This is a genomic window from Polaromonas sp., assembly GCF_049790275.1.
GTDB lineage: Bacteria > Pseudomonadota > Gammaproteobacteria > Burkholderiales > Burkholderiaceae_C > Polaromonas.
The window spans coordinates 1-41,450 of record NZ_JBAQYR010000016.1 but is presented as its reverse complement, the minus strand read 5'-3'; the positions used below and the strand labels follow the sequence as shown (position 1 = coordinate 41,450).

Genomic DNA, 41,450 nt, shown 5'->3' with positions numbered 1-41,450 from the left:
GCTGGGCGGCGCGGCCAAAGCCGGCGGCTCCGGCGGCTGCAGCACCCAGGGCGGCCAGCGCCGCGCGGCGGTTGATGGAGAAGGTCATGATCTGCCCCGCTTTATTTCAGGTCGAAGGTTTGCTGTTGTGCGCCGTCTTCAACGCGAAAAGCAGCGTCTGCAAACGGTGGTGGACCCGTCAGGCCGCGCGCATTGCGGCTGAAACCGTAAGGCTCGGTCGGCAAACCGAAGAGGTTGTTGTCCAGCTTCGTATTGCTGTTTTCGTCGAGGAAGGCGGTGGCCGCGTAGTCGCCTGGGGGCAGGCCGGTGAATTGCAGGGTGGCCTTGCCCTGAACCGGCTGAGCCATGGCCGTGCGCAGGGCTGTGCCGCGGGGAAAGCCGTCGGCCTTATCGAACACGGCGACCAGCACAGCTCCCTGGCGACCGTCGGGCACGTTGACATCAATCTTCAGATCACCCGCATGTGCGGCGCCGGCGGTCAGGATGGCCGCCAGTGCGGGCAGGATGTTGAACAGGGTCGGGATGTGCATGGAAAACCTCGATGAAGATGGGTTGTTGAAGTTGTTGAAGATGTCGGTGAAAGCGGTTCACCACGGATCGCGTTGCAGGGCCAGGCGTTCGCGTTCCTGCTGCACCAGGCGCTGGTGCAGGCCGGCACCGCCGGTCACGATGAACACCACGAAGCCGTGGACCGCCAGGCCGATGCCCCAGCCGAAGGCCGGGAACATGGCCCAGTGGCGATCGCTCATGGCGGACAGGCCCGCCAGCAGGAGGTTGACGATGATGAAAACGCTGGCATGGATGTACCAGCCCATTTTTGCGCTGGCGCGCTTGCGGGCGAGTTGCTCGAGGTTCTTGTCTTGCAGGGGAGTGGCGTTCATGGTGAGCTCCTTTTTTTCAGGTGTTGACGACGGGAAGGGTAGGGGCGGGGCGCAGGGCCAGGAGAACCAGGCGGATGGCGCGGCCGGCAAAGATGCCGCTGAAGACGCCGTAAAGCGTGCCGATGGCCAGGCTGAAATTGGCGTGTACCTTCAGTTCCGGGTGCATCACGAGGCTCACACCCACAACGTACTTGGTCAGGAAAATGGCCATGATCAAGACCATGGGAATCCAGCTGCCCGGAAGCTGGAATTGGCGGGTGGCACTGTCGTAGCGGGCGCCAGCCGGCAAGGGGAGTTGCGTGACAACCAGCACCAGCACGATGGCAGTGGCGAACCAGCTGCCCAACACGGCAGGCGAGGCGCCGAAAGCCGAGATGGTGCCATACAGCGAGAAGGCGCCCAGGCCCAGGGGCAGGATGACGATGCGGGCCAAGCCCACGGTGCGGCTGCGCACCTGGCTGAAGCCGAGGACCAGCAATCCGGCCAGCAGGCCCCAGACCCAGAGAGGTGTGTTGATGAGGATTTGAGCAATCATGGGTGTTCCTTGAGGAGGTTGGTAGGTTGGAGAAATCAGTCCGAGCCACTGGCCGAACACCAGGTTGCCGAGGTAGCGGCCAGGCAGCAGGGTGAAGGCGCCCGCCACCCCGCAGGCGCCGATGTACAGGCGCTGCATGGTCTTGCGGTGGCCCTCGATGCTGCCCTTGGCGAGGAACCAGAAGGCGAGGAACAGCATGCCGTAGACCACCGGGATGAGCAGGTGGATGGGCGTGTAGCCGTCGATGTTGGGCAGCCGGTAGTCGCGGATGAAGATCGCCGAGGTGGCGGCCACCAGCATCAGCGTGACCCAGGCATAACCGGCAGCGCGGTGCAGCCGGGGACGGTGCGCACCAGCTTTGCGGGCCCACAGCGCGACCGGGCCGATGGCGACAGCACCAAGGATGGTGGTCAGGTGAACGGCAATAACGGGCGACATGTTCATGGGGCTTCTCCTGTAGTGGATGAAGCGGACTGTGCCGAAGCGCCGCCGCCGCCGCGAGGGCTGTGCGACGAAATGCAAAAAGCGGGGTGCGAGTTGCGCCATGGTGGCGCGAAACGCAAGGTCCTCAAAGCCTTTTTCAGAGGGGCCGGAAGGGTACAAGGCTATGGCACCCGGAGAACCAAGTCCTGACGCCCGGGGGGGGGGTGATGGAGGCATGAGGCTTGGGAGCGGGTCTGTAACGAGCTGTATTTGCAACGCCGAGATGAACCGATATTTCGGCTGCGAGCTTGCCCAGGACCGCCAGCAACCTGCGGCGATAATCCTCCCTTACTTTCTGGAGCATGAGTGGATATTGCATTGCTGATCAAGGCTGCCGTCATGGGCGTCGTCGAGGGTTTGACCGAGTTCCTGCCCATTTCTTCCACCGGCCACCTGATCCTTGCCGGCGCATTGCTGGGCTTTGACGACGACAAGGCCAAGGTCTTTGACATCGCCATCCAGACCGGCGCCATTTTTGCCGTGATCCTGGTCTACTGGCAAAAGCTCCGGAACACGCTGGTGGCACTGCCCACGGAAAAACAGGCGCAGCAATTTGCGCTCAATGTCCTGGTGGCTTTTGTGCCGGCCGTGTTGCTGGGCCTGCTGTTCGGCAAGGCGATCAAGGCCAACCTGTTCACACCGGTGGTGGTGGCCAGCACCTTCATCATCGGGGGTTTCATCATCCTGTGGGCCGAGCGGCGCCAGCAGGCCAACCCCGCCACGGCGCGCATCCATGAAGTCGATGCCATGACGGTGATGGACGCGCTCAAGGTCGGCCTGGTGCAGTGCCTGGCCATGATCCCCGGCACCAGCCGCAGCGGCGCCACCATCATCGGCGGCATGCTGATGGGCCTGTCGCGCAAGGCCGCGACCGACTTTTCCTTTTACCTCGCGATCCCGACGCTGATCGGTGCCGGCGCCTACAGCCTGTACAAGGACCGCGCGCTGCTGTCGGTGGCTGACCTGCCGATGTTCGGCGTCGGCCTGCTGTTTTCATTCATTAGCGCCTGGCTGTGCATACGCTGGCTGCTGCGTTATATCGCCACCCACAGCTTTGTGCCTTTTGCCTGGTACCGCATCGTCTTTGGCCTGGTGGTGCTGGTCACGGCGCAGATGGGCTGGGTCACCTGGGCGCCTTGACCCTGCCGGCTGAACGGGCCTACAGGCTGGCCTGATCCGGCTCCATCAGGTTGCGCAAGGCGGCTTCAATGGCCGCGGCGGTAGCCACCGGTTTTTCCATCGGGAACAGGTGGCTGCCGTCGAGCATCATGATGCGGCCTTTGGTGACTTTTTCGGTCATGGCCATGCCCACCTGTTTCATCTCCGCCGACTGGCGCCCGCCGATGAAGGCCACCGGGCACTTGAGCGGATGGCGCTTGAGCAGGCCTTCGAGGTTGTCGGGGAGCGTGTTGTAGATGGCGGTTTCCACGTCGCGGTCAAAACTCAGCAGGCGCTGCTTGCTGTCGTCGCCGTGGGCGTCGTGCGTGCCGTGTTCGATGTAGTCGCGCAGCACCTGCTCATCCCAGCGCGCAAAGGCTTTCTTGCTGCGGAAATGCGCCAGCACTTCGGCCTGGTCCAGCCACTGGTGCCGGCGCTTGCGGCTGATGGCGCCGGGTGAAATGGAGCCGACCAGCTGCGCACGTTTGGCCACGCTCAGCGCGGCGGCGCGCCAGCCGCCGAGGATGGGCGAGTCGATCAGCAACACGCCTTGCACCGGCTGGCCGCCGAGCACGGGATTGCGGGCGGCGCACATCAGGCTCAGGAAGCCGCCCAGCGAATGACCGACAAGAAAGGCCGCCTGCCCGGTTTTTTCAACCTGCTCGCTGGTGAAATCGGCCAGTTGCTGCACCAGGTGCGGCCAGTTGCTGGTGACCGGGTAGCGCGGGTCGTGGCCGAATTTCTCGATCGCCTTGACCTGGAAACCGCGCGTTTTCAGGCTCTGGAACAGCACGCCATAGGTGCTTGCGGGAAAGCTGTTGCCGTGGGAGAAAACGATGAGGGGCTTGGTTGGGGCGGGCACGGGACCTTCAAATCACATCGATCAGATCAGATCAGCTTTTCCTCGGGCGAGGTGATTTTTTTCAGGGGCTGGTTGCGCGTAAGCGGCGTCAGAAGCGGCACCTGCGTTTCGCCGCCGCTCCACATCGGGTCTTCAATGCTGTCGAAGACCTCGCGCAGTTTTTTGCCCCAGTTGTTGTGCAGCATGCGGAAGTAGGGGTTTTCGTGGTCGATGCAGACCACTTTGTCGGTCTGCAGCGAATTGACTTCATAAACCACCATGTCCAGCGGCAGGCCGACGGAGATGTTGGATTTGAGGGTGGAGTCCATCGAGACCAGCGCGCATTTGGCGGCTTCGTCGAGCGGTGTTTCAGGCGTGATCACGCGGTCGAGCACCGGTTTGCCGTATTTGGACTCACCGACCTGGAAGTACGGTGTTTCCGGGGTCGCCTCAATGAAGTTGCCTGCCGAATACACCTGAAACAGGCGCATGCCTTCGCCGTGAATCTGGCCGCCGAAAATCAGCGAAACATTGAACTCGACGCCTGCGTGTTTCAGGTCTTCTGCATCCCGATCATGGACGCGGCGAATGGCCGAACCGAGAACGCGTGCGGCATCGAACATGCTTTTTGCATTCCATATGGTGATGGGCGGGCCGCCATCCGGGTCCTTGAGCTGCTCGACTTGCAGAATTTCCCGCACCGACTGGGATATGGAGAGGTTGCCGGCCGACAGCAGCACCATGAAGCGGTCGCCCGGCTTTTCATAAATGATCATCTTGCGGAAGGTGCTGATCTGGTCCAGCCCGGCGTTGGTGCGCGAGTCGGAGAGGAACACCAGGCCGGCGTTGAGTTTGATGGCGACGCAATAAGTCATGGAAGCGATGGTAGGTCAATCCGCTTTGGAAAGCTTTTTGAGTTGATAAAGGGCGTCGAGGGCTTCGCGGGGGCTCAGGGCGTCAGGATCAATGCCGTGAAGCGCCTTTTCCACGGCGCTGGGTTCGGCGGCGGGGCGTTCGGGCGGGGCGGCAAACAGGTCCACCTGCGCGCGGCTGGCGGTTTGCTGGGTTTCCAGCGCGTCCAGCGCATGCCGCGCATGGTTGACGACAGCGGCGGGCACACCGGCGAGTTTGGCCACGGCGATACCGTAGCTCTTGCTCGCCGGGCCGGGCTCGATGTGGTGAAGGAACACGATGTTGGCGCCGGACTCGACCGCGCTCACATGCACATTGACCGCTGCGTGGTGGCGCGCCGGAAACTCGGTGAGTTCGAAATAGTGCGTGGCAAACAGCGTGAAGGCCTGGGTCTTGTTGTGCAGGTGGGCGGCAATACCGCCAGCCAGCGCCAGGCCGTCGAAGGTGGAGGTGCCGCGGCCGATTTCGTCCATCAGCACCAGCGAGTGCGGTGTGGCCGCATGCAGGATTTGCGCGGCTTCCGTCATCTCGAGCATGAAGGTCGACTGCGCGTTGGCCACGTCGTCGGCCGCGCCTATGCGGGTGTGGATGGCGTCGATGGGCCCCAGGCGGCAAGCGCCGGCGGGCACATACGAACCGACGCTGGCCAGCAGCACGATGATGGCCACCTGGCGCATGTAGGTGGATTTACCGCCCATGTTCGGGCCGGTGATGATCTGCATGCGGCTCTTGCCGCCCAGGCCGCAGTCGTTGGCAATGAAGGAGCCCCCCGTGGTTTCGGCCAGCCGCGCCTCGACCACCGGATGCCGGCCCTGGCCGATCTCTATGCAGGGTTCCTTCACGAACAGCGGGGCGGTCCAGTTCAGCGTGAGTGAGCGCTCGGCCAGCGCGCACAGGGCGTCCAGCGAGGCCAGCGCACGCGCCAGGCGGGTGAGGGCGGGAACAAACTGCTGCAGCTCGTCGAGCAACTGCTCGTACAGCCATTTCTCCCGGGCCAGTGCACGCTCCTGCGCCGACAGGGCCTTGTCCTCGAAGGCCTTGAGTTCGGGCGTGATGTAGCGCTCGGCGTTTTTCAGGGTCTGGCGGCGACGGTAGTCGTCGGGCACCTTGTCGAGCTGGCCTTGCGTGACCTCGATGTAGAAGCCGTGCACCTTGTTGAACTGCACGCGCAGGTTGGCAATGCCGGTGCGGGCTTTTTCGCGGCTTTCGAGGTCGAGCAGGAAGTCGTCGCAGTTGGTCTGGATGGCACGCAGCTCGTCGAGGTCGGCGTCGCAGCCGTGGTTGATCACGCCGCCGTCGCGGATCAGCGCGGCGGGTTCGTCCAGCACATAGCGGCCCAGCAATGCCTCGCAGGCTGGCGGTGCCTTCAGATCTTCGAAAATATTGGTCAAAAGTGCCGGAAGCCCTTTGTGGCCGGGCGCAAGCAGCTCTGTTTTTTGTAGCGTGCAGCGCAACGCCACCAGCTCGCGCGGGCGCACCTGGCGCAGGGCGATGCGGGCGGTGATGCGTTCCACGTCGCTGCAGCCCTTGAGTCCCGTGCGCATTTTTTGCTGCAGGTTGCCGTCGCGCAGGGCGGTGATGGCATCAAGGCGTGCCTGTGCCTGGCTGCGTTCACGCCGCGGGCTGAGCAGCCAGCTTTTGAGGGCGCGGCTGCCCATGCCGGTGCTGCAGGTATCCAGCAGCGAAAACAGGGTGGGCGAGTCTTCCCCGCGCAGGGTCTGCGTCAGTTCGAGGTTGCGCCGCGTGGTCTGCGGCAGCTCGATCAGCTCGCCCGAGCGCACGACCTGCAGGCTGTGCACGTGGGACAGGGCGCGGCCCTGCGTGTGTTCGGCATAACCGAGCAGCGCAGATGCCGCGGCGTGGGCCTCCGGGAGCGCTTCCGCGTTCCATGAAGCCAGCGACGCGACCTGCAGCTGGGCCAGCAGCCGGCGCGCACCCAGCGCTGAATCGAACTGCCAGGCCGGCCGGGCGCTGACGGCGCAGCGCTGGGTTTTCAGGCGCTGCTCGAAAGCGGGCGTGACGTCGACGTTGTAGAGCAGTTCGCTGGGTGCAATCCGCGCTATCCAGGCTTCGAGTTCGTCGGGAGCGCAGTGCGCCAGGTGGATTTCGCCCTGGGTGACGCTGAGCCAGGCCAGGCCGCAGGTGTTGCGCAGCCCTTGGTGTACGGCCAGCAGGATGGATTCGGTCTTGTCGCTGAGCAGCTCGGTGTCGGTCAGCGTTCCGGGGGTGACCACCCGCACGACCTTGCGTTCGACCGGGCCCTTGGCCGTGGCGACATCGCCGACCTGCTCGCAGATGGCGACCGATTCCCCCAGCTTGATCAGTTTGGCGAGATAGCCTTCCAGCGAGTGGAAAGGCACACCGGCCATGACCACCGGCTCGCCGGCCGACTGGCCGCGCCGCGTCAGCGTGATGTCGAGCAGGCGCGCGGCTTTTTCGGCATCCGCATAAAACACTTCGTAAAAATCGCCCATGCGGTAGAGCAGCAGGGTGTCGGGATAGTCCGCCTTCAGGCCCAGATACTGCTGCATCATAGGCGTGTGTTTTCCGTTGCCGGCAAATGCCGGATCGGTGATGTCGGGAGGTAGCGCTGGATGGTTCACTGGGTCTCAGGCGATGACGGTAGATGACTGAATACACGGGTGAACTCAGCGCGGTGACAGGGAGCCAGCAGGGGCCGGGAAAATAATAGCACTTGCCGATGGGTCGTCGCCGGGCCATGCGGAAAATCGGCGGAACCGGGCTTCCTGGAAGCACCGCCCGGCTGCCCGCGCCATTTCGAATCCGTGAAACCAGACATTTCACTACAAAAAGAGATGGGTTCACGACGTAAACTTGCCGGGTTGAGCCTGAAAATGCCCGATAACAGTGCGGCAGGCCTCCAACGGTCTGCGGCGAGCTCGAAAAACTCCATCAAGGAAACCCATGCCCGAGCTGAACTCACCGGCTGCGTCATCGTCCTCTGCAGCCTTGGGCGGGTGTGATGTCCTGGTTATTGGCGGCGGCCCTGCGGGTTCAACCATAGGCGCACTGCTTGCGCAGCGTGGCCACAAGGTGGTCCTTCTCGAAAAAGACCACCATCCCCGTTTTCACATCGGCGAATCCCTGCTGCCTGCCAACCTTCCCCTGTTTGAAAAACTCGGGGTCGCCGACGCCGTCCGGGCGATCGGCATTGAAAAGTGGGGCGCCGAATTCGTTTCTCCCTGGCACGAAAGCAGGAGCCAGACCTTCAAGTTCGGCGATGCCTGGGACAAATCCATGCCTTTTTCCTACCAGGTGCGGCGTTCCGAGTTCGACGAAATCCTGATTCGCAACGCCGCGAAGGCGGGCGCCGAAGTGATTGAAGGCTGTCGCGTGCGCGAAGTCGCTTTTGCCCCCGACCACAGTGGTGCCACGGTGCATGCCGAACGCGAAGACGGCAGCGCCTGCCAGTGGCACGCCCGCTTCGTGGTCGATGCCTCGGGCCGCGACACCTTGCTGGGCAGGCAGTTCGACATCAAGCGGCGCAACCCCAAACACAACAGTTCGGCGCTGTATGCGCATTTCACCGGGGCCACCCGGCACCCGGGGCAGGACGAAGGCAACATCACGATTTTCTGGTTCGACCACGGCTGGTTCTGGTTCATTCCGCTGGCCGACGGCGCTACCAGCATAGGCGCGGTCGTCTGGCCGCATTACCTCAAGAGCCGCAGCAAATCCGTGAAAGACTTTTTCCTCGATACGATTGCCCTGTGTCCGGCGCTCGGCGAGCGGCTGGCCCATGCGACGCTGTCGTCCGATGTTGAGGCCACCGGCAATTTTTCCTATGCCTGCGAACATACCCACGGTCCCAGCCACCTGATGATTGGCGATGCGTTCACCTTCATCGATCCGGTGTTTTCATCGGGCGTCATGCTGGCCATGCAGGGCGGTTTTGTCGGCGCCGAAACAGTGGACACTTGCCTGCGTGAACCGGCAAAAGCCGCGGCGGCGCTGGCGCATTTTGACCGGGAGGTGCGCAAGGGGCCGAAAGAGTTTTCGTGGTTCATCTACCGCGTGACCAACCCGACCATGCGCGATCTGTTCATGGCCCCCAGCAATGTGTGGCGTGTCAAGGAAGCCCTGCTGTCCATGCTGGCGGGCGACATCTACGGCAAAACACCGATCTGGCGTTCGCTGGCGGTGCTCAAGGGTATTTTTTACGTGGCATCCATCCTGAACTTCAGGCGTTCGTGGCAGGCACTGCGCCTGCGCAAGGCCAACATCCGGGTAGTCGACGACGCAACACCGGCTGCGCGCTGACAAGGCGGTTGTATGGAAAACAAGTCGAATGCCCTTTTGAACGAGCCACTGGCACTGCCCGTGCGCCGCAGAGCCCTGCATGAAACCGCCCGGCTGCACCTGGGCTACCTGCTGCTGGGCCTGATGTCCCTGGTGGTGACCTTGCTGGCGTTTCCGATACGCGCGGTGCTCCCGCGCGTGATGAGCAAGCGGATAGGCCGCCGGCTGGTAACCCTCATGACGCGGCGTTACCTGAGGTTCCTGGTGTTGATGGGCGCCTGCCGCTTCGACCTCTCGGAGCTGGATGCGCTGCGGGACGAACCGGCCATGATTATTGCCCCCAATCATCCCTGCTTGCTCGACGCCGTGATGATCCTGTCGCGCCTGCCCGGCGCGGCGTGCATCATGAAGGCGGAACTCGTCAACAGCGTGTTTTATGGCGCGGGCGCGCGGCTGGCCGGCTACATACGGAATACGCCTTTGCGCACCATGATCCAGCTGGCGGTGGATGACCTGCAGCAGGGCAGCCATTTGTTGCTGTTTCCGGAGGGCACGCGGACCACGCGTTTCCCCGTGGGGCCTCTGCAGGGTACCACCGGCCTGATTGCAAAAAATGCCGGTGTGCCGGTCCAGACCGTTTTCATCGAAACCAGTTCGGGCTTTCTGGGCAAGGGCTGGCCCTTGCTGCAAGCCCCTAAAATGCCCATTACCTACCGGGTTCGCCTCGGCAGGCGTTTTGACCCGCCGCAGCACACCGCACGTTTTGTCAGCGAGCTCGAACAATATTTTCAGACCGAGCTGGCGCACGCGCAGTTGCCCGGTTTTCCAGTTTCACCGCCACCCTGATCTCCAGGGCCTGGCTTTATTTTTTTGCCAGGTTCCAGCGATGACTGCTTCCGTTCCGAGCGTGCACCAGACCCATCTGGTCCTGATACCCAGCTACAACCCCGGCCCCAAGGTCTACGACACCGTTCGCTCGGCACGCGCGCAATGGACACCGGTCTGGGTGGTGGTGGATGGCAGCACGGATGACAGCGCCGCCGGCTTGCAGGCCATGGCAGCCGGGGACGACGGCCTTCGCGTGATCGTGCTGCCGCACAACGTCGGCAAGGGCGCCGCGGTGCTGCACGGCATCGATCTGGCAGTGACGCAGGGCTTCACGCATGTGTTGACCATGGATTCGGATGGCCAGCACCCGGCGCACCTGATTCCGCAATTCATGGCTGCTTCAAGCGCGCAGCCCGGCGCCATGGTGCTGGGCATGCCGGTGTTTGCCGCCGACGCACCGCGCATTCGCGTGAACGGACGCAAGGTGTCCAACATCTGGGCCAACCTGGAAACCCTGTGGGCCGGCATTGGGGATTCCTTGTTCGGTTTTCGTGTTTATCCGATCGCACCGCTGCAGCGTGTCATGCATGGCAACCGCTGGATGCGGCGTTTCGACTTTGACCCCGAAGCGGTGGTGCGCATGTGCTGGCTTGGTGTCAAGCCAATCAACCTTCCGGCGACGGTCAAATATTTCCGGCCCGAAGAAGGCGGTGTATCGCACTTCAACTACCTGCGCGACAACGTGCTGCTGACGTGGATGCACTCGCGCCTGTTCTTCGGCTTTGTGCTGCGTCTGCCGGTGCTGCTGGCGCGGCGACTCGGCGGGAAGTAGGGTATTTCGCCCGCAGTATTGCTGTTGGCGGATCAAATGAGACCGTGTTTCCTGGCCCGGTAGGCCAGCTTGGCCCGCGTTGTCTGGAGCTGCCGTGCGGCGGCGGACAGGTTGCCTTGTGAGGCGGAAATCGCCCGTTGCAGCATGTCGCGTTCGGTTTGATCCAGCGACTGCGGCACCGGTGCTGCGTTTGACGGCGCTGCCGGGCCGGCCACCGGCGCGGAAAAATTCAGGGTGCCCGAGCTTCCCTGCAGCCGCAGGGTCATGATGTCCGCAGTCAGGGTTTCACCACTGGTAAACAGGTGATGGATGTCAATCAGGCCGTCGGTATCGGCAGTGATCACGGCACGCTCGATCAGGTTTTGCAGTTCACGGATGTTGCCCGGAAAGTCATAGTTCAGCAGCGCCCGCACCGCCGCCTGCGTGAAGCCGCTGGCCTGGCAGCCATGTTTGCGCCGGTAGTGGTTCAGGAAATGGGTCATCAGCAAGGGGATGTCGTCGCGCCGCTCGCGCAGCGGCGGCAGGTGGATGGGAAACACATTGAGCCGGAAGAACAAATCCTCCCGGAATTTGCCGTCCCGCACGGCCTGGCGCAAGGCTTCGTTGGTGGCTGCCACCACGCGCACATCCACCGCAATGCCGCGTGTTCCACCCACGCGCTCGATCTCGCCCTCCTGCAGGGCACGCAGCAACTTGCCCTGGGCGACAAAGCTCAGTGTGCCGATCTCGTCCAGAAAAAGGGTGCCGCCGCTGGCCCGCTCGAAACGGCCCGGCCGCGAATGGCTGGCGCCCGTGTACGCGCCCCGTTCCACGCCGAAGAGTTCGGATTCGATCAGGGTCTCCGGAATGGCGGCGCAGTTCACGGCGATAAAAGGCTGGTCCTTGCGCGGGCTGATCTTGTGCAGCATGCTGGCAAATTTTTCCTTGCCGACGCCGGACTCGCCTGTGAACAACACGGTCGCGGAGGTGCGTGCCACGCGGCTGAGCTGATGGCAGGCGGCGTTGAATGCGGATGAAGCGCCGACCATGGCATCGCCGGCCGGCGTGTCGAGTACCGGAAGCTCGGCGGCACGCGGGGCCGGGCGCGCATAGGCCGCGGTATCGACAAACTCCCTGGCGTTCAGGTAACGCATGTCCTGCTCGATGTCGTCCCACTTGTCGGCCGACTTGCCCACCACACGGCAGTGCGCATCACCCATGGAACGGCACATGGTTTCGCGAAAGACGATGAGGCGGCCAAACAGGGTGCTGACGTAGCCGGTGGCATAACCGACCTGCATCCAGCAGGCCGGTGAGCCGCCGATGCCGTAGGCGGCGATGTGTTCGTCGTCTTCGCTGGAGTTGTGCCACAGGAATTCACCCTCGTAGCCGCTGGTATCGGGGTCGTAGGACACCTGCACCAATTCCACCTTGACGACCCCCTCGAGTGCATGCAGGCGTGTGCCGGCGAGTGCCGCTGCCAGCGGATCGGCTTCAGGCCACTGCTTGCGCACCAGCTGGGCATCGCGTGCGCCGCTGACATAGCCGGCGCGGGTGAACAGTCCGCGTGCCTGCTCCAGCCCGAGGCTGTCGATCATCTCGCGCCGCAGGGAACCCAGTGCTTCGGTGTGCAGCAGGACCATGCGCTGGTCCTGCAGCCAGATGCGTCCGTCGCCCGGGGAGAAAAAGAGGCATTCGCTGATGTCCGACACCGTGGGGTGCGCGTTTCCTCCGGCATGCGTGCTGGCAAAACCACCCAGGGCCTTGGCAACCGAAGCGCTGTCGAAACTACCCAGGGTCGTCCCGCTCGCGCGGGCAACGTCGGCCAGGGAGATGCGTTCGGACTTGTGCATGGACTTGCTCGTTTGGTTAATCAACAGTGCAAATGTAGTTCATGTTATTGATCAATTGATCAATAAATAGCGACGATTTTGTCGTGCTGCGTTGCAGCAATGCGGTCTAGGGTATGTCCCTAATTTCCCTGTGAAAAGTGCCCTGGTGCGGTGCATCAATACATCGGTTGGAGCACCGCTGGTCCGTGCATTGCAATAAAGCCGGCATGCCGTACGCATGCGGCGATTTGAATCAACAACCGGAAGGACCAGCAAATGGGTGCATCAGATTCACTGACATTTTTCAATTTTCCCGCCCTTGCTCCCGCAGCCCTGGGCGGCGGGATACGCGAGGTGACCGAACCCGCCACCGGACAGGTCCTGTGCACCGTGGGTCTGGCCAATGCAGCGGATGTGGCTGTGGCCACGCAAGCAGCCGCTGCCGCGCAAAAAGCCTGGGTGGCGGTGCCACCGCGCGAAAAAGCCGAAGTATTCCGCCGCGCAGGGGCACTGTTTCAGCAACATTTTGACGAGCTCGCGTTGTATGCCACGCGGGAGACGGGCGGCATCCTGCCCAAAGGCCAGCATGAAATTCGAGAGGCCATCACGATTTGCCATCTGGCCGCTGCCATGCCTTTGCAGTCGCAAGGCCATGTGCTGCCCAGTGTGCCGGGCCGCACCAGCATGGCACGCCGTGTGCCGCATGGCGTGGTGGGGGTCATCTCGCCGTTCAACTTTCCGCTGATCCTGACGATCCGTGCCGTGGCCCCGGCACTGGCGGCGGGCAATGCGGTGGTGGTCAAACCCGATACCCGCACGCCCGTCACCGGAGGCCTGATGATTGCCCGCATTTTTGCGGAAGCGGGCCTGCCCAAGGATCTGCTGCAGGTTCTGCCTGGCGACGCCGATGTGGGCGAGGCCCTGGTGACTGATCCGCTGGTGCCCATGATCGCGTTCACCGGATCGCCCGCAGTGGGTCGGCGCATTGGCGAGCTGGCGGGCCGGCATTTGAAGAAGGTGTCGCTGGAGCTCGGTGGTGCCAACTCGCTGATCATCCTGGACGATGCCGACCTGGACGTGGCTGCCAGCAATGCGGCCTGGGGGGCCTACCTGCACCAGGGGCAGATCTGCATGGCTTCTAACCGCATTCTTGTGCATGAAAGCATTGCCGCCGCGCTGACGCAGCGCCTGGTGGCCAAGGCCACACATTTGCCGGTGGGTGACGGTGCCAGCGGCCAGGTCGCGCTGGGCCCACTGATCGATGCGAAGCAGCGCGACCGGGTGCATGCGATCGTGCAGGACAGCGTCAAGGCCGGCGCCAGGCTGGAGGCGGGCGGTACGTTTGATGGCCTGTTTTACAAGCCCACCGTGCTTTCTGGTGTAAAGCCAGGCATGCGCGTGTTTGACGAAGAGACCTTCGGCCCGGTGGCGAACATCGTCACCTACAAAACCGACGAAGAAGCCATTGCGCTGGCCAACAACAACACCGGCAGCCTGGCCTCTGCTGTCATCTCCAGATCGGTCGGGCGCGCGATGGCGATCGGGCAGCAACTCAGGTCCGGCATGGTCCACATCAACGACCAGACGGTGAATGACGATTGCGTCAACCCTTTCGGCGGACCCGGCATCGCGGGCAATGGCAGCAGCGTGGGCGGACCTGCTGACTGGGAGGAATACACCCAGTGGCAATGGATCACTGTCAAGGACGCGGCGACCATGTTTCCGTTTTGAGCCGCGCATTTTTCAATTTCATTTCTGCAAGGAGACAAACAATGAGTCTGCATGGCAAAACCATCGTGATCACAGGCACCTCGTCGGGCATTGGCGCCGAGGTGGCCCGGCTTGCCCGCTTTCAGGGAGCCTGGGTCATTGGTGTGGACCGCAACGACCCTGGCCTGACGCTGGACGGCTTCGTCAAGGCTGATCTGGGGACTGTCGCTGCCATTGACGCTGCGGTGACCCAGTTGCCTGAGCGCATTGACGCCTTGTGCAACATTGCCGGCGTGCCCGGTACAGCCGATGGCGACCTGGTGGCACGTGTGAACTACCTGGGTTTGAGGCATTTGACGGAGAAGGTACTGGCGCGCATTCCACACGGCGGCAGCATTGTCAACGTGGCTTCCATACTGGGGGCCGAATGGCCGCTGCGCCTGAACCTGCACAAGGAACTGGCGGCGGCGAAGAGTTTTGAGGCAGGTGCTGCCTGGTTGCGCGATCACCCCGTGCCGCACGCAACCTGCTACCAGTATTTCAAGGAAGCCCTGATTGTCTGGAATGCCACCCAGTCGCAGGAGTGGTTCATGGGCAAGGGCGTGCGCATGAACTGCGTGGCTCCCGGGCCGGTATTCACGCCGATTCTGGGGGACTTCGTCACCATGCTCGGACAGGAGCGGGTCCAGGCCGATGCCCATCGCATGCTGCGTCCCGGTTTTGCCGATGAGATCGCGCCCGTGATTGCCTGGCTCTGCAGCGACGCAGCGCGCTGGGTCAGCGGCGCCAACATTCCCGTCGATGGCGGCCTGGCTTCGACCTACCTCTGAAGCGCCTCAAAAAATAACCACGAATCAACGGAGACATCATGAAACACATTTCTGGAAAAACAGTCATGGCGGCGCTGCTCGCACTGGCGGGCACAGCACACGCCGACATCAACATCGGCGTGAGCCTGTCGCTGACCGGGCCGCTGGCTTCACTGGGGTTGCCGATCAAGGCCTCGTTGGACCTCTGGCCCGACCGCATTGCGGGCGAGAAGATCAAGCTGCTTGTACTCGACGACGCATCCGACACCACGGCTGCCGTGAAGAACACGCGCCGCTTCGTCATCGAGAGCAAGGCCGATGTGTTGCTGGGTTCCTCGGGCGTGCCGGCGGTGCTGGCCATGGCCCCGGTGGCCTCCGAGGCAAAAACCGTGCAACTGGCTTTTGCACCGGCGCCTCGGCCTGGTGGCCAGGACGACTGGACCTTCCCCTTGCCGCAGCCGGTGCCGCTGATGTCCGATGCGGTGGCCAGGCGCATGGTGGCCGACAAAGTCAAGAGGGTGGCCTTCCTGGGATGGAACGAAGGTTATGGCGAGATGTGGCTGCAGGCCTTCACCGCCTCTGCCAGGAAAGCGGGACTGGAGATCGTCGCCACCGAGCGCTTCGCGCCGCCGGACACCGCCATCACCGCGCAGGCGCTGAAGGCGATTGCGGCCAAGCCTGATGCCGTGCTGATTGTGGGCGCCGGTTCGGCCGCCGCGATGCCGCAGATCAACCTGCGCGAGCGAGGCTGGAGCGGCCCCATTTACCAGACCCACGGTGCCGCCTCACCCGACCTGGTGCGCGTGGGCGGCAAGGCCATGAATGGCGCCATTCTGCCTGCGGGGCCGGTGTTGGTGGCTGAGCAACTGGCCGCCAACAACCCGATCAAGCCGGTGGCGCTGGATTATGTGAATGCCTTCGAAAAGACGCATGGCGCCAACTCGCGCACGCAGTTCGGGGCCCATGCCCACGACGCGCTGAAAGTGCTGCAACGCATCGTGCCGCTGGCCCTGAAGAAGGCCAAGCCGGGCACGCCGGAATTCCGCCAGGCGCTGCGCGATGCGCTGGAGAGCGAGAAGGAAATCGTCATTTCGCATGGCGTTCTCAACTTCACGCCGGCGGACCACATCGGCTTTGACGAACGCGCTGCCGTGATGCTGAAGATCGAAGGCGGGCAGTTCGTGCTGCAGCGCTGAAGAAAAAAACACTGGACAGCGCATGGAAAAAGACGCCCACCGCATGAAGCGCCCCGCCTTCAGCGATGAGGTGGCGCCGGTGATCGCCTTCCTGTGCAGCGACGCGTCGCGCTGGGTCGGCGGCATCGACCTGCCGGTGGACGGCGGGCTGGCCTCGACCTACATCTGACCGGAGACCGGCGCGTCATCATGGCAGCTCAAGTCTTTGACATCACGGTCGGTGGCCGGTGCGGTCCCGGCCGCTGCATGTGCCGCGGCCCCTGTCCGGATACAGGCGCCACCGCGGCCACGAACGAGCCCTGAACCGTCCCTGAACAATCACCGTTTTTTAGCACCAAGAGGAAATTTTATGAAACACACCAAGCTTTACCTGGGCGCCGCCTTGCCCATCGCCGCAGGTGGCGGTTCGACCTATCCCGTCGAGGCCGAAAACCAGTTGGCAGTGTCACCATGAGCGATACCTTTGTTTCGATCAATGGCGCCAGGATCCGCTACCGGGACAGCGGTGGCGCGGGGCCAGCGGTGCTGATGACGCATGGTATTGGCGAGTCGCTGGAGTTCTGGCACCGGCAGTTCGATGACCTGGGCCCGTCCCGGCGTCTGATCGCCTGGGACATGCCGGGGCATGGTCTGTCGGATGAATCCGCAGACGCGATGAGCCTTGAGGGGCAGGCCGACGTGGCCTGGAAGCTGCTGGACCAATTGGGGGTCGAGCGGGTGCATCTGGTGGGCAACTCGCTCGGGGCGGCCATGTCTCTGCGCATGGCCGACCAGATGCCTGCTCGCGTCGGTTCTCTGGTGCTGGCCAACTCGGCAGCTTTGGGAGCCGACGTGTTCGGAGCGTTCAAGCTGATGGCGCTGCCCTGGCTGGGAGAGTTGATGAACAAGCCGGGGCCCATGGCGGTGGCGCAACAGATCAAGGCCATCGTCCTTCGACCCGAAGCGATCACGCCATTGGTGCGTGCCGCCATCGAGCGCAATGTGCGCAGGCCAGGCGCGGCAGCCCACTTTCTGAGCCAGCTTCGCGCGATGACCACGCTGCGTGGCCAGCGCCGGGAGGTGTGGACGCGCTCACATCAGATTCTGACAAGCCTGCGTATGCCGACGCGGATCGTTCATGGTGAACAGGATGTGGTGTTGCCGGTCGCCCACTCCGTCACGGCGCATGGCCTGTGCAGTGGTTCGGAGCTGGTACGGCTCCAGGACTGCGGGCATACACCACAGCTTGAACAACCCGAGGTGTTCAATGCGCTGCTGCGAAAGTGGCTTCTGTAAATCAGGAGATGCCTTTTCCATCGGCAGTCCGCGAGGGGCCTTCAACCGGGCTTGATCGCCTGATATTCGGAAAACACCCCCACTTCCAAGTGCTGCCTGACCTGTGCCAGTCCGGCCGCGCTCAGGGTGGCTATGACTTGCTCTGGTGGCACACAGGCCTCAATGCTGTCCCAGTAATAGCGCCAGATGGTCGCCGTATCTTTTCGCTTTGAAATAAACCGCGTGAGCAGCGGTATCACGCCGCGCATGTAGGTTTTGAGCAGCCATCGGCCCCAGCTGCTCTTGGCCTGCGTGATTTCAAGGATGCACAGGCGGCCACCGGGCTTGAGTACCCGCTGGAATTCTGCAAATGCCACGCCCAGGTCGCTGATGTGGCGAAGCGCGTAGCCCATGCTCAGGAAGTCAAAGTGGTTGTCCGGGAAGGGCAGTGATTCGGCCCGGCCTTCCGTCAGCACCATGGTTTTGGGCAATTTGCTGGCCGCCATCATGCCGGGGCTGGGATCGACCCCGGTCACCAGGGCAGGATCGCCGGCCAGGAGGCAGGCCTGCGCCGCGACAAGTCCGGTTCCCACGCCTACGTCGAGCACCCGCATGCCCGCTTTCAAGCCGCCCCGGATCAGCGCCTGGCGCCGATAACGGGAACCGGTGCCCCATGCCAGCATGGCCTCGATGCGGTCGTAGTCCGCCGCAGTGTTGTCAAAAATCTTGCGCAAATAGGCTTGCCTGTCCTGCTCGGTCTGGTAGTAGTCGGTGAGCGGGTGATGGGGTGCGTGTGCCGCAGGGATGGGCAGGGAAGTCTTCATGGGGTGTTACCTTTGGACCTGAAGCGGCAGTTGGACGTGCCCTGGAATGGCCGTCATGGTCGTGCGTTGGCAAGGTGCGACAAAAAAGCAGGTGGACGCCTGCCGGCAGGAGTACGCGGCCAGGCGTACTCAGAGGGGGGTAGCTTGATCGGCGCCGCGCTCTTCGCTCTTACCTGGAGGTCATTGCCCTGAACGCCGAATTCACAAGTTTCAGGCGTCTTTTTTCGGGTGTCAATCGGACAAGGGCCCGAACGCGGGTCAGATCATGCCGCCGTTGATGGAAATAACCTGGCCACTGATATAGGCCGCCTGTTCCGAGGCGAGAAAGCCGACCAAGTCGGCCACTTCTTCGGCCTTGCCGGCCCGCTTCATGGGAACCATGCGGTCGATGACGTCCTTGCTGAAAGCACCCTGGGTCATGGCGGTGTCGATGATGCCGGGCGCCACGGCGTTGACCGTGATGCCGCGGCTGGCCACTTCAAGCGCCAGGGATTTCGTGGCGGCGTGCAAGGCGCCCTTGGCCGCCGAGTAGTTGACCTGGCCCCGGTTGCCGGCTACCGCCGCCACCGAGGTGATGGTGATGATGCGGCCCCATCGGGTGCGGATCATCGGCATGGTCAGCGGCTGGGTGACGTGGAAAAAACCATTGAGCGATACGTCGAGCACACGCTGCCACTGGGCCAGCTGCATGCCGGGAAACACGGCATCGTCGTGGATGCCTGCGTTGTTGACCAGCACCTGGATGGGTCCCTCTTCGAGCAGTATCTCCAGCGCTGCTGCCGTGGCTGCTGCATCGGTGACGTCGAAGGCCACAGCCTGCGCCCGGCCACCCTGTGCCGCGATATCGGCGGCGACCGCCTGGGCTTTCGCCAGATGGCTGTTGGCGTGAACGATGACGTGAAAGCCGTCGGCCGCGAGCCGCCGGCTGATGGCGGAGCCGAGTCCGCCGCTTCCGCCGGTGACCAGTGCGCGTTTGGGGCTTGATGTCATGGGGATGTGCCTGCGGTTGCAGTTTGCTGTGTTGACGGCGGGAGCGCAAGCGCCGAGGCGTCGAGCACCACCACGGCGCGTCCGGCGAGCAGGTTCTGGTCGCCGGCCTGAACGGTGAAGCTGTAGAGGATGGTGTTGTCATCCCCCGTGAGCCGGTCGGCGCGGATGGTCAGGGGGCCGGCGATGGTGTCCAGCCGTTCGACCGACATGGTGACGCTGCGCACGCTGGCCAGGTAGCCGGCACGGGGCGGTGTGTTTTCAGCACCTTCACCGGCCAGGGCCTGGGCCACCAGCGTGCCGTGCACGGCCATGGCTTGCGCCGCGTATTCGACGCCGCAGGCCGCGCCCAGCCGGCCATGAGCCCGCAGGGGATGGTCGGGCGCGCGGTGGCTGCTGGCCTGGCAAACAATGTGTTGCGCGTCCCAGATGCTGACGCTGTCGAGCAGGCACATGCTGCCCTGGTGGGGAATGCGGCGCGCGATGTCGTCGTGCTGCAGGGTGGTCGGAAGATGCGGCGGTATCAGCACGGTGCCGCCCGCACGGCCAGCTGCAGGCCTTCAAGGTAATCGAGCACGACGTCGCCCGCATCGCGTGCGGCGACACTGCGCAGCAGCGGCAGGCAGCGCGCGGCGGGAATGCCTGTGCGAAGGTGTTCCAGTGTGCTGTCTGCCATGACCGTTGCGCTGGCGCTTGTCAGGCAGGTCGTCGGCGTCAGTGTCCACTGCGCCAGGCTGCGTTCGCTGCGCTGGGGTGCCAGCACCAGTGCCACGCCAAAAGTGTCCGACAGGGGACGCACGCTGCGCAAGGGCTCGGGGTAATCGGTGTCATAGGCGACCAGCAGTACCGCGGTCTGTTCAACCGCCACCTGGGTCATGGCTTCAAGCAGGCCGGCTGCAAAACTGGCGTCGTAGGCGCAAAGCACCGAGGAGGTGGCCATGGCCCCGCTTGAAATGCTCCAGTAGCCGGAGGAGGCGTTGTGCACCGAGTTGTGAAAACGCGTGGGAGAAATCAGCTTGTCGCCTGATGCCAGGGCGCTGCAGATTTCATGGCAATTGATGGCGTCGCCGCTGGATGATGAAAAAACCGAGGGCAGGTCAGTCGCAGCGCGGCCCGACGCCGTCACGGCTTCCTGGCCGACTGCCAGCGAGACCTTGACCACGGCGCCTGCGCGCCGGCGTTCCGCCGCGGGCAGGGCCATGGGCAGCGGCAGCACGCAACGCGCCGCTTCATGAGGTACGCGGCCCGCCAGCTGTTCGCTGCCCGGCCCCCAGCCCGACAAACCAGGCCCGAGCAGGCCGATACCTTCGACAAAAACCGTGAGAGTCGGCGCGGTGGATGGATGTGTCATCGTTGTTTTACCCGGCACGGCCAAAAACCAGGCTGCAGTTGGTACCACCGAAACCAAAGGAGTTGCTCAGCACGCGAGTCACGGCCTCTTCGCGATTTTCCAGCAGGTAGTTCAGGGGCAGCGCCGCGTCCAGCGCCTGCGTATTCAGGCCCCCGGGCAACAGACCGTTTTGCAGGGCCAGCGCGCTGATCACGGCTTCGACACCGCCTGCCGCGCCCAGGGCGTGGCCGGTCGCGCCCTTGGTGGAGCTGCACGGCGTGTTGGACCCGAACAGCGCAACCACGGCTTTGGTTTCTGCAGCGTCATTGCTCGGTGTGGCGGTGCCGTGCAGGTTGATGTAGCCGATATCGGCTGGGGCCAGCCCGGCCATGTCCAGGGCGTCCTGCATCGCCATGCGCGCGCCCAGTCCTTCGGGATGGGGCGAGGACATGTGGTGGGCATCGCTGGATTCACCCACGCCAAGAAAAAGCACGGCTTCACCGTCCAGATGTTCAGGTGCCCATTCGAGCAGGGCGAAGGCTGCCGCCTCGCCGATGGAAATGCCGTCGCGTTCCGCGTCGAATGGCCGGCAGGCCCGCGTGGACGTCAGGCCCAGGGAGTTGAAGCCATACAGGGTTGTCAGGCACAGCGAATCCACCCCGCCGACGATGGCCGCGTCAATCAGCCCCGCGGCCATCATGCGGCGCGCCGAAGCAAACACCTTGGCGCTGGACGAGCAGGCGGAGGACACCGTCATGGCCGGACCCTCCAGCTGGAAAAACTCGCGCACAAAGGAAGTGACGGAAAAAGGATTGTGCGTTGCGGCATACCTGAAGCCGTCGGGCAGTTTGCCGGTCAGGGGATCGAGGTGGCGATAGGCCATTTCGGTCTGCAGGATGCCGGAGGTGCTGGTGCCGAGGAATACGCCAATGCGCCGGCGTCCGACGCGAGCGGCCAGGGTCTGCACTGCTGCGTCAAAGTGGTCTTGCCGCAGGCCGAGCTGGGCCAGGCGGTTGTTGCGGCAATCGTAGGCCTGCAGTGCCGCAGGCAACACCTCGTTGTCCAGGCCTTCCACGGTGCCTGTCCATGTGGCCAGATCGACCGAATCGAAATCACAGGGTTTCAGGCCGCTACGCTGCGCCCGCAGCGCGGCCAGGGTCGGCTGCAGGCCCTGGCCAATACAGCTTGTTGCGGTGAAGTGGGAAAGCAGGATGGGTCGCACAGTGCCTGGGGGTGAGCTGGGTGATGAATTCATGGTAGCAAACGCGGGGTAACCGCTCAGGCGGCGGGCAGGCGAGCCACCAGCAGCACATTGGCAAAAGGGGTGCCCTGGCTCATGGCTTTGGCCTCCACCATGAACCCGAGTTCTTGCAACACCGCTTCCCACTCGGCGATGGTACGGCAGTGCAACGTTCCCAGACGGTGGCCGCGCAAGGTGGTCACCACATGGTCAACCCAGTTGCTGAAGGCAAAGGGCAAGCCGGCAGCGGCATCGCCTACACGCAGCAACAGCACGCCACCGGGAGCCAGCGACCGGCGCACGCGTTGCAGCACCTCATCCTGCGCGGCAACCGGAACGTAATGCAGCACGTCCAGAATCACCACCGCATCGGTTTGATCGAACTCGGTGCGGCACATGTCTGCCTGCACGAATTGGGCCTGTCCTCCGCGGACGGCGCCGGCCAGGGCCTGTTCCGCCCGTTCGACATCGTGGGCCATCAGTTCGACGCCCTGCACATGGGACGCCGACGGTGCGGGCAGCCAGGCAGCCGGCCACTGGCCGCGTGCGGCGCATGTTTTGGCGGCGAGCAGCCAGGAGGTCAGCAAACCCTGGCCGCAGCCGATGTCCAGAATGCGCGAACGGCCGGTCAGCAGGCCTGCAGCCAGCAGATGGGCAAACACGGGATCACCGCCGAGTTTGCCGCGGGCAAACATCCAGGTGTAGAGACCCACCGGCTTGTAGGGCGCCGCAGCCAGCGAGATGAGGTTTTTGATGAAGGCGGAAGGCGTGGGATTCATGGCTGGGCTGCAGGTAACGTGACCGGTTGAGGCTCGGCCTGGTGGAAGGTGTGGAAATACCGATTTTTACCGAACACGGTCAGGCAGCGGTGGACAGTTAGTGCAGTGTTGCACGCTGTCTGGAACATAAAAGCGCGCCTTTTGTGCCATGGCGGCGTTGCAAATCCGCGCGATACCTCGGGTATCGCTGTGGTTTGCGCTTTGTCCTGACCCAAAATCCATCGCTTTTATTTGTTCCATCAAGCATGCAACACTGCACTAGTCATGGCGGGCTCCAGAACGCTGCAGATGGCGCAAGGCCCACCACGCAGCGAACGCACCCAGCGCAAGCCCGGCCCACATGTCAACGGCCACATGCTGGCGGGTGGCGACCGTGGAGTAAACAATGCCTGTGCACCACAGCGCATTGAACAGGCGAACCCACAGCGGCGCGCCGAAACGGCGCAGCAGGTGATGCATCCAGAATCCCGAGAAAGCAGCGGTGGCGACGTGCAGGGACGGACAGGCATTGCCCGAGGCGTCCATGTTTTTGAGGAAGTCCACGCCCGGATACAGGGCCCAGTCGATATTGGCCACGGGAACGGTGGTGGGCCAGAAATAAAAAATGATCAAGCCGGTCAGGCAGGTGCCGGCCATGGCCAGGGCGTAGACATAGAGTTCGCGCCGGTTCGCCAGAAAGGCCGGTGGCAGGGAAACATACACCCACAGGGAGACATACAGGGGCAGGGCCATGGGTTGAAAGCCGATCAGCCGGTCCAGCAGGGTGATTGGCATCACGGTGACAGGGTAGGCCGGATTTTTGAGGACATAGAAGTAAGCGGCAAAAAACACGGCAATAAAAACCGGTATGCCAATACTTTTCAGGCCCAGGTCCAGAGGCACAAGCCGTGCAGCCTGGCGGTACCAGGGCAGCGGTTCCTGGTGGAGGGATGTGGTCATGCGAGGGCCTGGGGCAGGGTGACGGGTCGCAAGTGGGCGGCCGCAGCGGATTCGAGAACGACGGGCAACACCTCGAGGATGACCGGCACGCCGGCAGCAGTGCGTGCGGCGTTGCCGTCGTGCAGCAGCAGGATGGCGCCAGCCTTCAGGCCGCGCAGCAATTTGGCCGCGACCGCCGCCGTATCGCCGACCCGTGTGTCGAAACCGCGTGCCGACCAAGTGGCGAGCCGCAGCTCCAGCTGCGTGAGCACCGGCTCGAGGAAAGGATTGCGCAGGCCGGCCGGCGCGCGGAAAAACAATGGCCGCTGGCCGGTGATCGCTGTCAGCGTGTCCTGCGCGGCCTGGAGCTCCCGCGTCATGCCACGCGGACCCATGACTGAAAAATGGTGGCGGTGATGCTGGCTGTGGTTTTCAACTGCATGGCCCCGGCGCACCATTTCCCGGCACAGCTCCGGGTAACGCGCCGCCTTTTCGCCGATGCAGAAAAAAGTCACGTGGGCTCCGTAGCGGTCCAGCAGGTCGAGCACCTGCGGCGTGACGAGCGGGTCGGGCCCGTCGTCGATGGTCAGGGCAATTTCGTTCCTTGCTGCGGCGGTTATTGGCAGCTGCGTCCAGTTTGGTCCCAGCCAGCGGCTGCGCGGCCAGAGTCCCACGGCGGCAATCAGCAGATGGTTGCCGGCCACTGCGGCAAGTACCCAAGGCCACCATGCGGGAGCCGTGATGACGGCAAGCAGCGCCAGCAGATGCAACGCGATGGATGCGCGTATCAGCGGTGTGGAATGCCAGCACGACTCAGGTTTGCGCATCGGGCTGCCTTGCAAAAATTGCGGCGTACACCAGGGCCAGAACCACACCCGGCGCCACCGTGACGCCCATGGCTTGCAGGATGGAAACATTGGAAAACGCCAGCAAGCCAAAACCGGCAACGGTTGTCAGGTTGGCTAGCAGCATGGACGCGAGTGTGCGATGGGAGATGGCTATGTGGGGATCGGGCCGGTCAAAAAACAGCGCATAGTTCGAACCTACCGCCACCACCAGCAGCAGGCCCACCAGATGCAGGATGATCAGTGGTTGGCCGGCCAATGCCAGACCGGCTGTGACGGTGATGACCGAGGCCAGGAGGGGACCCATGGTGCGAAGCACGCGCAGCGGCGAACGGAAAATGGCCAGCAACAGCAAAACAATGGCCACCAGCCCCCCGAGAGACAGCAGGGTGGCTTCGCGCAGATAGCCTGAATACAGGCGGTCGGATTCGGCCTTCATGTCGACAAACAGCGCATTCGGCAATCCTGTGGCCGCCAGCCCGCTGCGGATCGGGTCGGTCCTGATTTCGGCACCTTTGGGCGCTTTGAGTGGCAGCAGGGCGGTCCAGCCGCCACGGGATTGCTGAAGCAGCAAGGCATCAACCGCCATGGCCATGGAGGTCTGCTCCAGATCGCCTGGCTGCAACAGGGGCCGGTTGCGCGAGGCTTCCGCGTCCGCAAGAAAAGGCGTGAACAGCGATGTACGCACGGGCAGGCCTATGACGGCCTGCGACAGACGGGACTGGAGCTGGTCGGGCGGGGGCAAGCTGGCTTGCCGGGCGCGTTGCGTGGCCGTGCTTGGAAGATAGCGGCTCGGACTCTCGAAGCCGGCGAGGTCTCCCTGGTCGACTTGCGCCTGCAGGAGCAGGGACACCTTTTCGGACGAAGCCAGGACGGACTCCCGGCTGTCGCCGGTGATCACGACCACATAACGCACATCGGGTGCGCCCATGTCGGCACGCAGGCGTTCGTCGAGCGCAATATCGGCTTGCGACACCGGACTCAACGAAGAGATTTTCTCGTTGAGCAGCGTGTCGTGGTGAGTGGCGAGCACGGCGCTGGCGGCCAGCAGCAACAGGGCCGCCGGCCAGCGCAGGACTGCAGCGCGCTGCGTCAGCTGGCTGAGTACGCGGCCAATCGCCGATACGTCGTGGATGCGGAATTTGCCGGGCAGCAGGTGGGGCAGAACGAAACGGGTCATGGCGGCAGCGGCCATCAGCCCGGCGATGGCGTACAGGCCGAGTTGCGCCAGACCGGGGAAACCAGACAGCAGCAGCGAGGCAAAGCCGCAGATCGATGTCAGCACGCCCAGCCGGATGGTGGGCCAGAACCTTTTGACCCAGGTTTCCTGTTGTTCGTCAGCCTGTTCGGATTGCACAAACAGGTAGATCGAATAATCGACTGCTTCGCCGATCAACGCCGTACCAAAACCGAGGGTGATGCCGTGCACTGAGCCGAATCCGAGGCTGACAGCAGCAACCCCGGCCAGTACACCGCTGATGACGGGTAAAAACCCCAGTACCAGCGCGGTGGCCGAACGGTAGACCAGCAGCAGCAGCGAAGCGATGATGACGACGCTGATAAGCGAGAGATGGCTGACCTGGCTCTGGATGGCCTCGCGCGAGGTGACTGAAAAGACGCCAGGCCCGGTCATCACCAGCTTCGCAGCAGGGCTGGTTTGCCTGGCCGTGTCAAAGGCCTGCCGGATGATAGTCATGGCGCTTTGCTGTGCATCGGTGTCGGATCCTGCGGCACGTGTTTGCATCAGCATCAGGGCGCGGGACTCGTCGCGCGAGGTCCAGACACCGTCCACCAGGGCCGGCTGGGTGCCACTGTCCAGCTGCCCCAGCAGCTGGACCATTTCACCGGTCGGGTCGCGCGGCAGCAGGGACTTGACCAGCAGCCCGGCGGGCGAGGCCAGCAGGTCTATGCTTTCCGCCAGAGCGGCGTGCAGGCCGTCGGCGCTGAAGCGTTCAGGGGTTACCGCGGGGCTCAGCAAATAGCGGTTGTTGAACAGAAAAGCCTGGTCGCGCTCCTTGGTGATGGGTTCGCCGTTGTTGACAGTGACGAAAGCCGGGTCGGCGCGCAGGACCTGTGCAACCTGCTTGGACAGGCGGGCGCGAGTTGGCGCGTCGGCGCCTTCAATGCCCACCAAGATCAGGCGCGAGGCCAGGCCATCCTTCAATTGGTCCATCAGCAACTGCTGCTCGGCAGTGGGCGTGCGCGGAAGAAAGGCCGACAGGTCCGTGGTGAAGTGGGTTCGGCTGATGATGGCGCCGCAGGCCAGCAAAAAGGCGAGCCAGAGCCAGACCGGCAGAAGCTGGCGCCGGAACCACCGGGTTGTCATGGCTTGGCCAGCGGGGTGATCATCATCACCGAGCGGTCCTTGTCGGTCTGCTCGATTTCAATTGACTTCACCTCGGCCTGACTGCCGCCGATGCGGATGCGCTGTACCACCTGCAACATGCGCGTTTCCATGGGCCGCAGGACCAGGGTCCAGCGTTCTTCGGAGCCTTCCAGCTCCAGGTTGTAGACGCGGCGCAAGGCGGTGATGTCGCCGGCCAGGGTGCCGCGTATGCTTTCGGTGAAAGCCGCCAGTTCGGGGTAGTCCTGCAGGCGCAACTGCATGCGGCGCTGGCCGCGCTCCACCGTGAGGCTGGCGCCTTCGATCAGCAGCGATTCCGGCCTGGGCTTGAGTGTGCGTTTTTCCAGCCGGTCCGGTGCAGTGTAGAGCAGCTCGCCGGAAGACTCCACGGGCTGCTCAAGCATGGCAATGTATTTTTTTTCGACAAAGCTGGCACGTCCCGACTTGTTCTGGGCCAGGCCCTGCATCAGCTTGGCCACATCCCAGGCCGCGTGGGCGGGGCTGCAAAGCAGGCCGATCAGCAGGCCGGCGCCTGCCAGCCAGGCCTTGACGGGGGGAGGGGTCAGGAACGGTGCGTCAGTCATGGGTCGGGACCGGGTTTGGCCGCGGGCGGAACGGCCGCTTGCCAGAAATTGAAGAAATTGAACCAGTTGTAAGGTGCCCGGCGGCAATGCTGCTCCAGCAGCGCGGCGTAGCGGGCCATGGCCGCCTGCACCGCCGCTTCGCGTCCGCCTGCGCAGGGCACGGAAAAATCGGCCAGCGTTTCAAAATGGATATCGTAGCGATTGCCCCCGCCATACAGTCCGACCATGAACAGGACGGGACGGCGCAGGATGGCCGCCATGCGGAATGGCCCGACAGGAAATTCGGCGACTTCACCCAAAAACGTCGCAGGCCTGGTTGTGTCGTTGTTCAGGCGGCGGTCGGCCAGCATGCCGACGACACTTCCGCCTTCGATGAGGTCATGAACCCGCAGCATGGAATCTGCATGGCCCAGTGCAACGATATCCTGTTGCGCCGCTGGGTTGATAGCGCCCAGTGCGGCGTTGATTTTTCGCGCGTTCTCCTCGTACATCACCATGGCCACACGAAGGCCGGGTTGACGGCGGCCGACCGCGCGCAGCACTTCAAAGCTGCCGGCATGAGACCCCATGAGGAACACGCCCTTGCGGTCCGCGGTGAGGTCTGCCACCAGGTGTTCGTTGTGGACATGGATATCGAAAAGGCCGAAACGTTCATTGACGAGGTAGACCCGGTCGTGAATGACGGATGCGAAGCTGAAAAAATGCCTGAAGATGTGGCGCCAGCCCACGGGTTCCCGTGCGGGCAGTGCCAATGCCCGTTGCAGGTAGTCGCGTGATGCGCGGCGCGCTTCGGCATTGGCCAGGATGAAATAGGCGGTGATGCCGTATAAAACGACGCGCCCGGCAGCGCGGCCCAGGCGCAATGAAATCCAGGTCATGACGCGCAGCAGGAGCATGTTGCTGCTTTCGGGGCGGTCTTGCCACCTGGCCTGGCTGTCCTGATTCGGCGCGGCCTGACTCATGGGCTGCTTTCGAACACGAAAGTGCCCGTGGCCACGGGCCGACCTTCACACGCGATGTCAAAACGGGTGTGGCCCGCAGCGGTGGCTGTGCAGGAAATAGACAGGATTTCGTCGGGCAGCACCGGGCTGAGAAACTTGGCCGAGTTGACCAGGCAGCGCGGCGCCGGTCCGGGATTCTGGCCGTTGGCTGCGTCTGCGGCAGTGCGTGCCTGCGCGGCGGCATGCAGGGCGGCGTCCAGCAGCAAGACGCCCGGCACCATGGGCCGCCCCGGAAAATGCCCGGCAAAAGCAGGGTGTCCGGTGGCAAAGCGCAGGGTGGTTTCCTCACTCTGCACGAGGCCAGCCTTCCTGGACGGGACGCGCGTGGTGTGATTGCGCCAGCGCCTGCAGGACGTCGCGCGGCAGCTTGCCGGTGGCATTGCGCGGCAGGGACTCGACCATGACCAGGGGACGCGGCAGAAAGATTGCATCAATGCGCTCTTTGAGTGCGGACTGCAGGGCGGCGGCGCTCATGCCCGGGGCGACGGCGAAAGCCATCAGCCGCACCACGGTTTCGTGGCCATCGTCATCGGGCATGAAAAACGCGCCGTCGAGCACACCGGGAATGCTGACGAGCTGGTGATTGAGGTAAGCCAGCGAGTTGCGTTTGCCGGCAATGTTGACCAGGTCTTCCAGGCGCCCATGCAGCAGGAAGTGGTGATTGTCCACCGATTGCAGCACGTCGTTCAGCGGAACCACCTTGTCCACATGGCCGCCGCAGGCCCACATGCGGTTGTCGTGGGGCGTCAGCGTGACCAGCGGAAACAGTTCCCACTTCGCGGTTTGCGCCGTCCGGCGCGAGGCGATCTGCCCGGTTTCGGTGGAGCCATAGATCTCGTAGAGCGGCGCGTCGGACCGTTTTTCGCAGTTTTGCGCGAACTCCGTTGTCATGGGGGCTGTTGCCGACAAGACGAGGTCCAGTTCTGGCAGTTCCAGGTTTGACGCCAGCAACACCCGCAGGTGCACCGGTGTGCTGACGAGCATGCGCGGGCTTGCCACGGCCTTGACCGCGCTGATGATGTCGACCGGGTAAAACGGCTGGCCGGCGTGTAATGCCGCACTGCATTGCATGGGCAGCAGCACCGTCGATTCAAAACCGAACATGTGCTGCGGCGGCACCGTGCCAACAATGGTGCAGGGCTGTTCTTCGCCCAGGCCCAGCCGCTGCGCTTCCGCGCGCGCGCTGTGCACCAGCGAACCCCATGTCTTGCGGTGCGGTTGCGGCAGGCCGGTCGAGCCCGAGGTGAACACATCGGCGACAGCCTGGTCGCCGGGAAGGTAGGGGATGTCGCAGGGATCTTCAGGGTCTGTTTCCGCCGGGCCTTTCGCAAACGCGTCCTGGTAGACAAAACCGGGCAGATCGATGGCATGGGGTGCGTCGGACAGGCAGAACACGTCGGGTGCCAGGGTGCGCAGCTGGCGCATCATTTCCGGCGTGTGCGTGGGCGGCAGCAGGCTGATTTTTCTCGTCAGGAGTGCCGCGCCGAGGCCGACCGCGAAGTGATAGCGGTCGCTGCAGGCATTGAGCATGTGTTTGCCCGCGGGCAGCGCCGCTGCCAGTTGCCGTACGTCGGCGATGTATTGGCGCACCGGGATTTTTTCCCCGTAGCGCCAAGCCAGGATGTCGTTGGCACTGTTGTGACTGATGAGCGCGTAGGTGGTCATGGGACGGTCAGGTCAGGAAGAAGGCGGCGATCGGCCCGACCCGGCCTGCCGGTACGCGCGAATTGCTTCCAGCGGGCCGGCGCGGTCAGACGGTGCCAGCAGGAACAGGCGCACCACATACTCCGCTGCGAACATCAGGATCAGCAGCGGCAGGTTCAGCAGGTTGGCAAAGGCCGACCAGACCGCCACCGGCGCCAGCCCGAACAGCAGGAGCGACAGCCCGGTCATGACGGCGAAATACAGCGTCCAGGCCCATGTGACCTGCCGGGTGTACCGCGCCAGCGCGGGTGACAGGGGACCGTGGATGACGGCTGCAAAACGCGACACCATGGGGATCTGACCGGCACGCAGGGTGCGTGCAAAGGCCAGGCCCAGCAGGGCCTGTATGCCGGCATGTTGCAGCAGGAACACCCAGTTGTAATGCTGCACCAGCCATCCGCTTATGGCGTAAAGGATGGTCGCGCCCGCCAGGCAAAGCGTCAGCATCCAGGTGCGGTGCGGGGAGCGCCAGGCCAGCACCCCGGCCAGCAGGACCAGGGGCGCCATGGCAACGGCTGCATCCCACAGGTCGGGGTGGGGGTCTGCTGCCGCCAGATGGGACAGGACGGCATAGGCCAGGCAGGCGCCGGCAATGGCTGCCCAGCGTAAGCCGCGCAGCAGTGTTGCCGTCAAGCCGGGGTTCACTTCGTTCTTTGCAGGGCAATATGGTCGCTCAGGCTGCGCAGCGACTGGAAGATGGCCGTGTTGTCCTCGTGGTCCGCGCGCAATTGCAGGCCATAACGTTTGGACAGAACCAGGGCAATTTCGAGGATGTCGATCGAGTCCAGCCCCAGGCCGTCGCCATAAAGCGGCTCATCGGGCTGTATGTCTGCGGCGGCCGTTTCCAGGTTGAGGGAAGTGACCACCAGTTCGGCCACTTCGCGCATCAGGGCGGCATCGGCGGCCACGGGCACGGCGGAGGGTTGTAGTGAGGATTCTGGCATCGTGTAAGACCTGGTTTTTTTGCGAATAGGGAGGCTGTGCTGGCGCGTCTGGCGCCCCGGTCAGGGTGGTGGTTTGATGGTAACTGACATTGTTTTCCGCTCCCAGAGGAGATGTAGGCATACACCTCTCAGGAATGTCAGCCCCAAACGCAACAAGACGTAAAAACCGCCGGATGTGTCTGGTTTTACCGGTTAGAGAGGCTCGCCGGACCCGCTGGGCGGAGAGGACTTGGCGCCGCGTGCAGTGCGCGGAACCGACAGGGTTTGCGTGGGCATGTCGGCATCGACGGCCTGCGCCGCATCAAGCACGGCCTGGCGCACACTGGCCTTGTCGCCGGCGCCTGCAAATTTGCTGTACTTGCCCAGCGTGGTCACCAATTGGCCGTAAATACGCGGGTTCCCGGCCACACATTCGCCATGGTCCATGAAGTCGGCTTCGCCGGTGAAATTGCCGATCAGCCCGCCGGCTTCGGTGACCAGCAGCGAGCCGGCCGCCACGTCCCAGGGCTTCAGGCCGGATTCGAAAAAACCGTCGCTGAAGCCGGCCGCCACATAAGCCAGGTCCAGCGCGGCCGCGCCGGGACGGCGCACGCCCGCGCACTGGCTCATGACTTCGCCAAGCATATGGAGGTAGGTTTTGAGCTTGTCGCCGGGCCGGTAGGGGAAACCGGTGGAAATCAGGCATTCCTGCAGGCGGGTGCGTTTGGCCACACGGACCCGGCGGTCGTTCATGTAGGCGCCACGGCCTTTGGTGGCGCAGAAGATGTCGTTGCGGCTGGGGTCGTAAACCACGGCCTGTTCGATCTTGCCCTTGACGCTCAGGGCGATGCTGACGCAGTAGACGGGAAAGCCGTGGATGAAATTGGTGGTGCCGTCCAGTGGGTCGATGATCCAGACAAATTCGGAATCCTTTGCGCCGTGTTCGCTGCCCGATTCTTCGGCCAGGATGCCGTGCCCCGGGTAGGCGGTGAGCAGGGTTTCGATGATGGAGGCTTCGGCGGCATGGTCGACTTCGGTGACGAAGTCGTTGGTCTGCTTGGCCGAGACACGAACCGATTCCACGTCCAGCGCAGCACGGTTGATGATGGCGCCGGCGGCGCGCGCAGCCTTGATGGCCACATTGAGCATGGGATGCAGATTGGGGGACGACATAATTTGTAGGGAAGAACGGGAAGAACCGGCGCTGGCGATGCGGGCGACGGGCAATGGCGGTATTTTCCCATAAACGGGAGACTGGCCCCCTGCCCATCGGCAGCCGATGGAACTGGCCATGACGACACCGGCGTTTTGAGCGGAAACGCTTTCCAGTTTGGGCCGCATCCGGCGCCAGGAGCCGCCGGCATAAGACAATACAGCCCATGCAGACCCGATTTGTCCTGATCCATACCAGCCACGCCGGCAACGTAGGCGCCACCGCGCGCGCGATGAAAGTCATGGGTTTTGGCGACCTGGTGCTGGTGGCGCCGCGTTGGGCCAATGTGCTCAACCGGGAGGAAACCATCCAGCGCGCCAGCGGGGCACTCGACGTGCTGAAAAACGCCCGCATCGTCGCCACGCTGGACGAAGCCATGGACGGCATGACCCACCTGTGCGCCACCGCCATGACGCCACGCGATTTCGGCCCGCCTACCCGGGCGCCGCGCGAACATTTCGCCGAGCTGCTGGGTACTGCCGGTTTGCTATTAAAAAGAGAGCTGCCTGCGCCCACCGGACAAGGGCTGGAGGCAGATTTTGCTTCAAAGCCCGAGGGTGTGGCCTTTTTGTTTGGTTCCGAGCGTTTTGGCATGCAGAACGAGGACGTCTACCGTTGCCATGTGGCGCTGAGCATCCCGACCGATCCGAAGTTCGGTTCGCTCAACCTGGCGGCCGCGGTGCAGCTGATTGCCTATGACTGGCGCCAGGCGCTGGGCGGTTTTGCCGTGCAGGAAGCGACGGCGGAGCACCGGCTGGCCGATGCCGCCGAGGTGGCGGGCATGCTGGGGCACTGGGAGCGCGCGCTGGCCGACATCGGTTTCCTCGACCCGGCTTCGCCCAAGAAACTGATGCCGCGCCTGAACCAGCTTTTCAACCGGGCGCAACTGAGCCCCGAAGAGATCCACATCCTGCGCGGCGTGGCCAAGGCCATGAGTCAAAAGGCCTTCGCGGCTGGCGGCCAAACGGCCGCGCCAGCAGAGACGAGCGCCAAGCCATAAACTCGCAGCATGTTCTCCCGACTCCGCTCCGACATCCAGTGCATCCTCGACCGCGACCCTGCCGCGCGCAGCGCTTGGGAGGTGCTGACCTGCTACCCGGGCCTGCACGCCATCCTGTTGCACCGGCTGGCGCATGTCTGCTGGACGAGCGGCCTCAAGTGGCTGGGCCGCTTCATCTCGCACATCTCGCGCTGGCTGACGGGCATTGAAATCCATCCCGGTGCCGTCATCGGCGAGCGCGTGTTTTTTGACCACGCCATGGGCGTGGTGGTCGGCGAAACCGCAGAAATCGGCGACGGCTGCACGATTTACCAGGGCGTGACCCTGGGCGGGACTTCGCTCTACAAAGGCACGAAGCGGCACCCGACCCTGGGTAAAAACGTGGTGGTGAGCGCCGGCGCCAAGGTGTTGGGCGGTTTCCTGGTCGGTGACGGTGCCAAGATCGGCAGCAACGCGGTGGTGATCAAACCGGTGCCAGCGGGCGCCACGGCGGTAGGCATCCCGGCGCGCATCATTCCGTCCAAAACCGGAGAAAGCGCGGATGTCACGACGGCACAAAGCAAATTCTCGGCTTACGGCATCACGCTGGAAGACGACCCGGTGTCCCAGGCGATGAAGGGCCTGATCGACAACGCTTCCTCGCAGGAGCACCAGATTGCGCTGCTCTGGCAGGCGATCGAGAAACTGTCTGAAAGCGGCAAGGCGCACCGGGACTGCGTGCCGGACGACGCGGCTTTGCAGGAAACCTTTGAGGCCGAGAAGCTGAATCAGTTGATGGGGAAGTAGGGGGCGGACTTTGCGTCTCTGTTGTCCGGAAATGAGCCGGGCCATGGCTGAAGAGGCAAAAAAAAAGCCGTCCGTCTATCCGGCTGTAGAACGCCTTTCTCAGGATCCAGCCTCAATCATTCTCACAATTTCTTCCCGCCCCAACCGCCGCGCATACCCCAGCGCATTCATTCCCTCACGGTCCACCAGCGCCGGGTTCGCCCCGGCAGCCAGCAGGCGCTGCACCACAGCGGTGTGGCCGTTGATGGCGGCGAGCATCAGGGGTGTTTTGCCGGCTTCGTCGGGCGCGTTAATGCGTGTACCCAGCGCAATCAGGCGCTCGACCTGCGGGAGCTGGCCGGTGCGTGCAGCCTCATGCAACGATTCCTGTGCAGCTCGCTCCCGTGTCTTCGCCAAACCTGCTTCCGCGCGGTCGCGCTGTATCCGCGAGGCGCGTTCCTCCTGTGCATTGGGGGCGGCAGGTATCGCACTCCTCGTCGCGGGGGACGGGGCCGCCGCAGGTGCAGCGCGCAAGGCGGCAGCCGGGGCGGCGGGCGCCGCCGAGCCTTTCAATGTAGGCGCTGACTCGTCTGCTGCATTTGCTTTGTCGGCCATCAGGCTGGGGGATTCGGCTTGTGCCGCCGGCTTCGGATCGGAACGAGGCGGGGGGGCAGGAGGCGCAGGCGCGGCGGCTGCCGGAGGTGACGGCCGTGCGCTTTCCGCCGGTCGCGTGGCCTGTTCCGTGCTACCGGCTGCGGCATTTGTTCTGGCGCGCGCGACTGGCGGGGAAGGGCGCGGAACCGGCGGGCTGGCGGGGGCCGTTGCAGCGCTTGTCACCTCGCTGTCTACCGGTTTTGCGGAGGACACGGAGGGCGTCGAGGGTGGAGGCGCTGTTCCGCGGCCGGCCACCAGTTCCTTCTCTTCGGGTGTGCCGCGTTCGAACTGCAGCACCAGCAAACTGGTCAGGCCCACCAGGGCCAGGCTGGCCAGCAGCGACAGCTTCCAGCGCGACTGGTTGGCGGCAGGTGCCTGCGGCGTGGCTGCACGGGCAGTGGCCTTTGCGTCAAGCACCGCCTGGGCATGCGCGCGCACGGCGTCACGGACATGCGCGCCGGGGCGGCGCGTGTCCTGCGCGCTGGCCTCGTGGTAGCGCCGTGTCAGCCCATCGCCTTGACGGGGTTCTGTCATGCAAACTCCTGTAGCTGTTGGCGCAGGCTGCGCCGGGCATAACGCAGGCGGCTCTTGGCGGTTTCAAAACTTACGCCGGTGGTGCTCGCGATGTCTTCAACACTCATGCCGGCTTCGGCCTGCAGCAAAAAGGCTTCGCGCTGGTCAGCCGGCAACTCTTCTATCGCGGTGATCAGCGCCGCGGCTTGCTCGCGTGACTGCAGTTGGCGCACCGGGCCAAAACCGGAGTCGGCCGCCAGCGTGTGTGCCAGGCCGTTTTCTTCATCCTCGTCCCCATGGTCGTTCATGCTCGCATGGTTCTTCGCCGTGCGGAAGTGGTCAACCATCCGGTTGTGCGCGATGGTGAACAGCCAGGTCTTGAAGCGCGCCGTGGGCTGGTAGCTCACTGATTGCCGCGCGACGGCAAACCACACATCCTGCAGCAGGTCGTCGGCCACCGCCTGCACACGCACACTGCGAAACACATAACGCCACACGCCCAGTTCATGGCGCGCATAGAGCACATCGAATGCACCCATGTCGCCGCCGGCGTAACGCAGCATCAGCGACTCGTCGCTGTCCTGGGCATCGTCGGCGGGTGGTGCTGCACTGGGCATGCCGCACGTTAGCACGCCTCTGCGCAGCTTTTTCAAGACAGGAGTTTCGTGCGAGCGAGGATGAATCCTTCCCATTCAAGCAGGGGCCGCGGATCTGGCTTCGCCAGTCCGCAGGCGCAGCGGCCCCCCCGGGGGGGCAGGGCGCTACACGCAGTGAGCAACCGTGGGGGCCTATAAAGGATCAGGCACGTAAGAGGTGTTGGCTGACTGCGGAAAAGGGTTGGGAACGGGGGCGTGGGCTGCCGGCTCGCGGATCACCCCGGCGGCAACCAGGTTCTCGCGGCTGTCGTAGCGGATGCGGATGATCTCGTTGGGATACGGCTGCAGCCGCTCAAAACTGGTGTGCGACACCATGGAGGTCTCACGCTGGCCATGGGCCGTGCCCAACTGCGGCGCGGGTCTCGGGGCGGCCTTGGCCAGGCTGCGGTCGGACGAAGAAGCCGCGCGCTCTGACTGGGCCGAAGATGCGGCATCGCCGCGGTCGGCCAGGCCGGTGCTGCCTGCGGAGGAAGGCGATGCCGGTGCCGGAGAAGCCAGCGGTGCGCTGCGCAGACGTTCGGAGGACTCGTTGCGTGACTCGTCCCGCCGCGAGTAGGCCGGCGCCTGGGCGACCGGCTCTGGCAGCCTTTCGCGAAACAGGGCCACGCCGATCACGCCCACGTTGGCGGGCCGCCCGGTGCGTCCGGCATAGGAGTTGCCGATCACCGAAAACTCAAAGGCAGCCACTTCGCTGCTGCTCTTGCGCCAGCCGGTCACCGCGTACTGCTGCCAGGGCGAAAACACATAACCGGTCTGGTCCCACGCGGCGGTTTCGCCGCTGAGCACGTTGACGCCGTCCACCGTGGTGACCGCCAGCACGCGTTCGCCCAGCCGGTTGCGCACCATGATCGAATATTTCGCGCCGTACTGGCCGGCCACCCAGTATTCGCCGCGATGGCGGTACACCGGAAGTGTGGCGCCGGAGTGGCGGTCGATCACGGTCACGTCGGCCATGCTGCCCACAGCGTGAGCCGGCAGGGCGAAGGCGGCGGCAGTCAGTGCCAGGGAAAGGGCAAGAAGGGTGGGTTTCATGCGGGCTCCATAAAAAGTGGTGGAGCTGACTGAAACGAACGAGGTGGGCCGATGGGGTTAAAGGCTGCGAAAAATAGTTTCGCCAGATAGGCTGCGCTGCGCAGCTGCTATTAGGTTGCTATCAAATAAGTAGCTGCTGATGCCCGTATTCAAAGGGCTAGTGGCTGATTTACCTTGAAGAATTGGTCGTACAGCTGTGTCAGCGCGGGAGAGTCCTGGGTGAAGCGTTCGCGGTTGACGAAATAGGCTTCGCAGGTCACCGCAAAAAACTCCGCCGGCGCTGTCGCGCCGTAGGCATCGAGCCAGGGCGCCTCGCCGCCGAAACGCTCGGCCATGCTGACCTGTTCGCGAAAGCCGTCGTAGGCCGGCTGCATGACTGCGCGCCAGGCCGCGTAGGCCGCGCGCGATGGCAGCGGCGGGCAACCGTCGGCCGCGCCGTCCCGCATGTCGATCTTGTGGACGAATTCGTGGATCACCACGTTGTAGCCGTGCCCGGCGAGTGCGCCGGCCGAGGCCACGTCTTGCCAGCTCAGGGTGACCGGCCCGCGGTCCATGGCCTCGCCCGACAGCACTTCGCTGTAGCGGTGCATCACACCGGCCTCGTCCACCCTTTCGCGACGCGCCACCATCTGGCCAGGATGCACCACGATGCCCACGAAGTCGTCATACCAGCCCAGGCCCAGGTGCAGCACCGGCAGGCAGGCCTGCGCGGCAATGACTACGGCCATGGCGTCGGTGACCACCAAGCCTTGTGCTCCGCTGAACTCCTTGTGCGCCAGAAATTCGCTGACCAGACCGCGCAAGTGCAGCAGTTGGGCGGCGGGTCGTTCTGCAAGAAACGGGTAGTCCGCCAGGGTGGCCTGCCATAGCACATCAGGAATGGTTTCAGGGCGCGCACAACGAAGGCCGAAGAGCTGGCACAGACGCTTGAGCATGGCGGCTTTTTACAGCAATGCGACGCGCCGCAGGCCACCAGCCGTGAGACGCAGCACTTCGGCGCGCGGCACCGCGGCTACGGCGTCCCAGTCGCTGAGCACCACGCGTGAATGCCCATGGCCGAGGTCGTGCACCGCTGGCTGGTGGGTGTGGCCATGAATCAGGATCTGCGCCTTCGCTGCCTGCAGCTGCTCGAGGGCGGCGCCACTGTCCACATCAGCATAGGTGGCGCCGGATTTTTTGCGGGCCTCGCTTTGCTCGCGCAGGCCGCGTGCGATAGCCTGGCGTTCGACCAATGGTTTTGCGAGGAAGGCGCGCTGCCACGCGGGGCTGCGCACCTGGCGGCGAAACTGCATGTAGTCCACATCGCCCAGGCACATCGCGTCGCCGTGCGAGAGCAGCCAGCGCTGGCCGTTGAAACCCAGCACGGTCGGGTCGGAAAGCAGGGTGGTGTTGCACAGCCCCATGAGGCGCTGGCCCACCAGGAAATCGCGGTTACCGTGCATGAAAAAAAGCGCCAGGCGGCCAGCCGTCTGGCCCAGCACGCGGACGCAGCGGTCGTCGAAGCTGCTGTCAGCACCGGCCGGCAGCTTGTTGCCGACAGCATCGTCGCCGACCCAGACTTCAAACAGGTCGCCCAGGATGAACACCGCGTCGGCGGGGGTGCTTTCCATGTAGTGCTGCCAGGCGGCAAACGTGGCGACATCGCTGGCCTGCAGGTGCAGGTCGGAAATGAAATCGACCGTGGCCCAGGAGGGCGACGCAGGAAGCTCCGCAATCCGGGGTTCGGTCGACGGGAGTTTCACCGGCAGGCTCGGTCCGGATGGAACTCAGGCCAGCGCAACAGCTTTTTCGATCACCACGTCGGTTTGCGGCACGTCGTCATGCAGGCCCTTGCGGCCGGTCTTGACGGCGGCGATCTTGTCGACCACCTCGGTGCCGGCCACCACCTTGCCGAACACTGCATAACCCCAGCCCGAGGCGTTGGGCGCGGTGTGGTTCAGGAACGCGTTGTCGGACACATTGATGAAAAACTGCGAGCTGGCCGAGTGCGGTGCGTTGGTGCGTGCCATGGCCACAGTGTAGTGCTCGTTCTTCAGGCCGTTGTTGGCTTCGTTTTCGATTTCGCCATCGGTCGGCTTTTGTTTCATGCCGACTTCGAAGCCGCCACCCTGGACCATGAAGCCCGGAATCACGCGGTGGAACACCGTGTTGTTGTAGTGGCCCTTGTTGACATAGCTCAGGAAGTTGGCGACCGACTTCGGTGCCTTGTCCTGGTCCAGTTCAAGGGTGATGACGCCGTGGCCGGCAATGTGGAGTTCGACTTTGGGATTGCTCATGATGGGTTACTTCAGAAGGGTTGCAGAGTTGATGAGAATGGGCGTTTTGGGTACATCGCCCGGGAAGGGGCCGCCTGCGCCCGTGGGCGTGGCCCTGATCTTGTTGACAACGTCCATGCCGCTGACCACCTTGCCGAACACGGTGTAGCCGAAAAGCTGTGGTGCGTTGACCAGCTGCGCGCGTGGGGTGTTTTCATACACCTTGCCCTGGTATTCGAACCTCGGCACAGGGTCGCCGGGCGGGATCGGCGTGGGATTGAGGAAGTCGTTGTCCTTGACATTGATGAAAAACTGCGCCGAGGCAGAGTGCGGGTCGCTGGTGCGGGCCATCGCCAGTGTGCCGACCACGTTTTTGTCGCCGCCTTTGGCCAGCGCCTCGCGGCCTTCGTGCGGCACCGGTGGACGGGTTTTCTTCTCGACGTATCTGGCGTCGTAGCCGCCGCCCTGGATCATGAAGTTCTCGATGACGCGGTGGAACACCGTGCCGTCGTAATGTTTGTCTTTCACGTACTGCAGGAAATTCTCGACGGTTTTCGGCGCCTTGTCGGGATAAACCTCGACCACAAAATCACCGGCACTGGTGGCAAATTTCACCCTGGGTGCGCTGCCTGAGCCTTGTGCCCAGGCCTGGCTGGCCGCCAGGCCCAATGCTGCCAATAGCAGGCAGGCGCGCCGGCTGCCCGACCATTTGCTGGATGTCATCCAATCACTCCTTCAAAAAATATCTTCCATTGCTTGCCCTGACGCACCCAGTACTGGCGCCGGACCGGGCCGGTGCGCGAGCCGCTGAGCACCTCGCCAAACGTTACCACCATGGTATCGGCGCTATCGGTCCAGCGCAGGTAGGACAAGTCCTTGAGCTGCACCGTCCGGCCACGCCGTTTTTCGACTTCGCTGCGCAGCACGGCGGTCCAGTCATCGCGGGTTTTGCCGTAGCTGTTGAAGTCGCTGCTGTACAGGCTGGTCAGCATCGCGAGGTCGCCGCCGGATTTGGCCTGGTGCCAGCTGTTCAGCGCGTCTTCAAAGGACTTGCTGTCGGCCTTGATGCTGTGCGGCGCCACCCAGGTGAGGCTTTGCGCAATCACCACCGGGGTGCTGCGCACTTCCACCGTCCGGATGATGCGCTCCAGATCCGGGTTGGCCAGCACCACGCAGCCGTCCGTGGCCAGCGGCGCACGAGAGAACTGGGTGGGCGGTGTACCGTGCAGCCAGATGCCGCCGCCGGTCTTGCCGCGTTTGATGTCCAGCGGGTTGGGGTAGCTGATGGGCAGGGCGCCGGAGCCGTAAAAATCCTTGAGCGACTTCGGGTCGAGGTTGCTGGTGACAAAATAAATCCCCAGCGGAGTGCGCAGATCACCTTCAACGGATTTTTCGATGCCGGACTTTCCCAGGGAAATGTAGTAGTCGCTCAGCAGCCTGAGGCCGGTGGCGGTGTTTTCAAACAGGTACAGCCGTGACCGCGAGGCATCGACCGCAATCGCATGTCTGTTGCGCGGCGCCAGGGCCAGAAACTGGGAGGGGATGGTGCCCGGCGCGGGCCGCTCGCGAAGGGCTTTCAGCCGCATCAGGGATTCCTGGCGCAGTTCGGCCAGCGAACTGGCACCGGCCCTGGCCTCCGCATCGGAGACATCGCCCACGGCGCGCAGCGGACGTGACCGCGCTGCCAGCAGGTCGCCGTAGACCAGTTGGGCCAGCTGGAAGTTGGGGTGGTCATGGACCAGGCGCTCGGCCTTGGCCAGTGCTTCGCGCCCCTTGGCATGGCCCGCAAGTTTGTAGATCTCGATCAGGCGGGCTTCGGCTTCACCGTCCTTGTCTACCGGCCGTGCCGACGGCCGGTGTGTGTCGGCCTTGTACCGGCTGGCCCCTGCATCGGCTGGCGTTGCCTTGCCGCTGGTTTTTTTCTTTTCTCCGTCCTGGGCGGGCGCAGCGCCGCACAACAGCGACAGTGCGGTGACAAGAAGAAGGGTGGCGGATGCCCGGTGCATGGAGGGAGGGTCAGAAGCCAGAAAAGTCAGCTGAGTGCCTGGGAGGGGGCGCCGGCCTGGTGGCGGGCATCAACCGCCCGTCGATTCCCTGACGATGAGCCAGCGCTCGCCGGCCCTGGACATCTCCAGAGTCTTGCGGCTGGAGATATGAAGCGCGTCGGCGCTGTAGTCCTGCTTGAATTTGGCGGTGGCCTTGCTGCCCTTCACATCGACCGACAGGTCGCTCACTTTCACGCTGATTTTCGACTTGCCGACGATGCGGGCGCGCCGCTCTTCTTCCCAGGCCTTGCGGGTCTGGTTGCCGGGGGTGTCAAAGTCCTTGCCGTAGGCGGCCAGGTAGGCATTCATATCCTTGGCGGCCCAGGCG

41 protein-coding genes and 3 pseudogenes are annotated in these 41,450 nt (G+C 63.8%); 11 read left to right on the top strand and 33 right to left on the bottom strand.

Annotation, left to right across the window (positions count from 1 at the left end; genetic code table 11):
• Window positions 1-101 precede the first annotated feature (101 nt).
• The 4 genes and pseudogenes from WA904_RS02495 to WA904_RS02480 all read right to left on the bottom strand — a co-directional run.
• The gene (locus WA904_RS02495) at window positions 102-530 is read right to left on the bottom strand and encodes a DUF2141 domain-containing protein (protein ID WP_425195544.1); all 429 of its coding nucleotides are present in this window, start codon (window positions 528-530) and stop codon (window positions 102-104) included.
• A 57-nt stretch (window positions 531-587) separates the two neighbouring features.
• Complete coding sequence (locus WA904_RS02490) at window positions 588-881, bottom strand: 2TM domain-containing protein (RefSeq protein ID WP_425195543.1); 294 nt, start codon at window positions 879-881, stop codon at window positions 588-590.
• Window positions 882-897: 16 nt separating this feature from the next.
• Window positions 898-1,410 (bottom strand): annotated as a pseudogene (locus WA904_RS02485) (DUF6622 family protein); the annotation flags it as partial.
• A gap of 42 nt (window positions 1,411-1,452) precedes the next feature.
• Window positions 1,453-1,860, bottom strand: a pseudogene (locus tag WA904_RS02480) (DUF2306 domain-containing protein); the annotation flags it as partial.
• A 345-nt stretch (window positions 1,861-2,205) separates the two neighbouring features.
• Here WA904_RS02480 and WA904_RS02475 point away from each other — a divergent pair.
• A complete protein-coding gene (locus tag WA904_RS02475) occupies window positions 2,206-3,039 on the top strand; it encodes an undecaprenyl-diphosphate phosphatase (RefSeq protein WP_425195542.1) in 834 nt (277 codons plus the stop codon).
• Window positions 3,040-3,058: 19 nt separating this feature from the next.
• Here WA904_RS02475 and WA904_RS02470 read toward each other — a convergent pair whose 3' ends face one another.
• The 3 genes from WA904_RS02470 to mutS are packed head-to-tail and all read right to left on the bottom strand — an operon-like array spanning window position 3,059 to window position 7,344.
• On the bottom strand, window positions 3,059-3,919 hold the full coding sequence (locus tag WA904_RS02470; protein ID WP_425195541.1) for an alpha/beta hydrolase: 861 nt from the start codon (window positions 3,917-3,919) through the stop codon (window positions 3,059-3,061).
• Window positions 3,920-3,945: 26 nt separating this feature from the next.
• Complete coding sequence (locus tag WA904_RS02465) at window positions 3,946-4,773, bottom strand: peptidase (protein WP_425195540.1); 828 nt, start codon at window positions 4,771-4,773, stop codon at window positions 3,946-3,948.
• 15 nt (window positions 4,774-4,788) lie between these two features.
• Window positions 4,789-7,344: a DNA mismatch repair protein MutS gene (gene mutS, locus WA904_RS02460; RefSeq protein ID WP_425195547.1), complete on the bottom strand. Its 2,556-nt coding sequence runs from the start codon at window positions 7,342-7,344 to the stop codon at window positions 4,789-4,791.
• Between the two features lie 391 nt (window positions 7,345-7,735).
• On the opposite strand from mutS, the gene WA904_RS02455 reads away from it, so the two are divergent.
• From WA904_RS02455 to WA904_RS02445, 3 genes are read left to right on the top strand one after another with little or no spacing between them, the layout of a single operon-like run.
• Window positions 7,736-9,091, top strand: coding sequence for an NAD(P)/FAD-dependent oxidoreductase (locus tag WA904_RS02455; RefSeq protein WP_425195539.1), 1,356 nt, complete (start codon window positions 7,736-7,738; stop codon window positions 9,089-9,091).
• 12 nt (window positions 9,092-9,103) lie between these two features.
• Window positions 9,104-9,916, top strand: a complete 813-nt coding sequence (locus WA904_RS02450) for a lysophospholipid acyltransferase family protein (RefSeq protein WP_425195538.1) — start codon at window positions 9,104-9,106, stop codon at window positions 9,914-9,916.
• 40 nt (window positions 9,917-9,956) lie between these two features.
• Window positions 9,957-10,730: a glycosyltransferase family 2 protein gene (locus tag WA904_RS02445; protein WP_425195537.1), complete on the top strand. Its 774-nt coding sequence runs from the start codon at window positions 9,957-9,959 to the stop codon at window positions 10,728-10,730.
• A gap of 32 nt (window positions 10,731-10,762) precedes the next feature.
• On the opposite strand, the gene WA904_RS02440 is transcribed toward WA904_RS02445, so the two are convergent.
• A complete protein-coding gene (locus tag WA904_RS02440) occupies window positions 10,763-12,562 on the bottom strand; it encodes a sigma 54-interacting transcriptional regulator (RefSeq protein WP_425195536.1) in 1,800 nt (599 codons plus the stop codon).
• A gap of 255 nt (window positions 12,563-12,817) precedes the next feature.
• Here WA904_RS02440 and WA904_RS02435 point away from each other — a divergent pair, with 255 nt between their 5' ends.
• The 5 genes and pseudogenes from WA904_RS02435 to WA904_RS02415 all read left to right on the top strand — a co-directional run bounded on the left by WA904_RS02435 (window position 12,818) and on the right by WA904_RS02415 (window position 17,531).
• Window positions 12,818-14,272, top strand: coding sequence for a benzaldehyde dehydrogenase (locus WA904_RS02435; RefSeq protein WP_425195535.1), 1,455 nt, complete (start codon window positions 12,818-12,820; stop codon window positions 14,270-14,272).
• Between the two features lie 41 nt (window positions 14,273-14,313).
• The gene (locus WA904_RS02430; RefSeq protein WP_425195534.1) at window positions 14,314-15,081 is read left to right on the top strand and encodes a coniferyl-alcohol dehydrogenase; all 768 of its coding nucleotides are present in this window, start codon (window positions 14,314-14,316) and stop codon (window positions 15,079-15,081) included.
• A gap of 38 nt (window positions 15,082-15,119) precedes the next feature.
• Window positions 15,120-16,256, top strand: a complete 1,137-nt coding sequence (locus tag WA904_RS02425; protein ID WP_425195533.1) for an ABC transporter substrate-binding protein — start codon at window positions 15,120-15,122, stop codon at window positions 16,254-16,256.
• A 16-nt stretch (window positions 16,257-16,272) separates the two neighbouring features.
• A pseudogene (locus WA904_RS02420) lies at window positions 16,273-16,425 on the top strand (SDR family oxidoreductase); the annotation flags it as partial.
• A gap of 281 nt (window positions 16,426-16,706) precedes the next feature.
• Complete coding sequence (locus WA904_RS02415) at window positions 16,707-17,531, top strand: alpha/beta fold hydrolase (RefSeq protein ID WP_425195532.1); 825 nt, start codon at window positions 16,707-16,709, stop codon at window positions 17,529-17,531.
• 41 nt (window positions 17,532-17,572) lie between these two features.
• Here WA904_RS02415 and WA904_RS02410 read toward each other — a convergent pair whose 3' ends face one another.
• From WA904_RS02410 to WA904_RS02335, 16 genes are all read right to left on the bottom strand, one after another.
• Window positions 17,573-18,334: a class I SAM-dependent methyltransferase gene (locus WA904_RS02410; RefSeq protein ID WP_425195531.1), complete on the bottom strand. Its 762-nt coding sequence runs from the start codon at window positions 18,332-18,334 to the stop codon at window positions 17,573-17,575.
• A 258-nt stretch (window positions 18,335-18,592) separates the two neighbouring features.
• On the bottom strand, window positions 18,593-19,324 hold the full coding sequence (gene fabG, locus WA904_RS02405) for a 3-oxoacyl-ACP reductase FabG (RefSeq protein WP_425195530.1): 732 nt from the start codon (window positions 19,322-19,324) through the stop codon (window positions 18,593-18,595).
• On the bottom strand, window positions 19,321-19,776 hold the full coding sequence (locus WA904_RS02400) for a 3-hydroxylacyl-ACP dehydratase (RefSeq protein WP_425195546.1): 456 nt from the start codon (window positions 19,774-19,776) through the stop codon (window positions 19,321-19,323). Before WA904_RS02400 ends, fabG begins: the two co-directional genes overlap by 4 nt.
• A 68-nt stretch (window positions 19,777-19,844) precedes the next feature.
• Entirely contained in the window at window positions 19,845-20,672 is an 828-nt protein-coding gene (locus WA904_RS02395; protein WP_425195529.1) for a beta-ketoacyl synthase chain length factor, read from the bottom strand.
• A 7-nt stretch (window positions 20,673-20,679) separates the two neighbouring features.
• Window positions 20,680-21,873 (bottom strand): beta-ketoacyl-[acyl-carrier-protein] synthase family protein, encoded by a 1,194-nt coding sequence (locus tag WA904_RS02390; protein ID WP_425195545.1) that lies wholly within the window; start codon window positions 21,871-21,873, stop codon window positions 20,680-20,682.
• Window positions 21,874-21,929: 56 nt separating this feature from the next.
• Window positions 21,930-22,670 carry an SAM-dependent methyltransferase gene (locus tag WA904_RS02385; RefSeq protein ID WP_425195528.1) on the bottom strand — a complete coding sequence of 247 codons (741 nt, stop codon included), beginning with the start codon at window positions 22,668-22,670 and terminating at the stop codon, window positions 21,930-21,932.
• A gap of 258 nt (window positions 22,671-22,928) precedes the next feature.
• A complete protein-coding gene (locus WA904_RS02380; protein ID WP_425195527.1) occupies window positions 22,929-23,609 on the bottom strand; it encodes a phosphatase PAP2 family protein in 681 nt (226 codons plus the stop codon).
• On the bottom strand, window positions 23,606-24,415 hold the full coding sequence (locus WA904_RS02375; protein WP_425195526.1) for a polysaccharide deacetylase family protein: 810 nt from the start codon (window positions 24,413-24,415) through the stop codon (window positions 23,606-23,608). Before WA904_RS02375 ends, WA904_RS02380 begins: the two co-directional genes overlap by 4 nt.
• Complete coding sequence (locus tag WA904_RS02370; RefSeq protein ID WP_425195525.1) at window positions 24,402-26,759, bottom strand: MMPL family transporter; 2,358 nt, start codon at window positions 26,757-26,759, stop codon at window positions 24,402-24,404. Before WA904_RS02370 ends, WA904_RS02375 begins: the two co-directional genes overlap by 14 nt.
• Complete coding sequence (locus tag WA904_RS02365) at window positions 26,756-27,361, bottom strand: LolA-related protein (protein ID WP_425195524.1); 606 nt, start codon at window positions 27,359-27,361, stop codon at window positions 26,756-26,758. The genes WA904_RS02370 and WA904_RS02365 overlap by 4 nt, the downstream gene beginning before the upstream one ends.
• Window positions 27,358-28,323 (bottom strand): acyl-CoA synthetase, encoded by a 966-nt coding sequence (locus WA904_RS02360; protein ID WP_425195523.1) that lies wholly within the window; start codon window positions 28,321-28,323, stop codon window positions 27,358-27,360. The genes WA904_RS02365 and WA904_RS02360 overlap by 4 nt, the downstream gene beginning before the upstream one ends.
• Entirely contained in the window at window positions 28,320-28,658 is a 339-nt protein-coding gene (locus tag WA904_RS02355; protein ID WP_425195522.1) for a 3-hydroxyacyl-ACP dehydratase, read from the bottom strand. Before WA904_RS02355 ends, WA904_RS02360 begins: the two co-directional genes overlap by 4 nt.
• On the bottom strand, window positions 28,648-30,027 hold the full coding sequence (locus tag WA904_RS02350; protein ID WP_425195521.1) for an AMP-binding protein: 1,380 nt from the start codon (window positions 30,025-30,027) through the stop codon (window positions 28,648-28,650). The genes WA904_RS02355 and WA904_RS02350 overlap by 11 nt, the downstream gene beginning before the upstream one ends.
• Window positions 30,028-30,039: 12 nt before the next feature.
• A complete protein-coding gene (locus WA904_RS02345; RefSeq protein ID WP_425195520.1) occupies window positions 30,040-30,711 on the bottom strand; it encodes a hypothetical protein in 672 nt (223 codons plus the stop codon).
• The gene (locus WA904_RS02340; RefSeq protein ID WP_425195519.1) at window positions 30,708-31,010 is read right to left on the bottom strand and encodes a phosphopantetheine-binding protein; all 303 of its coding nucleotides are present in this window, start codon (window positions 31,008-31,010) and stop codon (window positions 30,708-30,710) included. The genes WA904_RS02345 and WA904_RS02340 overlap by 4 nt, the downstream gene beginning before the upstream one ends.
• 192 nt (window positions 31,011-31,202) lie before the next feature.
• Window positions 31,203-32,162 carry an inositol monophosphatase family protein gene (locus WA904_RS02335; protein ID WP_425195518.1) on the bottom strand — a complete coding sequence of 320 codons (960 nt, stop codon included), beginning with the start codon at window positions 32,160-32,162 and terminating at the stop codon, window positions 31,203-31,205.
• Between the two features lie 206 nt (window positions 32,163-32,368).
• Here WA904_RS02335 and WA904_RS02330 point away from each other — a divergent pair, with 206 nt between their 5' ends.
• The gene (locus tag WA904_RS02330; RefSeq protein ID WP_425195517.1) at window positions 32,369-33,202 is read left to right on the top strand and encodes an RNA methyltransferase; all 834 of its coding nucleotides are present in this window, start codon (window positions 32,369-32,371) and stop codon (window positions 33,200-33,202) included.
• A gap of 9 nt (window positions 33,203-33,211) precedes the next feature.
• Window positions 33,212-33,988, top strand: a complete 777-nt coding sequence (gene cysE / locus WA904_RS02325) for a serine O-acetyltransferase (RefSeq protein WP_425195516.1) — start codon at window positions 33,212-33,214, stop codon at window positions 33,986-33,988.
• A 99-nt stretch (window positions 33,989-34,087) separates the two neighbouring features.
• Here the strand turns inward: cysE and WA904_RS02320 are convergent, their stop codons facing one another.
• The 9 genes from WA904_RS02320 to WA904_RS02280 all read right to left on the bottom strand — a co-directional run.
• On the bottom strand, window positions 34,088-35,155 hold the full coding sequence (locus tag WA904_RS02320; protein WP_425195515.1) for an ankyrin repeat domain-containing protein: 1,068 nt from the start codon (window positions 35,153-35,155) through the stop codon (window positions 34,088-34,090).
• Window positions 35,152-35,751, bottom strand: coding sequence for an RNA polymerase sigma factor (locus WA904_RS02315; protein ID WP_425195514.1), 600 nt, complete (start codon window positions 35,749-35,751; stop codon window positions 35,152-35,154). The genes WA904_RS02320 and WA904_RS02315 overlap by 4 nt, the downstream gene beginning before the upstream one ends.
• A gap of 171 nt (window positions 35,752-35,922) precedes the next feature.
• Window positions 35,923-36,822: a hypothetical protein gene (locus tag WA904_RS02310; RefSeq protein WP_425195513.1), complete on the bottom strand. Its 900-nt coding sequence runs from the start codon at window positions 36,820-36,822 to the stop codon at window positions 35,923-35,925.
• A 149-nt stretch (window positions 36,823-36,971) separates the two neighbouring features.
• The gene (locus WA904_RS02305) at window positions 36,972-37,757 is read right to left on the bottom strand and encodes a zinc-dependent peptidase (protein ID WP_425195512.1); all 786 of its coding nucleotides are present in this window, start codon (window positions 37,755-37,757) and stop codon (window positions 36,972-36,974) included.
• A 9-nt stretch (window positions 37,758-37,766) separates the two neighbouring features.
• The gene (locus WA904_RS02300) at window positions 37,767-38,564 is read right to left on the bottom strand and encodes a UDP-2,3-diacylglucosamine diphosphatase (RefSeq protein ID WP_425195511.1); all 798 of its coding nucleotides are present in this window, start codon (window positions 38,562-38,564) and stop codon (window positions 37,767-37,769) included.
• A gap of 24 nt (window positions 38,565-38,588) precedes the next feature.
• Entirely contained in the window at window positions 38,589-39,098 is a 510-nt protein-coding gene (locus tag WA904_RS02295) for a peptidylprolyl isomerase (protein WP_425195510.1), read from the bottom strand.
• Between the two features lie 6 nt (window positions 39,099-39,104).
• Window positions 39,105-39,800 (bottom strand): peptidylprolyl isomerase, encoded by a 696-nt coding sequence (locus WA904_RS02290; RefSeq protein WP_425195509.1) that lies wholly within the window; start codon window positions 39,798-39,800, stop codon window positions 39,105-39,107.
• On the bottom strand, window positions 39,797-41,083 hold the full coding sequence (locus WA904_RS02285) for a L,D-transpeptidase family protein (protein WP_425195508.1): 1,287 nt from the start codon (window positions 41,081-41,083) through the stop codon (window positions 39,797-39,799). The genes WA904_RS02290 and WA904_RS02285 overlap by 4 nt, the downstream gene beginning before the upstream one ends.
• A gap of 69 nt (window positions 41,084-41,152) precedes the next feature.
• The coding region (locus WA904_RS02280) for a L,D-transpeptidase Cds6 family protein (RefSeq protein ID WP_425195507.1) at window positions 41,153-41,450 on the bottom strand (298 nt) is incomplete at its 5' end.

Coding starts and splice junctions, on each gene's coding strand:
- WA904_RS02285 (WP_425195508.1), bottom strand. CDS start 41,083: ATGCACCGGGCATCCGCCACCCTTCTTCTTGTCACCGCACTGTCGCTG.
- WA904_RS02450 (WP_425195538.1), top strand. CDS start 9,104: ATGGAAAACAAGTCGAATGCCCTTTTGAACGAGCCACTGGCACTGCCC.
- WA904_RS02310 (WP_425195513.1), bottom strand. CDS start 36,822: ATGAAACCCACCCTTCTTGCCCTTTCCCTGGCACTGACTGCCGCCGCC.
- WA904_RS02445 (WP_425195537.1), top strand. CDS start 9,957: ATGACTGCTTCCGTTCCGAGCGTGCACCAGACCCATCTGGTCCTGATA.
- fabG (WP_425195530.1), bottom strand. CDS start 19,324: ATGACATCAAGCCCCAAACGCGCACTGGTCACCGGCGGAAGCGGCGGA.
- WA904_RS02425 (WP_425195533.1), top strand. CDS start 15,120: ATGAAACACATTTCTGGAAAAACAGTCATGGCGGCGCTGCTCGCACTG.
- WA904_RS02305 (WP_425195512.1), bottom strand. CDS start 37,757: ATGCTCAAGCGTCTGTGCCAGCTCTTCGGCCTTCGTTGTGCGCGCCCT.
- WA904_RS02455 (WP_425195539.1), top strand. CDS start 7,736: ATGCCCGAGCTGAACTCACCGGCTGCGTCATCGTCCTCTGCAGCCTTG.
- WA904_RS02350 (WP_425195521.1), bottom strand. CDS start 30,027: ATGACCACCTACGCGCTCATCAGTCACAACAGTGCCAACGACATCCTG.
- WA904_RS02290 (WP_425195509.1), bottom strand. CDS start 39,800: ATGACATCCAGCAAATGGTCGGGCAGCCGGCGCGCCTGCCTGCTATTG.
- WA904_RS02295 (WP_425195510.1), bottom strand. CDS start 39,098: ATGAGCAATCCCAAAGTCGAACTCCACATTGCCGGCCACGGCGTCATC.
- WA904_RS02495 (WP_425195544.1), bottom strand. CDS start 530: ATGCACATCCCGACCCTGTTCAACATCCTGCCCGCACTGGCGGCCATC.
- WA904_RS02335 (WP_425195518.1), bottom strand. CDS start 32,162: ATGTCGTCCCCCAATCTGCATCCCATGCTCAATGTGGCCATCAAGGCT.
- WA904_RS02385 (WP_425195528.1), bottom strand. CDS start 22,670: ATGAATCCCACGCCTTCCGCCTTCATCAAAAACCTCATCTCGCTGGCT.
- WA904_RS02365 (WP_425195524.1), bottom strand. CDS start 27,361: ATGACTGACGCACCGTTCCTGACCCCTCCCCCCGTCAAGGCCTGGCTG.
- WA904_RS02400 (WP_425195546.1), bottom strand. CDS start 19,776: ATGTGCCTGCTCGACAGCGTCAGCATCTGGGACGCGCAACACATTGTT.
- WA904_RS02430 (WP_425195534.1), top strand. CDS start 14,314: ATGAGTCTGCATGGCAAAACCATCGTGATCACAGGCACCTCGTCGGGC.
- WA904_RS02340 (WP_425195519.1), bottom strand. CDS start 31,010: ATGCCAGAATCCTCACTACAACCCTCCGCCGTGCCCGTGGCCGCCGAT.
- mutS (WP_425195547.1), bottom strand. CDS start 7,344: ATGATGCAGCAGTATCTGGGCCTGAAGGCGGACTATCCCGACACCCTG.
- WA904_RS02490 (WP_425195543.1), bottom strand. CDS start 881: ATGAACGCCACTCCCCTGCAAGACAAGAACCTCGAGCAACTCGCCCGC.
- WA904_RS02360 (WP_425195523.1), bottom strand. CDS start 28,323: ATGAGTCAGGCCGCGCCGAATCAGGACAGCCAGGCCAGGTGGCAAGAC.
- WA904_RS02440 (WP_425195536.1), bottom strand. CDS start 12,562: ATGCACAAGTCCGAACGCATCTCCCTGGCCGACGTTGCCCGCGCGAGC.
- WA904_RS02465 (WP_425195540.1), bottom strand. CDS start 4,773: ATGACTTATTGCGTCGCCATCAAACTCAACGCCGGCCTGGTGTTCCTC.
- WA904_RS02380 (WP_425195527.1), bottom strand. CDS start 23,609: ATGACCACATCCCTCCACCAGGAACCGCTGCCCTGGTACCGCCAGGCT.
- WA904_RS02395 (WP_425195529.1), bottom strand. CDS start 20,672: ATGACACATCCATCCACCGCGCCGACTCTCACGGTTTTTGTCGAAGGT.
- WA904_RS02415 (WP_425195532.1), top strand. CDS start 16,707: ATGAGCGATACCTTTGTTTCGATCAATGGCGCCAGGATCCGCTACCGG.
- WA904_RS02435 (WP_425195535.1), top strand. CDS start 12,818: ATGGGTGCATCAGATTCACTGACATTTTTCAATTTTCCCGCCCTTGCT.
- WA904_RS02375 (WP_425195526.1), bottom strand. CDS start 24,415: ATGCGCAAACCTGAGTCGTGCTGGCATTCCACACCGCTGATACGCGCA.
- WA904_RS02330 (WP_425195517.1), top strand. CDS start 32,369: ATGCAGACCCGATTTGTCCTGATCCATACCAGCCACGCCGGCAACGTA.
- WA904_RS02320 (WP_425195515.1), bottom strand. CDS start 35,155: ATGACAGAACCCCGTCAAGGCGATGGGCTGACACGGCGCTACCACGAG.
- WA904_RS02315 (WP_425195514.1), bottom strand. CDS start 35,751: ATGCCCAGTGCAGCACCACCCGCCGACGATGCCCAGGACAGCGACGAG.
- WA904_RS02410 (WP_425195531.1), bottom strand. CDS start 18,334: ATGAAGACTTCCCTGCCCATCCCTGCGGCACACGCACCCCATCACCCG.
- cysE (WP_425195516.1), top strand. CDS start 33,212: ATGTTCTCCCGACTCCGCTCCGACATCCAGTGCATCCTCGACCGCGAC.
- WA904_RS02370 (WP_425195525.1), bottom strand. CDS start 26,759: ATGACAACCCGGTGGTTCCGGCGCCAGCTTCTGCCGGTCTGGCTCTGG.